This is a genomic window from Streptomyces sp. A18 (genome assembly GCF_059026065.1).
The window spans coordinates 110,832-166,110 of the sequence record NZ_JBWLKL010000010.1 but is presented as its reverse complement, the minus strand read 5'-3'; the positions used below and the strand labels follow the sequence as shown (position 1 = coordinate 166,110).

Sequence of the window (55,279 nt, the reverse complement as noted above, 5' to 3'; positions counted from 1 at the left end):
GCGACGAGGAGTTCGCGCGGCAATTGCGGCAGGTCCGGTTCGCCACCGGAGGCGTGCTGCATCCGCTCGCGGGATATCTGCTCCTTCGCGGCCTGGCCACGCTGCCCGTGCGGGTGCGTGCCGCGTCCGCCAACGCGGCGGAGCTTGCCCGCCGTCTGACCGCCGACCCGCGCGTGCGCCGCGTGCACTATCCGCGGCTCGGCGGCGCCATGGTCGCCTTCGAGGTCGACGGCGACCCGCACGCGGTGACCGCCGGGGTGCGGCTGATCACCCCGGCGGTCAGTCTCGGCAGCGTCGACACGCTCATCCAGCATCCGGCGTCCATCAGCCACCGGGTGGTGGACGTGGCGGACCGGCGTGACTCCGGTGTGAGCGACAGCCTGTTGCGTCTGTCCGTCGGGCTCGAGGACGTCGAGGACCTGTGGCAGGACCTCGACCGCGCCCTCGGCCCTCAGCCGTCAGGCACCCGCGCGTCAGCCGCAGCGTCCCGGGTCAGTGCTGCTCCGCCCGCCCCTGGTCCTGCGGCCGCTCCTGCTGGTCGTACGGCAGCCGCGAACTCACCGGCGTAGCTTCCAGGCGGGCGGTGATGACCAGCGTGCCCTCCTCGATCTGGTAGTCGAGGGGAAGCCCCAGGCCGCGCATCGCGGCGACCATGCCCGTGTTGGACGCCTGCGTCACCGCGTACACGCTCTCGCAGCCCGCCTCGACCGCCATCGCCACCAGGCGGCCGAGCAGTTCGCTGCCGATGCCGCGGCGCTGCCAGTCGTCCTCGACGAGCAGCGCGATCTCGGTCTCGTCGCCGTCCCAGAGCAGATGGCCGAGGCCGACGATGCGGCCGGACGCGGTCCGCACCGCCAGGGTGCGGCCGAACCGCGGGCTGAGCAGGTGGTTGAGGTAGCGGTCGGCGTCCGGCACGGGGCCGTGGTAGCGCATGCCGAGGGTGCGGGGCGAGCAGCGCTCGTGCATGGCCTTGGCCGCGTCGACATCGGCGGTGTCGGCCCGGTGCACGGTGATGGAACTGCCCTCGGCGAGCGTCAGTACGTCCTGGCTGCGCGGGATGCGCGGGCCGAGCCGGGTGTCGAGCTCGACCAGGGCACGCGCGCGGGCGAACTCGGTGGGCGTGAACGGCAGGTACGGCCGCTCCACGGTGATCACTTCGCCGTCCGGTGCCCGCAGCCGCAGCACCGTCCCCTCGCCTTCCAGCGCCCCCTCGACGGGCGCGCCGTCCGCGGCCTTGTCCGCCCGTGGCCCGGACGGCGTGCCCTGCGCCTTCGCGGGCAGCGACCGGATCGTGCAGCGGCCCAGCAACTGGCGCAGGGCGAGCGGTAGTTCGGCGGCGTCCAGGGCGGTGCGGGTGGCGAGGCCGAGGATGCGGGTGGGGGCGTCCACCAGGTCGTGGGCGTCCGCACGCTCGATCCAGGTGCCCGAGCCGCCCGCGTGCGAGACGCCGCGGGTGATCTCGGCCGCGGGCAGGTCGGCCGGCGCGCGCAGCAGGAACTCGTCGACGGTGCCTTCGGCCAGCGGGTGCGCCTGGAGACTCAGGATGTCGACCTTGCCGTGGGCGAGGGCCGTGCACAGGGCGGCGAGCGAGCCCGGCTCGTCCCGCACCGTCGTGCGCATCCGCCACAGTGCCGTCGCCCCTGCGGACGACTCCGTGGCGATGGCACCGGCCTGTTCCATGGAGGTCACGGGCCCGGTCCGGTGTCCGGCCGCCCGCTGCCCGGCGGTGTGCGGCCGGGCGCCGGTATCGTCCGCCGTCGGGGGTGCGTGGTTGTGGCGGCGTGCCCACCATGTGTGGAACCCGACCGTGGCGAGCAGCACCACGGCCGAGATCACGAGCAGGGCGGGGCCGTCGGGGCCGTGCCCGATCATGTTCGCCACCGCGTCCGCCACGGCCACGGCCGTGAACAGGGCGGCGAGCTCCACCAGATCCCGCCGCCAGTGGTGAACGGGACGGCCATGTTTGGTTCGCTTCACATCAGACATGTCAGCACTCATACAGCCACTGTGGAGGAAGGGTGTTGCGTGATCACGAACCCTTTGTGACTGATGGGTTAAGAGGCCTTCTGTCCGTTTGGTTCAACTTTGCTCATTCTTGGTGTCGGGACGTGACCCCTCGTTGTCCGTTCGGGGGCGGAATCACTGCTGTCCCACCCGGCCCGGCCGCAGCACCTTGCTGAACAGCACGCCGCCGCCCTCCTGCCGCAGCCGCACGGTCAGCTCCCCGCTGTCACCGTCGATGTCGACCTCGCCGAAGTACTGCGGGGTCTCGGCCGGCGAGGTGTTGGCGCGGTTCGGCGCCTTCACGAAGCGCTGCTCGGCGCCGAACGTCCCGTCGAGCTTGAGGGCCTGGAAGCCGCCCGCGGCCAGCGGCCCCGAGACGAACTCCCAGAACGGCGCGAAGTCCTTGAACGCCGCGCGCGAGGGGTCGTAGTGCTGCGCCGACGTGTAGTGCACGTCGGCGGTCAGCCACACCGTTCCGGTGACCTTGCGGTGCTTGATGTGCCGCAGCAACTCGGCGATCTGCAGCTCGCGGCCGAGGGGAGCGCCGGGATCGCCCTGCGCCACGGCCTCGAAGTTCGCCGAGCCGTCGGGCACGACGAGGCCCAGCGGCATGTCGGACGCGATGACTTTCCAGGTGGCCCGCGAGCGCGACAACTCCCGCTTGAGCCACTGCAGTTGCCGGGCGCCCAGGATGCCGGTGGAATCGTCGGGCTGCCTGCCTGGCGAGTTGGCGTTGCGGTAGGAGCGCATGTCCAGGACGAACACGTCGAGGAGCGGTCCGTGCCGCAGCACGCGGTACACCCGGCCGCCCTCGTCGCCCGGCGGGAGCGTGGAGATGGGGTAGTACTCGCTGAACGCCCGCAGCGAGCGTCCGGCGAGGACGTCGACGTCCTTCTCCGTGTAGCGGGGGTCGGTCAGGATCTGCCCCGGGTACCAGTTGTTGCGCACCTCGTGGTCGTCCCACTGGACGATGGAGGGGACCTGCGCGTTGAAGCGCCGCAGGTTCTCGTCGAGGAGGTTGTAGCGGAAGGCGCCGCGGAACTCCGCGAGCGACTCGGCGACCTTCGACTTCTCCTCCGTGGTCACGTTCCGCCACACCCTGCCGTCGGGCAGGGTGACGCTGGGCAGGATGGGCCCGTCGGCGTAGATGTTGTCGCCGCTGCACAGGAAGAAGTCCGGGTCCCTGTGGCGCATCTCGTCGAAGATCCGCCAGCCGCCGCGGTCCGGGTTGATGCCCCACCCCTGGCCCGCGATGTCCCCCGACCACAGGAAGCGCACACCGTCCTTGCGTCCCTTGGGCGTCGTACGGAAGGTGCCGGTGACCGGCTCGCCGGTGCGTCTGGGGTCGTCGGGGTCGGCCAGGATCACGCGGTAGTGGATCTGCTCGCCCGCGGGAAGACCGCGCAGCCGCGTCGTCCCGGTGAAGTCGGTGTCCGGGCCGAGCACCGGACCCTTCCAACGGGTGGGATTGCGGAACGACTCCGTGGCGGACGTCTCCACGATCATGCGGGCCGGACGGTCGGAACGCACCCACACCAGGCCCGCGTGCGCCGTCACGTCACCGGCCTGCACACCCCACTCGGCCCGCGGGCGCCCGGAGCGGGCGAACGCCGGAGCGGCCCCGGCGAGCGTCGGCACGGCAAGCGCGGCCGGCACGGCGAGTGAACCGCGCAGCACACTGCGGCGGCGAGGGGATGGGCTCGGCTGAGGGTGTGACATGAAAGCGCCTCCAGTGACAGGTCCGACCAGTGTGCAGGGCCACAACTAGTGGTGCGCGGCGGCGCACACACAAATCCCAAGTGAACAACTGCCCATGGGTGGAAGGGAACCGGTGTGCGAGGCGGAGGTCTCAAGTCGCACGGCGTCGGCCGTACGACCGAGGGCGGACGGCCCATGCCGAAGGATCGGCTGCTGTCTACGCTCGGCGGCAGCGGTGCGCACCGGAGCGCACGGTGTCCGAAGGGGGAGTCCCATGCCGGTCAACGGTCAGAGCCACATCCGCGTCGCTCGCCCGTCCCGCGACCTCGTGGCGGCGGAGCGGTTCTGGGTGACGGGCCTCGGTCTGGACGTCGTATGGCGTTCGGCGGGCGGCGACGCGCCCGGTGAGCACGACCTGCTGATGGTCGGCCGGCCGGACGCCTCCTGGCATCTCGAGCTCGTGCACGAGGCGGGCGAGCCGGTCCTGCCCCGCCCCACGGAGGAGGATCTGCTCGTCATCTATCTCGACGAGCCGGTCCCCGACGAGTTGGTGGCCCGCCTCGAAACGCATGGGGGAACACGCGTCAAGTCGCCCAACCCGTACTGGAACGAGTGGGGCGTCACCGTCGAGGACCCGGACGGCTACCGCTTGGTGCTCTGCACGCGCGCCTGGTCCAACCAGCGGGTCCAGCGGGCCCAGCGATCTAGCGGGCCCGGCGGATCTAGTGGATCTGGCCGAGCGAGGCGTCGTCTGAGGCCGGCGAAGATACGGCGCACGGGCGCAGGACCATGAGCGAGTCTTCCGGGGTCGCCACCATGGCGAAGGGGAAACGGTCGAGCTCGACACAGAGCGCGACGTCATCGGGATGGACTCCTTGACGTACGCCCTGTGTCAGTTCGACGGCCGCGCGGGACTCGGCGGCGCGACGGAGGTACCCGGCGGCATCCGTCCCGGCAGCCTGGGCGGCCCCGGTCTCGGTGGCTCGTCGAGCGATGTACTGAGCGCACGCGAGGTCTTCATCGGCCTGCCCGTCCTCGCCGGTGACCACGAACGTCACGCTGTCGCTCGCGCGCGCCCGCAGGAGCCGAGCCGTCGCCTCCGCCACCACGAAGCCGGCGCACAGCACCAGCGGCGCCTCCTTGACCGCGAGGGCGCCGACCGTGCCTGCCGTGGTCTTCTGCACCACGGTCCGTCCGTCGAGGTCGGCGGAGCGCAGTATGCCCGGTGAGTTGACCAGGTCGAACCCTGGCGCGTGCGGACCGTCCTTGAGCGCCACCCACTCCGGACGGGAAGCCTTGAGCGCCAGTGCCTCGTCGAGCGACTCGGCAAGAACGATCTTCTCCGCCCCCTGGCCGAAGGCCCAGGCCGCCACGGTGAAGGCACGCATGACGTCGACGACGACCGCCACGGACGGAGCCTCGGTCAGCTCGGCGATACCAACGAATCGAGTGTCCATGCGCGTCATGATCGCCCACGCCCGTCCCAGGGAACCCCGTGGGCCCCCTGGGACGTGGACGTGGACGTCGGACCGCTCAGCCCGCGGCCGGTGCGTGTCCTGCGTTCATCGGTACGCCGGCCGAGGACTGTGGCGTCTCCTGCGACTCCTCACCGGGGCGGGCCACCTCTCCCGCGTCGGCGCGGCGGACGAGTTCGGTGAGCCAGCCCGGGGCCTCGCCGCCGTCCACGACGGACCCTGCCGGAGGCGCCGATCGAGCCTCGGGAGCGGTGAAGTAGCCGGTCGTCACGGACTGCTCGGACCCCGCCGCGGGGGCGGGCCCCGCGTCGACGGCGCCCGTGGTGTCCCGCTCCACGGAGAGCTGCCGCTCCGTCCCGGCCGCCGGGGCCGCGCCCGCGTCCTCGGCGATCGTGATGTGCACCTTCATGGCCGTTCCCCCCGCCTAGTTGAGAACCGCGTACCGGCCTTCGAAGTTCATCTGGGTGCTGCCGACGTTCTTCACGGTCAGCCAGTACGTGACCGCCGTGGCCGAGGCCCGCTCGACCTCGGTCTCCCACTCGATCTGGGGGCTGCCCGTCTGCGGTGTCGTCGGCATGAAGTACCAGACGACATGCCAGCCCTGCGGCCAGCCGAAGGTGAACCAGCGCCCGGTCTGCCCGGGGTTGAGTGTTCCGGTGAACTGTGTGCCTACTCGCATCGTCGTTTTCCTCTCACCATCCGAGAACCGCGAACCGGGCCTCGAAGTCGACCGAGTCGGCCACGAGGTTCGTCACGTCGATCCAGTACGTCGCGTAGGTGTCGTTGGCCCGCTCGACCCGGACCCTCCAGCGGACCTGCGGGGCGCCGGGGCGCGGACTGGTCGGCACGACCGTCCACACCACGTGCCAGTGGGCGGGCCAGTTGAAGGTGAACCAGCGGCCGGTGCGGTGCCCGGCGAGGGCGCCCCGGAACTGGACGCCGACCCAGCTGCTGGTCTGCAGCGCGGCCGGGACGAGTTGGCGCAGGTCGGGTCGCCTGCCGATGCGCTGGGTCGCCGGACGCCCCGGCGCGTCCTGCTGCGGTGAGCCGGTGGCGCGCAGCAGTTGACGGGCCCGCGACGGCGACAGCGGGATACGGGCGTTCGCGCGCAGGACGCCCTGGGTGCTCGCCAGCGCGCCCACGACGATCGGCGACGCGCTGGACGTACCGCTGAAGCGGTCCGTGTACCAGAAGTCCTGGTCGTCGCCCGCCTGGAGGTCGCCGTAGCCCGTGGTGGTCACTTCGCGTCCCCAGCCCTGGGCGTCCACGCAGGCGCCGTAGTTGGAGAAGTCGAGGCGGGACCGGTCCGGGCCGTGCTGTCGCCCGTGGGTGCCGGGCGGCGGTGCCCCGGCTCCGACGATCACGGCGCCCGCGTCCAGCGTGGAGCGCCGGAAGGGGTTGCGCCACCAGGAGGGGAAGCCCGCGCGTGGGGTGTCGTAGTCGGCGTGGTCCAGATCCTCCGCGCCGTTGCCCGCGGCCTCGACGACGGTGATGCCCTTGTTGACGGCGTAGCGGATGGCCAGGTAGTCGTCGGGCCACCACTCGACGGCGATGTACCCCACCTGGCCGACGCCGGTCGCGTGCGGCCCCGCGCGGTGGATCTCCAGCAGGATGATGTCGCCGGGGCCCAGACGGTCGGCGGCGTTCCGGATCGCCGTGGCCGTGGGGATGGAGAAGGCGGACGCACTGGTGACCGCGTCGGGCGCGATCCCGGTGATCCCGAATGCGTTGACGTCGCCGCCGATCTCGCCGAGCACTGCGGTGCCGTGATCGGTGCTCGTGCTCCCGGTGCCTGAGATGATGCCGCCCTGGTTGAGCCGCAGGTCCTCGTGGGTGAAGCGCCAGCCCCACTCGCAGTCGATCACCCGGACACCCGCGCCGCGCCCACCGGACAGGGTCCACGCGTAGCGGGCGTCGACGCCGCCGGGAGCCACGTCGAGGTAGCCCTGGCGTGCGGTGAAGTCCGGGGTCACGGGCGGCGCGTCGGCGCCCGTCGGCTGCATGTCGTTGAGCGGCGGGAGCTCGGTCTCGTCGCCCTTCTTCTTCGCGGTGGCCCGGGTGACGGCGAGCGCGGCGCCGGGCTTGACGTAGGCGCCCTCCACGGCGTCCGACGCGCGGAGGCGCTCGGCCAGCGCGTCCAACTGGTCTTCGGGGGCGTCGACATGGAAGAAGAGTCCCATGCGGTCGAGGATCTCCCGCGAGACGTCGTCGGCCCCGCTGTCCTCCGACGGAGCCCCCGCCAGGGCGCGCAGCCTCTCCTGGTCCGCGCCGAACAGTGGCCTGATGATGACGTCCTCCAGGGCCGCCACGGCGTCGAGACCGCTCACGGAGACGTCCGCGACGGCGGTCGCGCCGCTCGATGTGATGCGTACCCCGGCGTCGGCGCGCGTGACGCACACCAACTCAGGGCGTCCGGAGGGTGGTTCGAATCCTGGAGCCGGGCGGTTGTTCCCCCGGCTGTTCCCCGCACCTGATCGCTGTGGCACAGCTGACTCCTCACCACGTTACGGAAGGTCCGCCGGTGGTTTCACATAGGCGGCCTCGACTGCCGGATGGCCGCGCAGGGCCGTGGCGACGGCCTCGGCGTCCATGTCGGCGGGGACGGCGACCCGTTGCCATCCGACGAGGGCCGGGTCGCCGGCGCCGGGGTGCAAGGGCTCCGCCGTGACGCCGAACCGCCGCTCCAGAAGGCTCCGGACGTCCCCGGCATCGCGGATGTCCCCGGCATCGCGGACGTCCGCGGCGCCCGCCGTCGCGGGACCCGTCGGCGTACGGAGCTGGACGATGACTTCGGCCTCGGCCACGGATCTGCCCTCCGGACGCCTCAAGTGCCGTCCCCGAGCGGGTCGCTCGCGGTCACGGGGCCCGGCCGACCCTAATGACGGGCCGTCACCGGACCGTCGCGGCGCCGTCACCGCGTCGGTGGTCCGAGGCGTCAGTGGTCGACGCCTCAGTGGTCCGACGCCTCAGCGGTCCACCTCGGCGGGGAGCCGTACCCCCTCGGCGATCTGGGCAGGCGTGAGGTGGGCGTAGCCGAGCACCAGATGCACCCCGGAGCCGTCCGCCGAGCCGTAGTCGCTCAGCGGCCGGACCGCGACCCCGGCCGCCGATGCCCGTCGCAGGAAGGAGTCCTGAGGTCCCCAGCACTCGGGCAGCCGGGCGATGACGTGCAGTCCGGCGGCGATGCCGGTCACCTCCGCCCCGGGAAAGTGCGCGTCGAGCGCCACGACTAGCGCGTCCCTGCGCTCCCGGTAGGCGCGCTGACAGCGGCGCAACTGGCGGTCGTAGTCGCCGCGTTCGACGAAGCGCGCAAGGAGCGCCTGGTCGAGCACGGGATTGCCGAGGTCCATCATGCGCTTGCGGGCGACGATCTCATCGGTCATCGACTCCGGCACGAGCAGCCATCCCAGCCGCAGCCCAGGAGCGAGCGACTTGCTGACCGAGCCGGTGTACGCGACGTGTTCGGGGTCGAGGCCTTGCAGCGCGCCCACCGGGGCGCGGTCGTAGCGGAAGTCCCCGTCGTAGTCGTCCTCGATGATCAGACCGTCCACGGACCGTGCCCAGTCGAGGAGTTCGGCCCGCCGCCGTGCCGAGTAGCCGATGCCCAGCGGGAATTGATGGGCGGGCGTGGTGACGACCGCGCGCAGACCCTGTTCCCGCAGTACGTCGGTGACGACGCCCTCGTCGTCGAGCGGGACCGGCACCGTGGCGACGTCCGCCGAGGCGAAGAGATCGCTGTGCTGAGGGCTTCCGGGGTCCTCGACGCCGAAGGTCCGCACCCCGCGCGCATGCAGCACGAAGCCGACGAGCGCCATCGCCTGCGCCACTCCGGAGCACACGACGATCCCCTCGGGGTCCGCGACCACGCCCCGGCGGCGGACGAGCAGTTCGGCGAGAGCCGTACGCAGCCGGGGCAGACCCCGCGGGTCCGGGTAGCCGAGCGCGTGGTGGGGCAGTTCGGCCAGGACGCCGCGGTGAGCGGCCGCCCACGCGGCGCGCGGGAACAGGGACAGGTCGGGGGTCCCCGGGATGAAGTCCACGCGCGCGTGGACGGGGCGCGGTGCCAGATCGCGCGCGCCGCGTGCGGCCTTCCGCGCCGCGCCGCCCACCCAGGTGCCCGCGCCGCGGTCGCTGCGCAGGTAGCCCTCCGCCGTCAACTGCTCGTACGCCTCGGTGACGAGCCCACGTGAGACGCCCAGGTCGGCGGCGAGTTCACGACTGGACGGCAGTCGCGTCCCCGGCGCGAGCCGCCCGGACCTGACCGCCTCGCGCAGCGCCGACTGGAGGCTGCGGCCACGGCTGCGGGCGGGTGCGGACGCGGCGGGGAGCAGCAGCTCCCAGGCGGCGGACCCGGGGGCCCGGCCCGAACCTGATGTCACGGGTTGCGCCTCCTGACTGTGACCGCGGATGGCCGAGGGCCTGCGAAGTGGTCCCCCGAACCAAAGTGGTCCCCGAACAGGCCCTGGAAGTGGACCTTAAACCGGGCCGCGTCCGTTCCTAACGTCAGGGGCATGAACGCGAACCTCACCCGCGGCTCCTTGCTCGCGGCCCTCGCCTGCCTCCTCGTCGGCGGCTCCTTCACCGCCAACAGCCTCCTCGGCGACTACCCGTACGCGGGCGGCCAGTTCCTGCGCTACGCCCTGGCCTGCCTGCTGCTCCTGCCGCTGCTCGGGCGGGGCGGCACGGCGCCGCTGCGCCGCCTCACGCGGCGCCAGTGGGGACGGCTCGCGGTCCTCGCCGCCGTGGGCATGGTCGGCTTCAACCTGGCCATCCTCGCCGCCGAACGCACGGCGGAACCTGCCGTACCGGGTGTCTTCGTAGGGTGCGCTCCGGTCGTCGTGGCGGTCGTCGTGCCCCTCCTTGCGGGCCGGCAGCCGCAACGGGCGGTCATCTACGGGGCGTTGATCGTCGCCGCCGGAGCCTTCACCGTGCAGGGGTGGGGCCGCACGGACGAACTCGGAATCATCTTCTCCGTGGGCGCGCTGGCGGGCGAGGTCGGCTTCGCGGTCCTCGCCGTTCCCGTGCTGCGGCCGCTCGGCCCGAAGCTGCTCTCCGCCACGGTGTGCGGGATCGCCGCCGCCGAGTCCGCCGTCATCGGTGTCCTGACCGACGGCGGGGACTGGCTGCGGGTGCCGGACAGCACCGAGGCGGCGGCACTGCTGTGGCAGGCGGCGATCGTCACCGTCATCGGGTTCGTCTGCTGGTACTCGGGCATCCAGCGCATCGGCGCCGAGCGTGCGACCCTCTTCTCCGGCCTCATTCCCGTCGCGGCGGCCTTCACCGCCCCCTTGGTCGGCACCGGCACCTACGGCGTCCCGCAGGCCGTGGGGAGCGCGCTCGTCGGCGCCGGGGTGGCCCTGGGCTCCGGGGTGCTAGGCGGTCGGCACGCGGCGGCACGTGTCGAGGACGACGCGCGCGACGAGCGCAGGATCGTCGTTCATCGGGACGTGCCCGCAGCCGGGAAGCCGCACCAGACGGGCCTCGGGGACGGCGCGCTTGGCGCGGACGCCCTGGCGGCGCAGCAGGATACGGTCGCGCGTGCCCCACGCGACGGTGACCGCGACCCCGGGCACGTCGTTGCCGAAGAGCACGTCGCGTCCGGCGGCGAGGGTCTGCTCGAACCCCTTGGCCGCGCGCAGCGCCAGCGTCTCGGCGACGACGGCCTCGGGTGAACGGCGCCCCGGGCGGGCGTAGATGGTGCTGGTCAGCGCCGCTCGCCCGGCGGCGGTCCGCGAGAGCCGCTCGATCAGCGGCAACGGAAGGAGCCGCGCCCCGTGCCGCATCGCGAGCAGGGTGTTGAACGCGTACCGCCGCTCGCCGGGCGTCCAGAAGCCGGCGGGGGACAGCGCGGTGACCGAGCGCACGAGCTTCTCCCGGCCGAGCTCCAGGGCGAGCAGACCGCCCAGCGAGTTGCCCGCCACGTGCGGCCGCTCGATCTCCAGCGCCTCGCACAGCCCGCCGAGCACGGACACCACCGTCGATATGTCGTACGGAAGCCCGTCGGGGAGCGCGGGGGACTCCCCGAAGCCCGGCAGGTCGACGGCGATCACGTCGTACTCGGCGGCCAGGATCTCGAACACCGGGTCCCACGCCTGGCGGTGGTGGCCGATGCCGTGCAGCAGGAGCAGCGGCTCGCCCTCGCCCGCGCGTTCGTACACGACGGACAGCGTCCGCGGGCCGTCGGACGATTCGACGCTGAAGGACACCTCTGCGGCCATTGCTGCTCCTGTCCCCGCCGCCGTGCGGCGGTCCTCAGACACCTTAGACACCGTGTCAGCAACAATTACCGCTCAGTAGCCTCCAGTTCAAGGGGGTGGGCCGGGCAGTCGCGCCAGTGTGGGGCGCGCCGCACCCCTATCGCCTGGACAGCGGGTGCTCCGTCGGCTGGGATGGACGTGTGGCAACCGATACCGCGACCGACGTCTTCGAAGAGCACCGGCCCGTCCTGATGGGTGTGGCCTACCGCATGCTCGGCCGGGTGGCCGACGCGGAGGACATCGTGCAGGACGCCTGGCTGCGCTGGTCCACGGCCGACCAGGCGCATGTGCGCGAACCGCGCGCCTACTTGGTGCGCGTCACCACCCGGCTCGCCATCGACAGGCTGCGCCACGTGCAGTCGCGGCGCGAGTCCTATGTGGGCCCGTGGCTCCCCGAACCGCTGGTCACCGACTACGGACCGGTCGTCCCCGACACCGCCGAACAGGCCGTGCTCGCCGACTCCGTGTCCATCGCGGTCCTGGTCGTCCTGGAGTCCCTCTCGCCCCTGGAGCGCGCCGTGTTCGTGCTGCGGGAGGCCTTCGGGTTCCCGTTCTCGGAGATCGCCGTCACGCTGGACCGCGGGGAGTCGGCCGTGCGGCAGCTCGGGGCGCGGGCCCGCAAGCACGTCGACGAGGGCAGGCCACGCTATGAGGTGGACCCGGGCGAGCGCCGTGACCTGACCGAGCGGTTCCTCGCCGCGGCGACCAGCGGCGACTTGACCGGCCTGATGTCCCTGCTCGCTCCGGACGTACGTCTCGTCGGCGACAGCGGCGGGAAGGCCAAGGCGCCGCTGCGCGTCATCGAGACGGCCGACAAGGTGGGCCGTTTCCTCGGCGGCGCGGCCCGCAAGGGCGTGCAGGGGGCAGGGGAGCCGGAGTTCAGGCTCATCGAGATCAACGGCGCCGCGTCCCTGCTCATCCTGGTCGACGGCAAACCGGACAGCGTCATCCAACTCGACGTCACCGACGGGCAGATCGCGCACGTCTACATCATGCGCAACCCGGACAAGCTGCTCGGCCTCCCCTTCTAGCCGAGGCCTGGCCGGATCGGCTCCGTAGCGCCAGACGGCAAACCCCCGTCCACTTGGGGCGGGGGTTTTGTCGTGTTCGCTACGCGCGCGTGGCCGGACGCCAACATCGCGTGAATGCTCTGTGGCGTCGCCCCTGTGCGGGCTGTAACGGATCGAGGATTGGTCTTGACCAAGGGTGGGTGCCGCTCTATCGTCGCAGAGATAGTGCAGGAACCTTTAATAAACAAGGGCGCTAAAAAGCCGCCGGCACACGGCGATTGCGGAGGACAGGGTGGGGACCACGCAGCTGGAAACGGCGCCGGAGCCGAAGTACTGGCACCTCAAGACCGTGCTCAGCGAGGCACTCGACTCAGAATTCGCCGTCGGCGAGATCCTGCCCAACGAGCGTGATCTCGCGGCCAGGTTCGGCGTGGCACGCGCCACGCTCCGCCAGGCACTCGAACAGCTGGAGCTGGAGGGCAGGCTGCAGCGCCGCCGCGGGGTCGGCACGACCGTCGCCCCGCCGCGGATGGGTGTGGCCGTCGGATCCGCACAGGGCACCTGGCCGGGCGAGGTCGGCGACGCCTGGCAGCCCGCTGACTGCGCACCGGCGGTCCCGCCCGCCGAGGTGGCCCGCATGCTGGCGGCTCACCCCGATGAGCAGGTGCACGTGGTGCGTCGTACGCGCGTCTCGCACGGCCAGCCGGTGGCCGCCGAGCTGCTGTACGTATCGATGTCGTCCGTCCCGGAGCTCTTCGCCATCGACGCCCCGTCCGGACCGTCACGCGCGCGTGGCGTGCTGCGCGAGCTGCACCGGCTCGGCCTCGAAGGGCAGGACCGCGCCGTCGAGCTCGGTTCGGCCCGCGCGGACGACGCCAAGGCGCTCGACCGGCTCCCCGGAGCCCCGGTCCTCGTCGTGACGACCCGCTTCTTCGCCGAGGGACGCACCGCCGCGGTGTCCGTGGCAACGTACCGCGCCGACACCTGCCGCCTCACGTTCGGTGACGCGGGCGGCGTCGAGATCCACCACGGCCCGGAGCGCCAGGCTTCCTGACGTCGCTTCCCCGTCCACGGCCCGGCGCCTCAGCGCCGCGCCGTGACCGTCCCCTCCACCGCGAACAGCTGCTCCTCGACATGGTCGAGGGCCAGCCGCAGCGCGCCCGTAGCGACGGCTGCCTCGCCGAGCACCGACAGGGCCACTCGGGGCGGTCGCAGGCAGTAGCGGGCCAACTCGCGGCGCAGCGGCTCCAGTACACCGTCAAGACCGGCCGCCCAGCCGCCCACGACGACCAGTTCCGGATCCAGGGCCAGTACCAGCGCCGCCACGTCGTGCACCAGACGCTGGATGAACCGCTCGACGGCCTGCCCCGCCCGCTCGTCGCCCTCCCGCGCGTGGGCGAACACCTCCGCCACCGCCTGCTCGTCGAGCGGGTGCAGCGGCTCGTCCGTGGTCGAGAGGAGCGTCTCCGGGGTCACGTCACGGCCCAGCAGATGCAGGGCGCCGATCTCTCCGGCGGCGCCGCCGTACCCGCGGTGCAGCCGCCCGCCGATCAGCGCCCCGGCTCCGGGGCTGAGCCCCGCGAGGACGAACACCATGTCGTCGACCTCGGTCGCCGCGCCCTTCCAGTGCTCGGCCACGGCCGCCGTGTTCGCGTCGTTCTCCACCAGGACCGGGCACTTGAAGGACCGGCGAAGGCGCTCGCCCAGCGGGAGGCCCGTCCACTCGGGCAGGGCCGTGCCCAGGCGGACCGTTCCGTCCGCCTCCACGATGCCGGGGCTGCCGACACCCACCGCGCGCAGCGAGCTGCGGGCGATCCCGCCACGGCGCAGGAGATCGGCGACCACCGTGCGCAGACGCTCGATGCGTTCGTCCGCCGGGGCCGTCTCGGCCACGTCCTTGGCCGCCGTGCCCATCACCCGGCCGTCCAGGTCCGAGAGGACGGCGGCGACGCGGTGCGGGCCGATCTCCAGGCCGAGCAGATGCCCCGCCTCGGCGCGGAAGCGGAACCTCCGGGCGGGCCGTCCCTGGCGTCTGGCCGCGCCTTCCTCGGCGGCGGTCTCCACCACGAGCCCGGCCTCGATGAGCCCCTCGACCACGCCCTCCACGGTCGGCCGGGAGAGCCCGGTCACCCGGGTGACCTCGGTGAGCGTCGCGAAGTCCGCCGCACGCAGCGCGTGCAGCACCACCGCGGAGTTGATCCGCCGCAGCAGAGAGGGGTCCCCGCCGGTCAGCCGCCCCAACGTCCGTCCTCCCAGCTCGTGCGCATGATGGGCGGATCGTACTCGCAGGGGCCGACCGCTGCGAGTGCCGGGCCCATCTGTGACGGACAGTGCCGGTCGGCCGTGCTCACCCCGGCGCGACGAAACCGGATTCGTACGCGGCGATGACCGCCTGCGTCCGGTCGCGCGCCCCCAGTTTCGCGAGCACGGAACTCACATGGGACTTGACCGTCTCGGCGCCGACGATCAGCTCGGCCGCGATCTCCGCGTTCGACAGGCCGCGCGTCATGAGGCGCAGTACGTCGGCCTCGCGCTCGGTGAGCGCCGCCCGGTCCAGGGCGGCCCTGGCCTCCGCGTTGCCGGGCCGCCGCCCGTACTCGCCCGCCAGTTGCCGCACCGCCGCGGGGAACAGCAACGACTCGCCCTCGGCGACGAGACGGACCGCGTTCACGATCTCCGCGGGCCGGGCGCGCTTGAGCAGGAAACCGTCGGCACCCGCGCGCAGCGCCTCGTACACGTACTCGTCGTTCTCGAAGGTCGTCACCACGAGGATCTTCGGCGGGTCCTGCACGGTGCGCAGCACCGCGCGCGTGGCCTCGATGCCGTCGAGCAGCGGCATGCGGACATCCATGGCGACCACGTCGGGACGCAGCCGGCGCACAAGTGGAATCACCGCGGCGCCGTCCGCCGCCTCGCCGACCACCTCGATGTCGGGCTGCGCCTCCAGGACGGCGCGCAGTCCGGCCCGTACGAGGGGTTCGTCGTCGACGAGGAGGACAGTGACCGGCATCCGGTCAGCCTAGATCACCCGAGGGGCAACTCGACGTGCACCTGCCACTGGCCCTCACTCGGGCCCGTGGTGGCCCTGCCGCCGAGCAGCGTGGCCCGTTCCCGGATGCCGCGCAGACCGCTGCCGCCACGTCCGGTCGGCGGCGTCCCCTGGGGGAGCAGGTTGCGCACCTCCATGGCGAGCACTCCGTCGCCCACCGCTATCCGCACCCGCACCGGGACCGGCCCGGAGTGCCGCAGCACGTTGGTGAGCGACTCCTGGAGCATGCGGTAGCCCTCGCGGGACACGGTTCCAGGGACGCTCTCCAGAGGGCCCGTCACCTCGGTGTCAACCTTCGCTCCCGACGCGCGGGCCGACTCCAGGAGACGGTCGGCGTCGGCGAGCGTGGGCCGCCGGCTCGCGGGCCGCTCGTCCTCGCGCAGTACTCGTAGGACACGCTCCAGGTCTTCGAGGGCGGCCCTGCCCGTCTCCTCGATCGCGTCCAGCGCGCGGTCGGTGAACTCCGGGTCGGCGGCTGCCCGCGCGGCGCCCGCCTGGACGACCGCCACGGTCAGCGCGTGCCCGATGGAGTCGTGCAGTTCGCGCGCGATGCGGGTGCGTTCCAGGAGCTGCTCGGTGCGCTCCTCCAGAGCGGCGAGGCGCTCCACCGGGGAGGGCCCGAGCAGCCGGCGCGCGGTCCACGTCGTCAGCCGGCCCGCTGCCACCATCACCGCCAGGAGCACCGCGAGCGGGATGGGCACGAACAGCGCGTTGAGCGGGTTCTGGCCCGGCAGCGGCACGAACAGACCGGACGCGTCGCCTGGCTCGGACGTCGACCCCACCAGGGCCAGCGCGATCCCCAGGAGCTGCACCGTCACGAAGACCGCCACGCAACCGGCCTCCAGGCGCAGCACGGCCCACAGCGCGGTCCTGCACCGGTCGCGCCACGACGCCGAGGGAGCCACGGAGATGCCGGGATCCTCGTCGTCACCCGGCACGCGCGCGTGCCGCCCCGGGAACAGCATCAGCCGCGCCTGGAGCCCCTCCGCCCGACGCAGCGATGGCACCAGCAGAGCGGCCGCCACCACGAGCGGGATCGGCTGGAGCGCGATCATGATCCAGCCCCCGACCGAGGGACCGCTGAGCCCCGGCGTGATGAACGCGCCGATGAAGGCGATGGCCGAGCCGATGAGCAGATGCAGCCAGCGGGTGTAGGTCACCGCCTGCGTGAGCGGCCTGAGGAAGCGGGGCATCCCGTCATCGTGCCAGCAGACCCCGGTCGCACGGCTCCCCCGTGAGGGGGAGGGCAACTCCCCGGGCGGGGGAAGACCCACCGCACCGCCGGCCGCGACGCTGGGGCCATGACCAGCATCGACGTCCAAGAGCTCACCAAGGAGTACGGCACCACCCGTGCGGTCGACGGACTGACCTTCACCGTCCGACCGGGGAAGGTCACCGGGTTCCTCGGCCCCAACGGCGCAGGCAAGTCCACCACCATGCGCCTCGTCCTCGGCCTGGACAGGCCCACTACGGGGACCGCCACCGTGGGCGGCCGACCCTATGCGGCCATCGACGAACCCCTGCGCCACGTAGGAGCCCTGCTCGACGCCCAGGCCGCGCACGGATCACGTACCGCACGCAACCACCTCCTCGCCCTCGCCGTCAGCAACCGCATCCCCGTACGCCGCGTGGACGAGGTCCTCGAAGAGGCCGGGCTCGCCGCCGTCACGGGACGCCGGATCAAGACGTTCTCCCTGGGCATGCGCCAGCGCCTTGGCATCGCCGCGGCGCTGCTCGGCGACCCGCGCGTCGTCATGCTGGACGAGCCGTCCAACGGCCTCGACCCCGAAGGCATCATCTGGATCCGCGAGTTGCTGCGGCGCCTCGCCCGTGAGGGCCGGACTGTCCTCGTCTCCAGCCACCTCATGAACGAGACGGCCACGTTCGCCGACCACCTGGTGGTCCTCGGCAGGGGCAAGCTGCTCGCGGACACCTCGATGCCGGAGTTCATCGCGGCGCACAGCAGCCCGCGGGTGCGGCTGCGCACCCCTTCCATCGAACGGCTGCGGGGGCTCCTGACGGACAAGGGGTACGTGATGGCCGCGGGGGACGACGGCCGCTGGACGGTGGACGGCGCGCAGGCCGAGGAGATCGGATCCATCGCCGCCGGTCACGGCATCCCCCTCCTCGAACTCTCCGACGAGCAGGCCTCCCTGGAGCAGGCCTACCTCGCCCTGACCGCCGACGACGCCGAGTTCGCCGCCACCGCCCCGACGCCCCGCCAGGAGGCCTGACCATGTCGACGTCCGCCGTGCTCCATTCGGAGTGGATCAAGATCAAGTCGGTGCGCGCCAGCCTCGGTTCGCTGATCGCCGTCTTCGTGGCCACCGTCGCCATCACCGTGCTCGTGTTCGCCGCGGTCGGCACGGCGGAGGCGGACAACGCCGGCTACGAACCCCTCTTCAGCGCCTTCTACGCACTCAACTTCGGCCAGATCGCCGCCATCAGCTTCGGTACGACGGCCATGTCCTGCGAATACCTGAACGGCGCCCTGCGGATCTCGCTCTCCGCGGTGCCCCGCAGAGGCCTCTTCTACGCGGCCAAGGTCGCGGTGGTGGGCGCCCTGGCCCTCGGCGTGGGGCTCCTCACCAGCTTCGTCGGCTTCCTGGCCGGTCAGGCCTTCATGGGGGAGTACGCCATCGGTCTCGGCCATCAGGGCGCCGTCCGGGCGTGCGTCGGCGGAGGCATCTACCTCGCGCTCATGGCGCTGTTCGCCGCCGGACTGACGATGCTGCTGCGCAGCGGGATCGCCGTCCTGAGCATCCTCATCCCGTTCACGCTCATCGTGCCCTTCGTGATCGGGGACGTCGCGAGCGGTGTCGCGGGATTCCTGCCGGACAAAGCGGGGCAACAGGTGCTCCACGAGAACCCGACGGGAACGCTCGGCCCCTGGGCGGGACTTGCCGTCACGGCCGCGTGGGCGGCGGCAGCGCTGCTCGCGGGCTGGTGGGCGGTGCGGCGGCGCGACGCGTGAGGGGTGCGGCGGCGCGACGCGTGAGGGGTGCTGAGGCGCGTGTCTTGATGGTGACGCCGGGGGAGTGACGGCGGGCCAGTTGTCAGTGGCGGCCGGTTTACTGGGTGTCATGAGTACCGCAGAGCATCTCGCCGCGATCGACCTGCTGCGCTCACGGGAGTTCCCCGCGGAGCGCGGCAGGTCACCGTCCGGCGTCGGCGGTCCGGGTTATCACATCGCCGAGTTACTGACGAGCGGCGACTTCTGGGAGGACGACGGCACGGAGTGGGAGGCGACCGCGGATCAGTACGAGGCCGAGCGCGACGGCCTCACGGTCCTCCTCGCCGAGCGCTGGGGGGCGCCCCAGGTATTCAGCCTGGCGAGCGTCTTCGAGCGCGCGCAGGGTGAGAGCTACGACGAAGAGGGCGAGGACATACCGCAGCCGTGGGGCACGCTCGCCTGCTCGGTGCCGGACCTGCATCTGTGGCGGGCGGACGGGCGGTGGATAGCTCTCGGCGTCTCCCAGTGGGACAGGGAGCTGCCGTTCCAGCTGCTCGCCGTCGTCACGGAGATCGATCCTCCCTAGCGGGCGCGTCGCGCGCGTCGAGGACATGGACGCGGATCGCGCGGCCGTAGTGAGGATGGACGGTGCTTCGCTCGACGCGCATGCCGAGCTTGTCCATGATCCGTTCCGATGCGTCGTTGCCCACCTGGGCGATGCTGATCACCCGCTCCAGACCGCGGTCGGCGAAAGCGAAGTCGAGGGCGGCGCGTGCCGCCTCGGTGGCAAGGCCCTGCCCCCAGAAGGAGCGCCCCAGACGCCAGCCGATCTCCACCGCCGGCAGCACCTCGGGCAGGAAGTGCGGCACGGAGAGCCCGGTGAACCCGGCGAGTTCACCGGTGGCGCGGACCTCCACGGCGAAGAGACCGAAGCCCTCCGTCTCCCACTCGCGTTCCCACCGCGCGATCGTGGACCGGGTCTGCTCCTGCCCGTCGTGGACGGAGCCGTCGCGGATCCACCGCATCACCTCGGGGTCGGAGTTGATGGCGGTCATGGGGGCGACGTCAGCCTCGCGCCAGCGCCGCAGGACGAGGCGGGGCGTCTCGATCGGGTTCATCGCGGGGCCGCTTCGGGGGCGAGGCCGAGCTCGTCGTCGCCGCGCGGCGCGAAGTGACGCGCCACGTCCGCGTCGGTCACACCCGTGAGCTCGGCGGGGGACCAGTGCGGATTCCGGTCCTTGTCGACGACCTGCGCGCGGATCCCCTCGACCAGGTCGGGTGCGGTGATCGCGGTGGCCGATACGCGGTACTCCTGGTCGAGCACCTGCTCAAGGGATGCGAGGGAGCGGGCCCGGTGCAGGGCGGCGAGGGTGACCTTCAGGGAGGTCGGCGACTTGCCGAGGATGGTCTCGGCCGTCTCCTTGGCCGCCCGGTCACCGGAGTTGTACAGCCGGTCGGCGATTTCCTCCACGGAGTCGGCGGAGTAGCAGGCGTCGATCCACTCGCGCTGGGCGGCGAGTTCGCCTTCGGGCGCGGCGGCGGCGTACTCGGCGACCACCTCACCCGCGTCCGCGTCGGCCAGCGCGGCCGTGAACTCCGGCAGCCGCTCCGACGGTACGTAGTGGTCGGCGAGGCCGCACAGCAGCGCGTCGCCCGCACCCACCGCCGCGCCGGTCAGGGCGAGATGGGTGCCCAGTTCGCCGGGCGCCCGCGTCAGCAGATACGTGCCGCCGACGTCCGGCACGAAGCCGATCCCGGTCTCCGGCATGGCGATCCGGGAACGCTCGGTGACGATCCGCACGCTGCCGTGCGCCGAGATGCCGACTCCGCCGCCCATCACGATGCCGTCCATGAGCGCGACGTACGGCTTCGGGAAGCGCGCGATGCGGGCGTTGAGGCGGTACTCGTCACGCCAGAAGGCCACGGAGGCGGCGCCGCCTCCGGCGCGGACGTCGTCGTGGATGGAGCGGATGTCGCCGCCCGCGCAGAGGCCGCGGGCGCCCTTTCCGGTGAGGAGGACCGTGGTGATGTCGCCCGCCTTCTCCCAGGCGGAGAGGGCCTCGTCCATCAAGCGGACCATGGTCTGGTTCAGGGCGTTGATGGCCTGGGGACGGTTGAGTGTGATGTGTCCTGTGCGGCCCTCGACGTGGAGGAGGACGGGGGGTTCATCGGTGTCTGCTGTGCTCATTGGATCAATCTAGACCGCCGCTTCGGGGCGGTCGTTTCCGCCCACCCACCCGCTTACCCCCAGAGACCTACTCCCCTTGGAACGCCTCCAAGATCCGCTCCGCCGCCAGCGTCGCCGTCAGCGTCCCCTCCCGAACCCGCTGCTCGAGGCCAGGGGCCAGCTCCCGCACAGCCCCGTTCCCCCGCAGCCGGTCCAGGAGCTCGTCCCGCACCATCGTCCACGTCCAGTCCACCTGCTGATCGCGTCGCTTCGCGGCGAGGCGCCCCGTGGAGTCCAGAAGCGTGCGGTGCTGTTCCAGACGGTCCCAGACCTCGTCGAGGCCACTCGATTCCCGCGCGCTGCAGCTGAGCACCGGGGGGGTCCACGCCGCGTCCGCCGGGTGCATCAGACGCAGGGCGCCCGCGAGTTCACGCGCCGCCGAGCGCGCGTCCCGTTCGTGCGGACCGTCCGCCTTGTTGATGGCCAGGACGTCCGCCAGTTCGAGCACGCCCTTCTTGATGCCCTGCAGTTGGTCACCGGTGCGAGCCAGGCTGAGCAGCAGGAAGGAGTCGACCATGTTCGCGACCGCCGTCTCCGACTGGCCCACGCCCACCGTCTCCACGAGCACCACGTCGTAGCCCGCGGCCTCCATCACCACGATCGACTCGCGCGTCGCCTTCGCGACCCCGCCGAGGGTTCCGGCAGTGGGCGAAGGGCGCACGAACGCCGCCGGGTCCACCGCGAGGCGCTCCATCCGCGTCTTGTCGCCGAGGATCGAGCCGCCCGTCCGGGTCGACGACGGATCGACGGCGAGGACCGCGACCCGATGCCCGAGGCCGGTGAGCATCGTGCCGAGCGCGTCGATGAACGTGGACTTGCCCACGCCGGGCACCCCGCTGATGCCGATCCGCCGCGCCCGGCCACTGTGCGGGAGCAGTTGGGTCAGCAACTCCTGGGCGAGCACCCGGTGTTGAGGGCGGGTGGACTCGACGAGCGTGATGGCGCGTGCGATCTGCGCCCGCTTCCCGTCGAGTACGCCCTTGACGTACGCGTCGATGTCGATCCGCGGCGCCGCCATGCTCACAGCTCGTGGCCGAGGTCGGCCGCCAGCCGCTTCACCAGGTCGTACGCGGCGTCCGGGATCACCGTGCCGGGCGGGAAGACGGCCGCCGCGCCCATCTCCAGGAGCGTCGGCACGTCCTGCGGCGGGATCACGCCGCCCACGACGATCATGATGTCCTCGCGGCCCTCCGCGGCGAGTTCCGCGCGCAGCGCCGGTACGAGCGTGAGGTGCCCGGCCGCGAGCGACGAGACGCCCACGATGTGCACGTCCGCCTCGACCGCCTGGCGCGCGACCTCCGCGGGGGTCTGGAAGAGCGGGCCGACGTCCACGTCGAAGCCGAGGTCGGCGAAGGCCGTTGCGATGACCTTCTGACCGCGGTCGTGGCCGTCCTGGCCCATCTTGGCGACCAGGATGCGCGGACGGCGCCCCTCGGCCTCCTCGAAGGTCCCGACGAGCGTGCGGGTGCGTTCCACGGACGGGGACGAGCCTGCTTCGGTGCGGTACACACCGGAGATCGTACGGATCTGCCCCGCGTGCCGCCCGTACGAGGTCTCCAGTGCGTCCGAGATCTCACCGACCGTCGCCTTCGCGCGGGCCGCGTCGACCGCCAGAGCGAGGAGGTTGCCCTCAAGGCCCGGACCGGGGTCACGCTCGGCCGCCGCCGTGAGCGCCCGCAGCGCGGCCTGGCAGGCCGCCTCGTCGCGCTCCTCGCGCAGCCGCTTCAGCTTGGCGATCTGCTGGTTGCGTACGGAGGAGTTGTCGACCGCGCGGACGTCGATCCGCTCGTCGGTCTCCACGCGGTACTTGTTGACGCCGATCACGGGCTGGCGCCCCGAGTCGATCCGCGCCTGCGTACGTGCCGCGGCCTCCTCGACGCGCAGCTTCGGGATGCCCGCGTCGATGGCCTGCGCCATGCCGCCGGCCGCCTCGACCTCCTCGATGTGCTGCCAGGCGCGGCGCGCCAGGTCGTGCGTCAGCTTCTCGACGTACGCGCTGCCGCCCCACGGGTCGATCGTCCGCGTGGTGCCCGACTCCTGCTGGATCAGGAGCTGTGTGTTGCGGGCGATGCGCGCGGAGAAGTCGGTGGGCAGGGCGAGCGCCTCGTCCAGGGCGTTCGTGTGCAGGGACTGGGTGTGGCCCTGGGTCGCCGCCATCGCCTCGACGCACGTACGCGTGACGTTGTTGAACACGTCCTGCGCGGTCAGCGACCAGCCCGAGGTCTGCGAATGGGTGCGCAGCGAGAGCGACTTGGCGTTCTTCGGGTCGAACTGCTTGACCAGCTTCGCCCACAGGAGGCGCGCCGCGCGGAGCTTGGCGACCTCCATGAAGAAGTTCATGCCGATCGCCCAGAAGAAGGAGAGGCGAGGAGCGAACGCGTCCACGTCCAGGCCCGCCTCCTGACCGGCCCGCAGGTACTCCACGCCGTCCGCGAGGGTGTACGCGAGCTCCAAGTCGGCCGTCGCGCCCGCCTCTTGGATGTGGTAGCCGGAGATCGAGATGGAGTTGTAGCGCGGCATCTTCTGCGAGGTGTACGCGAAGATGTCGGAGATGATCCGCATCGAGGGCTTGGGCGGATAGATGTAGGTGTTGCGGACCATGAACTCTTTGAGGATGTCGTTCTGGATGGTCCCGGCCAGCTTCTCGGGCGCCACGCCCTGTTCCTCGGCGGCCACGATGTAGAGCGCGAGTACGGGGAGCACGGCGCCGTTCATCGTCATCGAGACGGTCATCTTGTCCAGCGGGATGCCGTCGAAGAGCTGACGCATGTCGTAGATCGAGTCGATCGCCACGCCCGCCATGCCGACGTCACCCGTCACCCGCGGGTGATCGCTGTCATAGCCGCGGTGGGTCGGCAGGTCGAAGGCGACCGACAGGCCCTTCTGTCCGGCCGCGAGGTTGCGGCGGTAGAAGGCGTTGGACTCCTCGGCGGTGGAGAAGCCCGCGTACTGCCGGATCGTCCAGGGCTGGTTGACGTACATCGTGGGGTAGGGGCCGCGCAGGTACGGCGCGACACCCGGGTACGTCTCCAGGAAGTCCAGGCCCTCCAGGTCGGCGCCCGTGTAGAGCGGCTTGACCGCGATGCCCTCCGGGGTCTCCCACAGGAGGTCGTCGTCCGCCTTGCCCGTGGACTCCTTGACGGCGCTGCGCCACTGGTCCTCGGAGGCCTCGGTGGAGGCGTCCGACGTCAGGCCGACGCCGGAGAAGTCGGGGATCGCCATTACGCCACTCCCATGTGGTCGAGGGTGGAGGAGAGCACGGACACGGCGTCGCATCCCGCGTAGACGTACGCGTCGACGGCGGCGAACTCGGCGGGGCGGCCCGCGAGGAACACCCGCTGTGCTCCCGCGGACTTGAGCGCGTCGGCGACCGCCTCTGCCTGCTCTTCGTAGAGTGCGTCACTGGAGCAGACGCACGCCACCGTGGCGCCGCTTGCCTTGAACGCGTCGGCGGCCGTCGTCGCGTCCACCGACACCGGGTCGTGGACGGCTTCGATGCCGCCCGCCTGGAAGAGGTTCGACGCGAAGGAGGCCCGCGCGGTGTGCGCGGCGGCGGGACCGAGCGCGGCGAGGAACACCCGCGGCCGGTTCCCCGCCGAAGCGAGGTGCGCGTCCGAGCGGGAGCGCAGGATCTCGTACGCCTCGTCGCGGCGGACGCGCGGAAGACCACCCGATGCCTCGGCGGGCGGGGCCTCGCGCTCTACCGGACGCTCCGTCAGGTTCGGGAACTCGCTGACCCCGGTGATGGGTTCACGCCGCTTGGCCAGCTTCTCGCTGCGCTTCGCCCACGTGGCGGCGAGGCGCTCACCGACCAGGCCGGAGCGCAGGGCCGCCGCCTGGCCGCCCGCACGCTCGATCTCCTGGAAGAACTCCCAGCCCGCGTGGGCCAGTTCATCCGTGAGCCGCTCCACGTACCAGGAGCCGCCCGCCGGGTCGATCACGCGGGCGAGGTGTGACTCCTCCAGGAGGATCGTCGACGTGTTGCGGGCGATGCGGCGCGCGAACGCGTCCGGCAGGCCGAGCGAGTGGTCGAAGGGCAGGACGGTCACGGAATCGGCGCCGCCGACGCCCGCGCCGAGGCAGGCCACCGTCGTGCGCAGCATGTTCACCCACGGGTCGCGGCGCGACATCATCACCGGCGAGGTCACGGCGTGCTGGCGCTGCGCACCCGCCCCCGGGGCGCCGCAGATCTCGGCCACGCGGGCCCAGAGCCGCCGGGCGGCCCGCAGCTTGGCGATCGTCAGGAACTGATCGGCGGTGGCCGCGTACCGGAACTCCACCTGGGCGCAGGCCGCTTCGACGCTGAGCCCGGCCTCGGTCAGCTCGCGCAGGTAGGCGACCGCCGTGGCGAGGGAGGCGCCGAGCTCCTGCCCGGCCGAGCCGCCCGCCTCGTGGTACGGCAGGGCGTCGACGGTCAGGGCGCGGAGGTTCGGGAACTCCTGCTCGCACCGCCGGGCCAGTGCGATCGCGGCGGCCGGGTCGAGCCGCTCGCCGGTGCGGGCCTCGTGGCCGAGGGGGTCCGCGCCGAGGGTGCCGCGCGCCGCGTCCTTCGGGATGCCCCGCTCCTCGTACAGGCGGAACAACTCGCGCGCCGCGGGCTCGACTTCGCTGCCCGCGTCCAGGGCGACCGGCGCCAGGTCGAGGAAGACCCCGTCAAGGGCGCGCTCGATGCCGGAGACGGGCAGGGCGCCGGGGCCGACGCCGAGCCACAGCGAGGTGACGCCGTTCTCCAGGTCCGCGAGCACGGTCTCGTTCGTTCGCACGGGGTCCGTCGTCGCATGCCGCTGCCGTACGTCCCAGCCGGCCGCGGCACTGGCCGCGGCGGTGCCGCCCCTGACAAAGGGGGCGAAACCCGGGTAACCGGCGTCGGGCGCGGCATCTCGGGCGGTGTACAGGGGGCGGGTGCTGAGCCCGTCCTCGAGTGCGGTGGACAGCGCTTCCTCGGCGGCCGGCCCCGATACGTCCTTACCCGATTTGCGCAGCACGCCTTCCACCAGGCGCTGCCACTGCTCATGGGTCGCATCAGGGAACTCGGCGGCCAGGGAAAGCCCGTCGTCAGGCAGGACCGTCATGGGCATGATGCTAGGGCGCAACCCCTGGCGCCGGGTGCCGTGTGGGGCTGTGACCTTGGCCTCTCCCGTGCGCTCTTGATCTCAAACGAGCGTGCGGCTACGGCGCGGCCGGGCCCTGGCCCCGCCGTGCCCGCTCCGGAGTCACTCCAGGCCAGAGGCCCTGCAGACCCCATCGGCCGGCTCGCGGTCGATACGTTCCGAGAGTCGGCGCAGCGCGGTCGCCCCGCACAGGAGCGAGCCTCCCTCGACCGATGATCGAGCCCCCTTGGACACGACCTCCCACAGCGCTGGATTGACGACGAGCACCTCGGGGTCGAGCACGACCTCGCCGCCACCCGTGTCCCGCAGGATCAGCCGTGGCGAGATGCCGTCGGAGCGGCGCACCGCCACGAGCTGATCAAGGCGCACCGAACGGACGCGGATCGGGCCGCGTGAGGCGAGGACCGTGCCGTGCGCCGTCACGCGCGGCGGGGTCAGCACCGCGAACAGCAGCACACCGAGGCCCAGCCAGAGCGACGCGCGCCAGACCGTGAGCGCGCCGGTCGCCGTGTCGAGCGCGAGCAGCAGTCCGAAGAGCAGCACGGCGCAGGCGGCCGCGGAGCGGGCGTCCCCGGCCCAGGTACGGTCGTGCGTCCACGGGTCGTGTGTCTGCGGGCCGTGCGTCCGTGGGACGTGCGGCCGTGGGGCGCGCTCCGTCGGCAGGGTGCTTCGTGCGGGGCGCGTCATGCGTCGAGCCATGAGCAGGACGCTAGACACCCTGAAGGGGCGGGATCGGCGCCGGGCCGAACCCTGATGCGTCACTGACGCGGCGCGCGGGGACCTTGACGGACACCTGACGGTCGCTCGCCTGACGGGCGTCGGGGCGCGCGGACGGGCTGCCGGTGGCGTAGTGGACGTACTCACGCCGCAGCCGGAATCCCGCCGTCCAGGCGAGCAGGCGGCTGGGCCGGTTGTCGCGTGCGCAGGACCAGCTCGCGGTACGGCCGCGGGCGGTGATGTCCCCGCGCAGGGCCGTGACACAGGCCAGGGCGAGGCGCTCGCGGCGGCGCTCGGGCGCGGTGACGACGGCGACGTCCTCGTAGGCGTCCCCGGCGAAGTAGCCGCAGGCGACGGCGGCGATACGCCCGTGCGACTCGAAGGCGGCCCAACCGTTCCCGGAGGCCGCGAGGCCCTCGGCGCCGCCCCAACTCGCGTGAATCCAGGCAGAGTCCGGCGCCCGAGTGGTGAGTTCCGCGAGCGCGCCCGCGTCGGTGTCGACCAGCCGGCGCACGGTCACGCCCCGCGGCGGGCGGGGCGCGGACACGGGTTCCTGGTGCACGTAGAGCATGCGCTCGACGGGCACCACACGGTCGAACGCGGCGCCGAGCAGGGGAAGGAAGCGCGCCGTGGCTCCGACATGGCTGGAGGCCAGAGGGGCGAGCTCCGCGGGTTCCACGGCGCCCGAGTCGCCGCGCAGCAGCGCGTGTCCCGCGCAACTGACGGCGACGACCCGGGGATTCAGTACTCGGTCCGCCCACCACGTGCCCACGCCGGTGGCCGACGCGTGCTCGGGCATGGTGGCGATGCCGGGCGACCCGGCGGGGAACCAGCGGGCGAGCGAGGGCAGTTGGTGGGGCGGGAGCTGGATCACGGAGCGGTCCTCCTGGGCGGTGGTGATCGGGCGGGCGCCCTTCAAGCGGTGGTGTGGTGTGCGCCGACGCCGACGCCGACGCCGACGCCGACCGCCGACGCCGACGTCGGCACGTCTGTCGAGGCGCTTGAGAGTACGGCCATCCGTCGCCGCCGTGGCCGGTTCGGCGTGCTCGTCGCGGTGGTATGGAGCGCCGTCGCCGGGTCGCCGGGTCGCCGGGTCGCCGGGTCGCCGGGTCGCAGAGGCGAGACACGTGCGCGGCGCCGAGAACGCGCCGCTTCAGCGCACCGTCGGCCAGGTACTCAAGTGCGCGGCCTGCTCTCTTACGAGGCTCTGACGAAGCTCTGGCGAGGGGCCCCGGTCTCCAGCCGCACCCATGCCGGCGCGCACGTCAAGCCCTCGTCAACGCGGGCCATGTGACCGTCAACGTCACGTCATGGAGGGTCGGGTGGCACCTGGTGCCGGGCATAGCGTCAGCACAGGACCCCGGGATTCCGCCCGGGCCCCGGGGGCCACCGTTCACCGAACAGGATCCTCAAGGAGGAACCCCATGACCGAGCTTCCGTGCGGCGAGGACCCCGAACCCTGCGAACCCGGCCCGGCCGGACCGCTCTTCGTCCCGGTCCGGCCGGGACCCGCGGGCTGCGTCGCCCGCCTGTTCCGCACGCCCGTCGGTGGCCGCACCGCCGTCGCCTTCACCACCCCGCGGCGCCTGAGCGCGGCCCTCGGTGACCGCCAGGCCTGGGTCAGGCTCTCCGAGCCCGCGCTGCGTGCGCTCACCGAGCCGCTCGGGGTCAGCGCGGTCACCGTCGACCCGCGCCTAGCCGCGCATCCCGTCGGCGCGCCCAGGCGCCGCACGTCCGCGTGGCGCGAAGGGGACCCGCAGGCCGTCGGCGCCCTGCGCGTCACCGGGGCCGCCGCCCTGGTCGGCGCCCTGACCGCCTGGATCGGCTGAACACGCGCAAGCGGAAGTGGAAGCGGAAAGCAAAAGGACGAGGCGAAGAGAGAACCTGCCCATGACCACCCTGCACGCACCCGTGACCCCGGACGCCACCGACGACGACGAGCTGTCCGTCTGGCCCGCGTCCACCGAGCGGCTCGCCCACGGCGACCTCGCCGTCGGCGGCGTACCGCTCACCGAGATCGCCGAGCGCTTCGGCACCCCGGCCTACCTCATCGACGAAGGCGACGTACGCACGCGCTGCCGCACCTACCTGCACGCCTTCCCCGACGCCGAAGTGCACTACGCCGCCAAGGCGTTCCTCTGCCGCGCGATGGCCCACTGGGTCGCTGAGGAGGGGCTCGGGCTCGACGTCTGCTCCGCCGGGGAGCTGGAGCTCGCCGTCACCACGGGCTTCCCCGCCGAGCGCATCGTGCTGCACGGCAACGCCAAGAGCCCGCACGATCTGGAGGCCGCGCTGCGGCTCGGCGTCGGGCGCATCGTCATCGACAGCGCCTCGGAGATAGCTCGGCTCGCCGCGGCCGTGCCACCGGGCAGCCGCCAGAAGGTGATGGTCCGGGTGGTGCCCGGCATCGCGGCGGGCGGCCACGCCAAGATCCGTACCGGTACCGACGACCAGAAGTTCGGCCTGTCCATGACCGACGGCTCAGCGCAGCACGCCATCGCCCGCATCATCGGTCAGCCAGGGCTCGAACTGGCCGGTCTGCACTGCCACTTGGGCTCGCAGATCACCACCGACAAGCCGTTCCTCGCGGCCGTACGCCGACTGGTCGGCCTGATGGCCCGCATCAAGGAGCAGCACGGCGTCAGCCTCCCCGAGCTGGACCTCGGCGGCGGCCACGGCATCGCCTACCGCCCCGGCGAGGCGGCCCTCGACATCACCACGCTCGCCCGCAAGGTGCGCGCCGAACTGATCGAGAGCTGCGCGGCGGCCGGGCTCACCGTGCCCAAGCTGCTCATCGAGCCGGGGCGCGCCATCGCGGGCCCCGCCGGGGTGGCCCTCTACCGCGTCCTCGCCGTCAAGCGGACCGCCGGACGCACCTTCGTCGCCGTGGACGGCGGGATGAGCGACAACCCGCGGCCCGCGCTCTACGGCGTGCGGTACGTGCCACGCCTGATCGGCCGGCACTCCGCCGTCGTGGCCGCGCCGGTGACCGTCGTCGGACGGCACTGCGAGGCGGGCGACGTGCTCGCGTCGGACATCGAACTCCCGGGCGACGTAAGGCCGGGAGACATCCTGGGCGTGCCGGTGGCCGGTGCCTATCACCTCTCCATGGCGTCCGGCTACAACCTCGTGGGGCGCCCGCCCGTGGTGGCCGTCGCCGACGGGAGCGCGCGGCTCCTGGTGCGGCGCGAGTCCCTGGAGGACATCCGCAGCAGGGACGTCGGCCTGTAGCCCGCCGATGGGTCAGGCGGGCCCGTCAGGACCCGAGATAGCGCAGGACGGCGAGAACACGGCGGCTGTAACCGGTCGTCCCGGTCAGGTCCAGCTTGTCGAAGATCGCGTTGATGTACTTCTCGACGGCACTCTGCGAGACGTACAACTGTGCCGCGATCGCCGCGTTGGTGTGCCCCTGTGCCATCTTGCCGAGCACCTCGCGCTCGCGGCCCGTCAGGCGCTGGAGCGGATCGGTGTGGCTGCTGAGGGTCAGCAACTGCCGTACGACCTCGGGGTCGAAGGCGGTCTGGCCGGCTGCGACCCGCTCCAGCGCGTCCAGGAACTCGTCGACCTGGACGACCCGGTCCTTGAGCAGATAGCCCACGCCTTCGGTCGCGGTGGTCAACAGCTCGGTGGCGTAACGGCGTTCGACGTACTGCGACAGCACGAGGACGCAGGTCTGCGGCCACTCCTCGCGGATCTCAAGGGCGGCGCGCAGCCCCTCGTCGGTGTGCGTCGGCGGCATGCGTACGTCGATGACGGCGGCGTCGGGCGGATCCTGTGCCACGGCGGCGAGCAGCGCCCGCGCGTCACCGACCGAGGCCGTGACGGTGTGGCCCTCGTCCGCGAGCAGCCGGGCCAGGCCCTCCCGCAGCAGCGTCGAGTCGTCGGCGAGCATTACGCGCATGGCAGCTCCGCGGTGATGAGAGTGGGCCCTCCGGCGGGGCTGGCCACGGTGAGGGTGCCGTCCAGGGCGGCCACGCGCCGGGCGAGCCCGAGCAGACCGCCGCCGGACGGGTCGGCGCCGCCCCGTCCGTTGTCCTCGACGCGCAGGTGCAGCACGGCACTTCGCTGCTCGGCGTGGACGGTGACGAGGGTGGCGCCGGAGTGCTTGACCGCGTTCGTGACGGCCTCGGCGGCGACGAAGTACGCGACGGCCTGCGCGGTCGGGGGAGGGGTCTCGTACAGGTCGCAGTCGAGACGTACGGGGATCGCCGCACGCTCGGCCACCGATTCCAGGGCGGCGGTGAGCCCGCGTTCGTCGAGGGCGGCGGGGTAGACCCGCCAAGCGACGTCGCGCAGTTCGACGAGGGCCTGCTGCGTCTCTTCGTGCGCCTGGGCGAGGAGGCGGGCGGACTTCTCCGGCTCGGCGGCGCGACGGGCCCGGCCCAGGAGCATGCCGAGGGCGACGATGCGCTGCTGGACGCCGTCGTGCAGATCGCGTTCGATGCGGCGCCGCTCGTCGTGCACGGCCTCGACGACTCCGGCGCGGCTGGCGACGAGTTCGCCGATCCTGCGCTCCATGAGCTGCCCGTCGTTCGGGCCGAGGAAGCGCCGCGCGTGCCGCTCGTCCGCGAGCGCGACGCCGTACGTCCCCTGGACGCAGAGGTAGAGCAGGAAGAGACCGCCGATCGAGGAGAGCAGCAGGGTGCCGGGGGCGCGGATGTCGGCGATGAACCACCCCCACACCGCGAGCGAGGCGTAACCGGCCCCGACCAGGGCGAAGGCGAGGACGACACCGCCGAGCAGCCCGATCGCCCAGCGCGACGCGATGTAGTTCACGGCGGGCAGACCGGTCGGCGGCACGGCGAGCTCGGTGCCGAAGAAGGCGGCCATGCGACGCCGCTCCACCTCGGCGAGCCTGCGGGCACCGGCCACGATGCGGGCCTCGGCGCCGCGCCCGGTGCGCCGCCCGAGCGTGGCGAGCAGCCACAACCCGGCCACCACGGCGAAGGCCAGCTCGGCGACCGCGGTGACGGCACCGGCGAGGACGCCGGCCGTGACCCGCAGCCAGCGTTGGATGTGCGTACGCATGATCGGCCACGCTAGCCCAGCGGCAGGTCCGCGGGGACTGCGGAAAACCACAATGCGGCCCTGCGGTGCACCGCACCCGACCTCTGCGGCCCCCCGCATACCGCCGCCCGCCGCCGTTTCCTAGCGTCTGGTACATGATCCTCAACGCCGCGCACGACGTGTCCGCCGCCGCGAACGAAGCGCCCACCGGCGGCATCGCGGGCTGGGCCACCGACCTCATGGACTCGCTCGGCGCCGTCGGCGCCGGGGTGGCCATCGCCCTGGAGAACCTGTTCCCGCCGCTGCCCAGCGAGGTGATCCTGCCGCTCGCCGGATTCGCCGCGAGCCAGGGCAGGTTCGGCCTGTTCGCGGTCCTGTTCTGGACGACGGCGGGCTCCGTGATCGGCGCGCTCGCGCTCTACGCGGTGGGCGCGCTGCTCGGCCGGGACCGCACCGTGGCCATCGCGGCTCGCCTGCCGCTGGTGAAGGCGTCCGACATCCACCGCACGGAGGAGTGGTTCGCCCGGCACGGCACCAAGGCGGTCTTCTTCGGCCGGATGATCCCGATCTTCCGCAGCATGATCTCGGTCCCGGCGGGCGTCGAACGGATGAGGCTGCCCGTCTTCCTCGCCCTGACGACCGCGGGCAGCCTCATCTGGAACGCCGTCTTCATCCTGATCGGCCACGCGCTCGGCACCCGCTGGCACCAGGTCACCGACCTCGTCGGCCTGTACTCCAAGGGCGTCCTCGCCGTGGTCGCCCTTGCGGTCGTCGCCTTCGTGGTGGTGCGGGTGCGCAGGGCGGGCAAGGAAACCACCGATCGGCCGCGCTAGGCCCGCGCCCCGAAGGGGCGCGGGGAACCGCGCGACAAGCCACGACGCACCCGCAGAGAGAAGATCCCCGGGCAGAGCCCGGCTGAGGCCTAGAGAATCGCCCCCGGCGCGTAGGCCGCAGCCTCAGGATGCTCCTTGACCACCGCTTCGATCTGCGACACGAGGACAGAGACCTGATCACTGGCCGCACCAGTGAAAGACAGCTTGTCGGCCATGAGGGCGTCCAGCTCGGCGCGGTCCAGCGGGATCCGGGAGTCGGCGGCGAGCTTGTCGAGAAGTTCGTTCCGCTCGGCACCCTGCTCCCGCATCGCCAGCGCGGAGGCGACCGCGTTCTCCTTGATCGCCTCGTGGGCCTCCTCGCGGCCGACGCCCGCCCGCACCGAGGCCATCAGGACCTTGGTCGTGGCGAGGAAGGGGAGGTAGCGGTCCAGCTCACGCGAGACGACGGCGGGGAAGGCACCGAACTCGTCGAGCACGGTGAGGAAGGTTTCGAGCAGCCCGTCGAGCGCGAAGAACGCGTCGGGCAGAGCGACACGGCGTACGACGGAGCAGGAGACGTCGCCCTCGTTCCACTGGTCGCCGGCCAGCTCGCCGGTCATCGACGCGTAGCCGCGCAGGATGACGGTGAGGCCGTTGACGCGCTCGCAGGAGCGGGTGTTCATCTTGTGCGGCATCGCGGACGAGCCGACCTGGCCCGGCTTGAAGCCCTCGGTGACGAGCTCGTGCCCGGCCATGAGCCGGATGGTCTTGGCCAGCGAGGAGGGCCCGGATGCGAGCTGCACGAGCGCGGTGACGACCTCGTAGTCGAGGGAGCGCGGGTAGACCTGGCCGACCGAGGTGAAGGCGCGGTCGAAGCCGAGGTGCCCGGCGATCCGCTGCTCCAGGTCGGTGAGCTTCTCGGCGTCGCCGCCAAGGAGGTCGAGCATGTCCTGGGCGGTGCCGACGGGGCCCTTGATGCCGCGCAGCGGGTAGCGGCGCAGCAGGTCGTCGACGCGGCGGTAGGCGACGAGGAGCTCGTCGGCGGTCGTCGCGAAACGCTTGCCCAGCGTGGTCGCCTGCGCGGCGACGTTGTGCGAGCGGCCGGCCATGACGAGCTCGGCGTACTCGCCCGACAGCTTGCCGAGCCGCGCGAGGACGGCGACGGTGCGGTCGCGGACCAGTTCCAGGGAGAGCCGGACCTGCAGCTGCTCCACGTTCTCGGTCAGGTCGCGGGAGGTCATGCCCTTGTGGACCTGCTCGTGCCCGGCGAGCGCGTTGAACTCCTCGATGCGGGCCTTCACGTCATGGCGGGTGACCTTCTCGCGCTCGGCGATCGAGGCGAGGTCGACGTCGTCGATGACCCGCTCGTAGTCGGCGAGGGCGGCATCCGGCACCTCGATCCCCAGGTCCTTCTGCGCCCGCAGAACGGCGAGCCAGAGCTGACGCTCCAGCTTGACCTTCTGCTCGGGCGACCAGAGGGTGGCGAGCTCGGCGGAGGCATAACGCCCGGCGAGGACGTTCGGGATACGGGGCTTTGCAGGCGCGGCAGTCACGTGGATGGAGTTTACCTGCCGTCCGACCTGGCCTTTGACCGTCCGTACAGTCCCGAGGGTGCCGCTCGTTGGAGCATCGTCCAGGAGCTGGTGGCGCGGACGGACACAACAGGACGACGGCTGTGGCGCAACTCCCGGCGATCCACGTACGTCTCCCGGTGATCCACGTACGTCTAGGCTTCGGCGCATGGAGCAGCGCGAGATCATCCAAAGAGTCGTCGGCATCCTGACCGAGGCGATCGAGATGCGCCGACAGGTACGTGAGAATCCGGACGGCGAGGTCGAACCCAGCGGCGCGGTCGGCACGATGCTGGAGGAGATGCTGCCGCGCATCGAGATCCCGGCCGACGCCACGCCCATCGAGGTGGCCGAGGTGGTGGGCCGTGAGCTGAGCCCGGTCATCGAACAGATCACCTCGGCCTTCGCCTTCTCCTTCGCCCAGCTCGCGGAGGCCCACGACGAGGGCCGCACCGATGTGACCTCGGCGGACGTGCTGCAGTCGATCGCCCTGCACTTCGAGGACGAGGTGGAGGAGTAGGGCAGGGCAGCCTGCCGGGGGAGGCGAGGGGATGGATCAAGGGCTGGCGGCGATACTCGGCGCGACGGTGGGGGCAACGGCCACCGGCGCGGCGGCGCTCGTCACGGCGATGTCCGCGTCGCGCCTGAACAGGACCGAGCACGGCAGGAAGCGTGCCTCGCCTACCTCACCTTGGTGGCACAGATCCGCATGGCACTCGCCGACATCAGCCGCCACTTCCGACCGGATCTGACCGACCTCTACGAGCCACTCGACCCCGCGACGGCGCGCGCCCGGGTCACCGAGATCGACGATCAGTACCACGAACTGATCACGAAGCACGCGACCTTGATGCTGGCCGGGCTCCGCCGGGTCCACCGACAGGCGGTGCGGACGACGGACCTGGTGTCCGGGCCTTTGATGCTGGTCACACGCTGGAGCATGGGCTCAGCCACGTCGGCCGTCACCGACGAGCAGATGCAGGTCTGCGACCGCGGGATGGAGGCGCTCGCGCAGGGCCTGGCCTTGTTCGCGGACACGGCCAGGGAGAGTACGTAGCGACGGCCAGGGAGAGTACGCAGCGACCTCCCGGTCCGATACGTGCCTACGCGAACGGGTCCTCGTAAGGCAGCAGATCCGGCCGCTTCGCCGGGAGGCCGTCGCCGGAGGAGCGGCCCGTCAGGCGGCGGACGATCCACGGGGCGAGGTGCTGGCGGGCGAAGCGGATGTCGGTGATGCGGCGGGCCGCCCAGTTGGGTGGGGCTGTGGGTGGGAGAAGGGAGTTCCAGTCGTCCTCGGGGGTGTAGCCGAGCGACTGCCATACCGCTTCCGCGACCCTGCGGTGGCCCTCGGTCGTCAGATGCAGCCGGTCCACGTCCCACATGCGCTGGTCGCCCAGCACCTCCGAGCCGTACAGGTCCACGACCGTGGCGCTGTGCCGTACCGCCAACTCGTCGATGTACGCGAAGAGTTCCTCCATGCGCGGGCGGAAACGCTCGAACACGGGACCGTTCCGGCCGGGGCTGTGCATCAGGACGAGCTTCTTGCACGCCGGGGCGAGGCGCTCCACCGCCTCCTCCAGGAGGCCGCGTACGCGGACCATGTCGCACTTGGGGCGCAGCGTGTCGTTGAGGCCGCCCACCAGGGTGATCACGTCGGGCTGCATCGCCGCGGCGACGTCCACCTGCTCGGCCACGATCTGCCCGATGAGTTTCCCGCGCACCGCGAGGTTCGCGTACCGGAAACCGGGGGAGGCGGCAGTCATCCGGGCGGCGAGCAGATCGGCCCAGCCGCGGTAGCTGCCGTCGGGCAGGCGGTCAGACATGCCCTCGGTGAAGGAGTCGCCGACCGCGACGAGACTGGTGTAGTTGGCATTCATCTGCATGGCGGGAGCGATCGTACATGGAGCTGCGCCCCTTCGCCCCGGCGGACGCCGACACCGTCGCGGGCTGGCCGGCCTCCGCCGGTGAGGTGGCCCTGTGGTGCGGGTACACGGAGATCTTCCTGCGCGTGCACCCGGGGAACGTCACCGCCCTGCGCTGCTATCGCGGGGCCGGATTCCTGCCGGTCGACCCCGCCCTGGCCGCGGAGTGGAACATCCCGCAGCCTGTCCACTACGTGTGGCTCCGTCATGTGGGGGCGGGCTCGGGGGTGTGAAGGCTCAGGGGCCCGGAGGTGTTGCTTCCGTTGCCTTCGTGTCGATCGCCGTACGGCCGACCAGTCGTTCGTAGCGCTGCCTCGCCGCCTGCGGAGTGCCCAGGCCGAGGCCGAAGGCGATGTCCGGCCAGGTCATGCCGCGGCCGCGCGCCATCTGCAGGAGACCGGCCTCCACCTCGTCCATCTCGCGTCGCGCCATCGGTACGAGCGTCAGCGCCGCGGTGATGTCCGCTTGGTCCACCTCCGGCTCGCCCTCCGCGCGGTCCGCGACGCCGGTCATCAGGAACGTCACGAGCCGTACCGCTTCGTGCGGGCCGATGACCGTGGCGTGGATCTGTCGGCGCCGCTGTTCGTCGGTGGCCGCGTGCCGCTCGGCGATGCGGAACAGGGATGCGGGGGCGCGGCCCGCTCGCACCTGGTCAGGGTGCGTGGGGCTGAAGGGGTCGGTCTCGTCGGGCCGCGGTTCCGGTGTCGAGGTCATGCGTTCAGCTTCGTCGGCACACGGCGTGATGTCAACACATTCTTATGAACAGTTCGTTTGCAACAGCCTGTTTGTATGTAGTGAGGGGTGATGTCGAGTCCAGTCGCCGGTCGGGTTGCGGTATGAAACGGTGGGAAACGTCCTAAATGCCACTCATGGTGAACCGGGTGAACCGGGTGAACCGGGTGAACTTGGCGAACCTGGCGAGAGGGGAATCGCATGTCATCGAAGCGACGCCGCAAGAAGAAGGCACGCCGCAAGCACGCGGCCAACCACGGCAGTCGGCCCCAGTCCTGACCGCGGTCCTGCCCCAGCCTGACCGCGGTCCTGCCCAGCCCTGATCGCCGGGCCACGCACCGGTTTCCGGGTGATCTCGTCAACAGCCTTGCCACCTGGGTCAACGGGTGAACAATGGTGCAATGTTGGAGTTGTTGCGAGAAGTCGGCGTGGAACTGCCGGGCGGCGGGGGACTGCTGAAGTTCGGGATGACACCCGGAGAAGTCCTTGAACTGCTGCCGCCCGACAGAGTCACGCACCACCGGCAGTGCATGGGGCTGACCCTGGACCAGTACGCCGAGCTGCGGCACGCGCACGACGCCTGGCTCGGCGGCCTCCTCTTCGAGCCGGAGTGGAACTTCGACGCCGAGGTCGGCGGTGTGGTCCTGGGCTTCGGCGGAGGCGGGCCCGGAGCCACGGACCGGCTGGGCCGCGTGGAGATCCAGGCGCGGACGCAGGCGGGCGGCCCGGAGGTGACGCCAGTGGCCTGGGACGACATCGACCTCTTCGGTTATCCCGCCGCGGAGATCGTGGCCGTGCTGCCCGGTGCTGCCGCGCAGCCCGATGGCTCGCCCTCGGCGGAGATGTCGGTGGACGAACTCGGCCTGCGCCTCTCACGGGCCACGCCGGCTGCGGAGCACTGGGAGCGGGTGACGCTCGTCGGTCCCCAGGCGGGCGGTTGGGGTGCCTGCTGCGCGGGCGGTCTCGTCTGCGCCGAACAGGGCGACGGGCTCGTGGGGATCATGTACTGACCGGCTGCCGCCCCTCCGGGGGCCGGGCGATCGGGGGCCGGGCGATCGAGGGCTGACCGCCTACACCCGTTCCCCGCCCGCCCCCTCCAGCGCCGCCAGGATCCAACTCCGCGACTCCGCGGGGTCGATGACCGCGTCGATCTCCAGGGCCGCCGCGGCGTTCACCGCCTTGCCGTGCTCGTACAACTCGGCGACATGGGCATCGAACACCCGCTGCCGCTCCCCGGGGTCGGCGATCGCGGCCAGCTCCTTGCGGTAGCCCAGGCGGACGGCGCCCTCCAGGCCCATCCCCCCGAACTCGCCGCTCGGCCACGCCGCCGTGGCCACGGGTGCGCGTGTGGAGCCGCCCATCATGGCCATCGCGCCGAGGCCGTACGCCTTGCGCAGCACCAGGCTCACCAGGGGGACGCGCAGCTGTGCGCCGGTCACGAAGAGCCGGGAGAAGTGCCGTACGGTCGCCGTTCGTTCGGCGTCCGGGCCGACCATGAAACCCGGTGTGTCGCAGAGCGAGACGACCGGGAGCCCGAACGCGTCGCACAGCCGCAGGAAGCGCTCCGCCTTGTCCGCCGCGTCCCGGTCGATCGCACCGCCCAGGTGGTTGGGGTTGTTGGCCAGTAGTCCCATCGGTCGGCCCTCGACGCGTACGAGCGCCGTGATGATGCCCGCGCCGAAGCCGCGCCGCAGTTCCAGGACCGAGCCCGTGTCCGCGATGCCCTCGATCGCGGTCCGCACGTCATAGGCGCGGCGCCGGTTCTCCGGTACCGCGTGCCGCAGCAGCCGCGGGTCCGACGCCTCCCAACTGCCGCGCGCGTCTTGAGAGAAGCTCGCGTTTCGGGAGAAGTACGCGAGGTACTTCCGCGCCACCCGCACCGCGTCGGCCTCGTCCGCGACCGCGATGTCCACGACGCCGTTCGGCACTTGGACGGACAGCGGGCCGACCTCCTCCGGGCGGTACACGCCGAGTCCGCCGCCCTCGATCATCGCGGGGCCGCCCATCCCGATGCTGGCCTCCGGCGTCGCGATCACCACGTCGCAGCAGCCGAGCAGTGCCGCGTTGCCCGCGAAGCACCGCCCCGAGGCAACGCCTACGAGGGGCACTTGACCGCTCAGCCGTCCCATCTGATGGAACGTGGTCACGTCCAGACCGGCCACGGACGTCGTGTCCGTGTCCCCGGGGCGCCCGCCGCCCCCTTCCGCGAACAGCACGACCGGCAGCCGCCGTTCCTCGGCCAGTTGGAGCATCCGGTCCGTCTTGCGGTGGTTCTGCAGGCCCTGGGTGCCGGCGAGCACTGTGTAGTCGTACGACATGGCCACACATCGCACGCCGTCGATCCGCCCCGTGCCGGTGACCATGCCATCGGCGGGCGTCGAGGCGATCAGGTCGTCCAGGGAGCGGCGACGGCGCTGGGCGGCGATCGCCAGCGCGCCGTACTCCGTGAACGTCCCGTCGTCACACAGGTCCTGGATGTTCTCGCGTGCCGTGCGGCGCCCGATGCGGTGGCGCTTGGCGACGGCTTCGGGGCGTTGCTCGTCCAGGCCGATGGCGTGCCGCGCCAGGGTCTCTGCCAGGTCGGGGCGGATGGCATCGGGGTCTGCGGCCTCCTCGGTGTGTGCTGATACCGCCTCGTCGGCCGCTGCCGCGTCCACCGTCACCAAGGGGCTGCCCTCCGCCGCCGTGTCGCCCACGCGCGTGTGCAGTGCAGTGACGCTTCCGGAGGTGGCCGCTCGCAGCACGTGCTCCATCTTCATCGCTTCGAGCACGAGCAACTGCTGTCCTGTCACCACCTGTTCGCCCACCATCACGTCCACGGAGACGACCGTCCCGGTCATGGGGGCGGTGATCGTCGTGTCGTCGTCCACGATGATCTGGGGCGGATCCTCGGGCAGCAGTTCCCCGATGTGCTCGGCCACGAAGCCCGTGTGCGCGCCGCCCGCGGTGAACCCCGGGTGGGCGAGCAGTGCCCGGAGCAGGGGAATTCCCGTGCGTACGCCCTCAACGGCGAAGTCCGCGAGCGCGCGGGACGCACGTTCGCAGACCGCTGCGAAGTCTCCGTGCGGCGCGTGCGTGATGACCTTCGCGAGCAGCGAGTCGTAACGGGCCCCGATCTCCGAACCGTTGCGCGCCGCGGTGTCCACACGCACCCCCGGGCCCGTCGGCACGTCGAAGCGGGTGAGTGTGCCCGTGGAGGGGAGCGCCGTACCGTCGGTCGTCGGGGACTCGGCGTTGACCCGGGCCTGGAGCGCGTATCCGCGCGGTCGCGGCGGCGGGCCCGCGAGGCCGAGGGCCGCGAGTGAATCGCCTGCGGCCAGGCGAAGTTGAGCGACGACAAGGTCGACACCCGTCACCTCCTCGGTGACCGTGTGCTCGACCTGGAGGCGTGGATTCGCCTCGATGAAGTGGAACTCCTCGCCCAGGACCAGGAATTCGAAGGTGCCGAGGCCGGTGTAGCCGCACGCGCGGGCCATCAGGAGGGCCGCGGACACCAGCTTCTCCCGGACGGCCTCGGGGAGTCCGGGAGCCGGAGCGATCTCGACGAGCTTCTGGTGGCGTCGCTGGGCGCTGCAGTCGCGCTCCCAGAGGTGGGTGACCTCGCCCGTGGTGTCGCCCAGGATCTGGACCTCGATGTGGCGGGCGCCGGAGAGCAGCTCCTCGACGTACAACTCCGCACGTCCGAAGCCCTGCAGCGCCTCCGAACGGCAGCGCTCCCAGGCTTCCGCCAGTTCGTCGGGGTGGTGCACGGCCCGCATGCCGCGCCCGCCGCCGCCCCCGCTGGCCTTCACCATCACCGCGCCAAGAGGGCCGAGCCCGGCCAGGAAGTCGGCGGCCTCGGTCAGGCTCGTGGGGCCATCCGTGCCCGCCAGGACGGGCACGCCAAGGCTCTGCGCGAGCGCACGCGCGCGTGCCTTGTCGCCGAACAGGCCCAGCACATCGGGCGAGGGGCCGACGAACCGCAGCCCGGCCTTCGCGCACCGCGCCGCGAAGTCGGCGTCCTCGCTCAGGAAGCCGTAACCGGGATGCAGCAGTTCGCACCCGGAGCGCCGGGCCGCCGCGAGCACCGCGTCTGCGTCCAAGTACGCGGAGGGACCCGAGCCCCCCAACGGCTGTGCCTCATCGGCAAGTTGGACGTGCCGTGCGGTGGCGTCGTCCTCGGCGTACACGGCGACGGTGCGCAGTCCGGCATCGGCGGCGGCCTGCAGGATGCGGACGGCGATCTCCCCGCGGTTGGCGACGAGCACGGCGGCAGAACCCATGAAGCCCTCCTGAAGTCTCTGGCGCCGCCATGCTCATTGACATTGGCGTCAACGTCAATAAGCTCGCCGCGTGACACGAAACCAGCAGCCCTGGGCGACCCGCACCGCCCGCGACCGCAGTGACGCACCGGCCCGCGGGCGGCTCCTGGACGCCGCCGAGGCCGCGTTCGCGCGGCACGGCTACGGCGCGACGACCGTCGCCGTCATCACGGCGGAGGCGGACGTCTCACGGGCGGCCTTCTACGTGTACTTCGCGTCCAAGGACGAGATCTTCCGCGTGCTCGCGGCGCGCGTACGGGACGCGTTCCTCGCCGCGCAGGACGTGCCGGGCGTCGACCGCGACGACGCCCGCGAGGTCGCGGGGGCGTCCACCGCCGCCTTCATCGCCGCGTACGCCCAACACCTGCCGCTGCTGCGGCTGTTGGAGCAGCGGGCGCAGGTCGACGACGAGGTGCGCGCCCTGTGGGAGGAGACCCAGGAGCGCCCGATCCACCGCTCCGCCCGCTACATCCGGCGGCTCGCGGCCGAGGGCAGGGCCCGGCCCGTCGCCGACCCCCTCGCCGTGGCCCGCGCGGTCGGCGGCATGAGCATCCAGTTCGCCCGGCTCACGGCGGCCGACCCGAAGACGTACGACGCGGCCGTGCGCGATGTGACCGCCATGTTCCTGCACCTGCTCGGAGTCGATCCCCCACGCTGAGGAGCCGCTCGCATGCCTGTAGAAGACCAGCTGCGCGATCTGCGTGCCCGCCAGGACAAGGCGCGGCGCGGACGCCAGCAGGACACCGCGGAGCACCGCGCGGGAACACGCACTGTGCCGGGATATGTGGCGCACTGGGCGAGGACGGCGCCGGACAGGCCCGCGCTGGTCTTCGGCGACGAGACCATCTCGTACGGCCGACTGGACGTGCTCACCGACCGGTTGGCGGGCTGGCTCGACGGGCGGGGCGTGCGGCCCGGCGATCGGGTGGGCGTGCAGTTGCCCAATTGCCCGCAGTTCGTCGTCGCGATGCTGGCCGTGCTGCGGGCCGGGGCGGTGCACGTTCCGGTCAACCCGATGTTCCGGGCGGCTGAGCTTAGCCATGAACTGCGGGACGCGGGGCCCGAGATCGTCATCACACACAGCTCACTGGTCGCCGTACTCGACGAGGTGCGCGAAGGGACCGCCGTGCGTGAGGTCCTCGTGGCCGACGACGGCGAGGCCTGGGCCGCGGCCGTGGGGCACGCGCCGCTCGGGCGGATCGCCGACGACCTGGACGCGCTCGCCGCGCTCAACTACACCGGCGGAACCACCGGCATGCCCAAAGGCTGCGAGCACACCCAGCGGCACATGGTCTACACGGCGACCGCCATCGACAACGGCCGCGGGCCACGGCCGGTGGACGACGGCATCGTCTCGCTCTGTTTCCTGCCGGTCTTCTGGATAGCGGGGGAGAACCTCGGGATCCTCGCCCCGCTCGTCTCCGGCGGGACCAGTGTGCTGCTGCCGCGCTGGGACCCGGCCGCCGTGCTCGCGGCGATCGCCCGGCACCACGTCACCACCATGGCCGGGACGGTGGAGAACTACCTCGAACTCCTCGCCCACCCCGACTTCGCGCGCCACGACGTCACTTCACTGACCGCACCCCTCGCCGTGTCCTTCATCCGCAGGCTGACGCCGGAACTGCGGGCGCGCTGGCGTGCGGCCGTCGGCCCGGACAGTGTGCTGCGCGAGGCGTCGTACGGCATGACCGAGACCCACACCAGCGACACCAACACGCTCGGCTTCCAGGACGGCGACCACGACCTCTCGGGCGACGCCACGTTCTGCGGCCTGCCCGTTCCCGGCACGGACTTCCTGATCGTCGACTTCACGACGGGCGAACCGCTGCCCATCGGTGAGCCCGGCGAGATCACCGTCAGCGGCCCCTCGGTGCTCACCCGCTACTGGCGGGCCCCCGAGGCGACGGCGGCCGCCCTGCGCGACGGCCGGCTGCACACCGGCGACATCGGGCGCTTCGACGAGGACGGCTGCCTGTACTACCTGGGCCGAGACAAGGACATGATCAAGGTCAAGGGCATGAGCGTCTTCCCGGCAGAGGTCGAGACGCTGCTCGCCCGGCACCCCGGCGTCCTCGCTGCCGCCGTCGTCGCCGTCGCGGACACGGAGGCGGGCCAGCGCCCCTACGCCTACGTGCGCACCGTCCCCGGCAGCGCGCTCACCGCGCAGGAGCTGCGCACGTGGGCGGCCGGTGCCATGGCGACGTACAAGGTGCCGACCGTCGAGATCCTCGACGAGCTGCCGCTCACCGCCACGGGCAAGATCAAGAAGGCGGAGCTGGCGGAGCGGGCCGCGACGACGGCCGGGGCCGCGGCTACGGCCGCGACAGAGCAGCCAGGTGGTCCCAGGCCGCCTGCGCCGTGAACTCGGCCTGCCCGCCGTGAAAGAGCAGCCCCGCCGACGCGAACGCCGGTTCATCCGCGTGGGCGGTGACGTAGGGGATCGCGATGCAGCGCATGCCCGCAGCGTGCGCCGCCGTCGCGCCCGGAGCGGCGTCCTCCAGGACCACGCAGTCCGCCGGGTCCGCGCCGAGGAGCGCGGCTGCGGCCAGGAAGACGTCGGGAGCGGGCTTGCCGTGTGCGACCTCGTCGGCCGAGACGACGGTGGTCAGGAGCGCGTCGAGGCCGGTGCCGGAGAGGATCGCGTCGATGGCGGCGCGGGACGACCCGGAGGCCACGGCCATCGGCACCCCGGCACCGTGCAGCCGCTCCACGAACTTCCGCATCTCCGGAAAGACATGCGTGTCGGCGCGGGCGAGCTCCAGGTAACGGCGGTCGAGCTCCGGGAGCAGTTCGCCCACCGGTACGTCGATCCCGTACCGGTCCTTCCAGATGGCGAGGCTCTCCTGGGTGCTGATGCCCACGAACTGCTCGTTCTCGGCCCAGGTGTAGTCGACTCCGTGCTCGGCGAGCAGCGCGCGCTGTGCCGCGTAGTAGTTGGGCTCGCTGTCCACGAGAGTGCCGTCGAGATCGAAGACGACCGAGATGCCGCCGAAGGTGTTCATGCCCTCCAGCATGCCAAAGCCCCAGATCACCGCCGCACGGGCGGTGGGATCACTTCTGCGCGGCCGAGGCCCTGCCGATCGACTCCACGAGCGGCAGCAGGCGGTGCGGGACGCGCTCGCGCAGGGCCATCTCCGTACGGGTGCGGACCACGCCCGGCATCTGGATCAGCTGCTGGACCACGTCCTCCAGATGACCGTTGTCCCGGGCGACCACGCGGGTCAGGAGATCACCACCACCGGTGATCGAGAACGCCTCGACGATCTCCGGCACGGCGGCAAGAGCGTCACCCACCTCGTCGAGATGCCCCTGAGTGACCTCGATGTGGACAAAGGCAAGCACCGGATGCCCGAGCGCGGCAGGAGACAGGGACGGCCCGCTCCCGGTGATCACCCCATCCCGCTCCAGCCGATCGAGCCGGGCCTGCAGGGTGCCACGCGCGACACCGAGCACACGCGCGTACTCGCGGACGCTGGTGCGGGGCTGCTCCAGGAGGAGCCGCAGAATGCGTGTGTCGAGTTCGTCGACGGCCATGGGGCGGGGTCTCCCGGGTGCGAGGGATGAACCTCGTGACTGTACCAATGGAACAGCGGGCCGACCTCGATGAGACCGGTCTGACCTGCGGATACCGGCGACCGGCGCGCCCGGACACCTCAGACGGCGCCGGACCTCCGCCGGACCGCCCGCACCGCCTCCACCAGCGCCGTGACGCCCCGTTCCGCCTTGGCCCGCGGGCAGCCCACGTTCAGGCGCAGGTGGCCGGGGGAGCCGTAGGACGCGCCGGGCATGATGGCGACCTTCTGGGATTCGATCAGTTCGCGTTGCAGGGCGTCGTCGTCCACGCCCAAGGGGCGTAGGTCGATCCAGGCCAGGTAGCCCGCCTGGGGTGGAGTCCAGTTCAGGGTCGGGAAGGCCGTGTTCAGGCGGTCGGCGATGAGGTGGAGGTTGCCGCGCAGGTAGGTGGTGAGGGCCTCCAGCCATGGTGCTCCCTCTCGGTACGCGGCGATGTGGCCGACCAGTGACAGCACCGCCGGGGACGACAGGCCGTCGGCCTCCTTGAGATGGCGCAGGTACCTTTCGCGTGTGGCGGGGTCGCCGATGATTCCGTAACTGCCGGTCAGCGCCGGGATGTTGAAGGACTTCGACGCCGACGTCACCACCGCCCACCGCTCGTCGAGGCCGCCGTGCAGGGACCAAGGGCGGTGGACGTGCGGTGGGTGTACCAGGTCCGAGTGGATCTCGTCGCTGATCACCGCTACGCCGTACCGCGCGCACAGCCCCGCGATGCGGCCGAGCTCGGTCTCCGTCCACACGTGGCCCGTGGGGTTGTGCGGCGAGCACAGCAGCAGCACGGACGTGTCAGGAAGAGCCAGCAGCCGCTCCAGCTCGGACCAGTCGCCGAGCGGGCAGCCCAGCAGGCGGCGTTCGTTCGCGGCGACGGTCTTGGGGAAGGCGTCGTACGCCGGTGTGTGGACGACCACCCCGTCGCCGGGAGCAGACCACAGGTGCAGGAGCCGGGCGACCTGGTAGATCACGGACGGGCCGTAGACGATCGACTCCGGGTCCACCTCGGTCGCGTGGCGCGTGGCGTACCAGTCGACGATCGCCGAGAGGAAGTCGGCCTGACGCCAGCGGGAGTAGCCGAGCACGCCGTGGTCGAGCCGGCCGCGGAGCGCCGTGAGGACCGCGGGCGCCGTCTCGAAGTCCATGTCCGAGATGGTGAAGGGCAGCAGGTCCGGGACGCCGAAGCGGTCCTGGACGTAGTCCCACTGCGTGCACCAGGTGCCGTGCCGGTCGACAGGGGTGTCGAAGTCGAAGCGCGAGGGCATCGCTCAGCCCACCCGGACCATCGTCGCCATCGCGTCCTTCACCGACTGCACCTGCGGGCCGATGATGACCTGCACGTTGTGCGCGTCGAGTTTGATGACGCCGACCGCGCCGAGCTTCTTCAGCCGGGACTCGTCGACCCGTTCGGCGTCCGCGACCGTCATGCGCAGGCGCGTGATGCAGTTGTCGAGGGTCTGGATGTTCTCGGCGCCGCCGATCGCGTCCAGGATCGCCACCGCGTCGTACTTCCCGGCGATCAGCTCCCGCGGAGCCGCAGTCTTGTCCGCGGCCTCGTCCGCAGCGGCCTCGTCCCCGTCGGCCTCCTCCGCCGCGGGCTCGTCGCGCCCCGGCGTCTTGAGGTCGAAGCGCGTGATGGCCCAGCGGAAGAGGAAGTAGTACCCGGCGAACCACACCGCGGCGATGACCGGGATCAGGTACCACTTCGTGGTCGTGCCCTGGAGGACGCCGAAGACGAGCCAGTCGATGACGTTGCCGTCGGTGTTGCCGATGAACACCCCGAGGACGGCCGCGGTCAGGAATCCGAGGCCGACGAGGACGGCGTGGATCAGGTACAGCCACGGCGCGATGAACAGGAACAGGAACTCGAGCGGCTCGGTGATGCCGCCGACGACGCACGCGACGACACCGGAGATCAGGAGCGCCTTGATCTCGGGGCGCATCTTCTTGTTCGCGCAGTGATACATCGCCAGGGCCGCGCCCGGCAGGCCGCCGAGGTAGACCGCCATCTTGCCCTGGGACAGGAAGTGGGTGGCGTTGGTGACCGCGTCACCGGGCGGGTTCGCGCAATTGAGCTGCGCGTAGAAGAGGTTGAGGGCGCCGGAGAGCTGGTCGCCGCAGACCGCGCCGGAGCCGCCGACGTCCGTGAAGCGGAACATGGCGACGAGGATGTGGTGCAGGCCGATCGGCCGCAGGAGCACCTCGCCCATGCCGAAGAAGAACGGGCCGAAGACGCCCGCGTGGCCGATCGCGCGCCCGAGGTCCGTGATCCAGCCGTTGAACGTCGGCCACACCAGCGGGATCAGCAGACCGAGCAGGCTGAGGACGAGCGTCGAGATGATCGGCACGAACCGCAGACCGCCGAAGAAGGCGAGCGCGTCCGGCATCCGCTGGGCACGAAACCGCTGGTGAAGGATGCTGACAACGATGCCAACAGCGACGGCGCCGAGCAGTCCCGTATCGATGGACTGGATGCCGATCACGTCGGCGATGCCGTAGTGGGCGATGACCTTCTCGTCCTCGAGGTCCACGTCCTTGGCGGTGAGATAGAAGTTCACCGCCAGGTTCATCGCGGCGAAGCCGACGAAGCCGGAGAACGCCGCGACACCCTTGTCCTCGCGGGCGAGGCCCAGCGGGATGGCTATCGCGAACATCACGGGGAGGAACTTGAAGGCGACGAGGCCGGTGCTCGCCATCCACGTGAAGACGAGGTGGAAGCCCTCGCCCTGGAGGAAGGTCAGGTTCTCGGTGACCGCTTCGCTGGAGAGCGACGAGCCGATGCCCAGCATGATGCCGCAGAACGCGAGCAGGGCCACCGGGAGCATGAACGTCTTGCCGAGGCCCTGGAGGAACTCCCAGAGCGCGGACTTGGTCTTCTGCATGTGTGGGGGTCTTTCGGGCCTGAGCGGAGACGTGCGATGACCGGCCCACGGGCGCGCGGGCCAGGACGGTGGCCGGTCACATGCCGCACACAGGGATCGCCTGCAGATCGGCGCGGAAGGTCCGTCGATCCACGCCGAAGGTCGATCGATCCGCCCGGACGGATGAGATCACAGCGGCTCGGGGGCTGTCCATGGCCGTTGCACATGGTGTACGCGGCCTCAGGCGTCCCGCATCCGCAGCACGGCCCCACCCGTGACGAGCACCCGCGTACGTGGCAAGCACCCCGATGCCCGCCCACGGCCCGATCGGCAACTGGTCCAGATCGACGGTCGCCTGGACCGCGAGCCCTGCCGTCGCGGGCGCCGCCCGCCGGGCGTACTCCTGCCAGTCGGGGTCAGCGAGCAGCCCCGCGAGCAGCGGGAAGGCATAGAAGAGTCCCAGGACCGCGGTGACGGCGCTCGCCGTGTCCCGCAGCGCGGTGGCCACACCCAGGCCGATCAGGGCGGGCGAGCGTGAGGTAGAGGACCGTGCCGATGGCCGCGCGCAGGGTCGGCCCGTCCGTGAGACCAGGAGTCGCGAAGCCATCGGCGGACAACAGCAGCCGCCCGGCCAGGAGCGAACCGGCCACCCCTACGGCACCGGCCCCGGCGGTCAGCGCGCACAGTACGAGCGCCTTCGCGGCGAGCAGCCGCACCCGCCCCGGCTCCGTCGTCAGCGTCGTACGGATGGTGCCCGTGCCGTACTCGGCGCTCATCGTGAGCACCGCGAGCACGACGACCGCGCCCTGGCCGAGCCGGACCCCGGTGAGGCTGAGCTTCACGGTGTCCTCGCGGCAGTCGGCTGGGACCGGGCAGTCACCGGCGGTCAACGACGCCGTGGTGGCCGCGCCCGCGAGGACGGTCAGGGCGACCACGGCGAACAGGAGCCACCAAGTGCTGGGCACTCACGCCGCGCGAGACCGAGGTGCTCCGGCTGATCGCGGAGGGCCTGTCGAACCCGGAGATCGCCGGGCGGCTGCACGTCAGCGAGGAGACCGTGAAGACGCATGTGAGCCAGGTGCTCGCCAAGCTCGGGCTGCGGGACCGGACGCAGGCGGTGGTCGCGGCGTACGAATCGGGGCTCGTGATACCGAGGGGGGGGCCTGACGAAAGGCTCTAGGAGGCCGCCGCCCCTTCGAGGGCCGTGTCCGCGGGACCGCGGTCCGGGGGATTGCCGTCGCGCACCGCGTCCAGGTACTCCGCGATGGCGTCGAGGTTGCGGGTCAGACACGCGACACGCTCGCTCATGCGGTCCCGCTGGTGTTCGAGGGCGGCGATCATCTCCGGTGTCGCGTCCGGGAAGTAGATGGTCCTTGGCTTGTCGAGGCAGGGCAGGATCTGCTTGATGATGCGCGTGGGAAGGCCCGCGTCGAGGAGCCCTCTGATCTGTACGACCCGGTCCACGAAGCGCTCGTCGTACTCGCGATAGCCGTTCGCCGCGCGCTCGGCCATGATGAGGCCCTGCTCCTCGTAGTAGCGCAGCAGTCGCCGGGGTGTCCCGGTGCGCTCCGACAGCTCCCCGATCCGCATCTGATCTCCCTCGCGGTGTCCCGCTTGACCTTCACACCAATGTGAGGGTCCGAGCATACCCACCATGAGCAACCACACCGCACAACACGTGGGTTCCCGGGGCGGATCCGGGAACCAGAAGCTGCCGCTGGCCGCACTCCTCGCCCTCGCCACCGCCGTCTTCATCACCAGCCTCACCGAGACCCTGCCCGCGGGTCTGCTGCCCGCGATGAGCGCCGACATGGGCGTCGGGGAATCCGCGATGGGGCAGACCGTCACCATCTACGCGATCGGCACCGCACTCACCGCGATCCCCCTGACCGCGGCCACCGCAGGATGGCGGCGCAAGCGGCTGCTGCTTACCGCGATGGCGGGATTCGCCGTCGCCAACACCGTCACCGCGCTCTCGGGGAACTACCCCCTCACCATGGTGGCCCGCTTCGTCGCCGGAGTCGCGGCCGGTCTGGCCTGGGCACTGCTCGCCGGATACGCCCGCCGCCTCGCACCCGCCCACCTCCAGGGCAAGGCCATCGCCATGGCCATGGCGGGCATTCCGGTCGCCCTCTCGCTCGGCGTGCCCGCCGGGACCTTCCTGGGCGAGGCACTTGGCTGGCGCGTCGCGTTCCTGCTCATGACGGTGCTCACCGTCGTCCTGCTCGCCTGGATCACCGCGTCCGTCCCCGACCACCCCGGTCAGCGGCGCGAGGGCCGCACCCCCGTCCTGAACACCCTGCGCCTGCCCGGCGTCACCCCGGTCCTGACCGTCACGCTGGTCTTCGTCCTCGCCCACACCATCCTCTACACCTACATCGCCACGTTCCTCGACCACATCGGCATGGGCGGCTCGACCGACCTCGTCCTCCTGGTCTTCGGCGCCGCGTCCCTCGTGAGCATCTGGGTCGTGGGCGCGCACATCCACCGCAGGCTGCGAGCGCTCACCATCGCCGCCACCCTCCTGGTGGCCGTGGCCGCCGCGCTGCTCGCGGTCCTCGCCGAAAGCCCCGCGCTCGTCTACCTCGCCGTGACCCTGTGGGGGCTCGGCTGGGGCGGGGCGCCCACGCTCCTGCAGACCGCGGTCGGCGACGCGGGCGGCGATGCGGCGGATGCCGCGCAGGCCATGCTCGTCACCCTGTGGAACGCGGCCATGGCCGGGGGCGGAGTCGTCGGCGGCATCCTGCTCGGACATTTCGGCTCGCCGTCCTTCCCCTGGAGCGTGCTCGCGCTCCTGGTGCCGGTCCTCGTCGTGGTGATCGCCGCCCGCAGGCACGGCTTCCCCGCCCGACGCGCGGAGGTGGGTTCCGACACCGTCGAGGCGCCGGAACCCCCGGTGGAGGCAAGGGAGTTCACATCCGCTTCGCCCCGGCCTTGATGGCCTCGCGGATCCGGGTGTACGTACCGCAGCGGCAGATGTTGCGGATCTCGTCCAGGTCGCCGTCGCTGATCTCACGACCAGCGGCGGCGGCCTGCCGCACCGTGGCGACGGCGGCCATGATCTGGCCCGGCTGGCAGTACCCGCACTGCGACACGTCGAGCTCGAGCCACGCCTCCTGCATCGGGTGCAGTTCCTTGCCGACGGTGCCCGGCAGGCCCTCGATCGTGGTGATCTCGTCGCCGGTGCCGACCTTCGACACCGGTACCGAACAGGGGTTGAACGCCTTGCCGTTGATGTGCGACGTGCACGCCTGGCAGACGCCGATGCCGCAGCCGTACTTCGGCCCGGTCACGCCGAGCAGGTCACGGAGCACCCACAGGAGGCGTACGTCGTCCTCGGCGTCGACAGTGATCTCTTCGCCGTTGAGCTTGAAGGTGTGGCTCGGCACGAAAGGCTCCTCAGTAGGCGCGGTCGAGACCGTCGGTCGGGGACTGCGGCGTGGACGGTTCGAGCGGCAGCGGCTCGAAGGAGAGCGTGCCGTGGTTGATGGGGAAGCTGGTCGGCATCGTCCCGGTGGCACGCGCGTAGGCACAGGCGATCGCGGCGAACGCGGGCGCGACCCCCAACTCGCCCACACCGGCGGGCTTTTTGGTGGTGGTGCCCATCACGACGACGTCGAGTTCGGGCGGGGTGTTCCACTGCCGCGTGTAGAAGTAGTTGTCCCAGCTGCCCTCGAGCGGGATGCCGTCCTTGATGTGCAGGCTGGAGGTGAGCGCCATGGCGAGGGCGTCGTTCATCCCGCCCATCATCTGGGCCTCGATGCCGCGGGGGTTGATGGCGAAGCCCGCGTCCACGACCATCAGTGCCCTGGTGACGCGCGGCCCGGTGACTCCGTCCTTGACCTCGCGGTTCACCGTCTCGGGCCGGCAGTCGATCTCGACGAGGGTGGCGACCGCTCCCCGGTACTCGGCGTGCAGCGCGATCCCCTGGGCGACGCCGGAGGGCAGCTTCCTGCCCCACTCGCCGACCTCGGCCGCCTTGTCGAGGACGGCGCGCAGCCGCTTCTCCTTGAGGAACTCGCGGCGGAACTCCACGGGGTCCTTGCCCATCTTCGCCGCGAGCCGGTCGACGACGAGCTCGCGCGCGCACGCCACGTTCGGCGAGTAGATGTTGCGCATGCTGCCCGTGTTGAACTTCAGCGGCACCTCGTTCAGGAGCTGCGTGGTGGCACCGAAGTGGTAGGGCGAGGACTGGGTGAGCTGGAAGATGGTCTGGGCGAACGTCGGATTGCCCACCACGGGGATCTTCGCGGCCGTCGACGTGAGCACCTCGCCGAGGCCATGGCCGAAGTCCGTCTGTGAACTGGTGTGCCGCTGCTCGTAGCTGAGGACGTTGCCGAGGGCGTAGGTGGCACGCACCCGGGAGATGCACATGGGATGGGTGCGGCCCTGCCGGAAGTTGTCCGTGCGGGACCAGGAGAGCTTGACCGGCTTGCCCATCTTCTGCGAGATCTCGGCCGCTTCGGCGGCCACGTCGTGGAAGAGATGCCGTCCGAAGGACCCACCGCCCTCCATCACATGCACGGTCACGGCCTTCTGGGGCAGCCCGAGTCGGGTGGCTATCTCGCGCTGCGCCACGATCGGCACCTTGAGGCTCGACCAGATCTCGGCACGGTCGGAGCGCACGTCGGCGATCGCGTTGTCGGGCTCCAGCGGACTGTTGCTGGCGAACGCGAAGGTGAATTCGGCCTCGACCTTCTTCGTCAGGAGCGGGGGCACGACCAGGGGGAGCGCCGCCTTCCTCAGCTCGGCGAGGACGGTGTCGTCCGACTCCTTGTCCACGGTGCCGGGACCCCAGGTCACCTTCAGGGCCCGGAGGGCGTCGATGCACTGACCGAACGTCTCGCCGCGTACGGCCACACCGTGCTCGATGGTCGCGACATCGGTGATGCCCGGCATGTCGCGCACCGCGTCGGCGTTGGCGACGGACACGACGGTACCGTTGATCGTCGGCGGCCTGCGCACCATCGTCGGCTTGGCGCCCGGGACTTGGAGGTCCATGCCGAACGACTTGCGCCCGGTCACGGCGGCGAGCGCGTCGACGCGGTTCTGCGGGGTGCCGATGACGGTGAAGTCCGAGGGGTCCTTCAGCCGCGCCGATGCCGCCACGACACGGGCGCTTGCCGCCGCCTCGGCGAGCGATCCGTACGTGGCGCTCTTCTCGGAGCCGTACGAGATGACGCCGTCCTTGGTGGAAAGGTCGGAGGCGGCAACACCCCACTGCTCGGCGGCGGTCGAGACGAGTCGCTGACGTGCGACGGCCGCGGCCACGCGCACGGGACGGTAGATGCTGCGCATCGAGTTCGAGCCGCCGGTCAGCTGATTCATCATCAGCTCGGGGCGGGCGTCGGCCAGCGTGACCCTGACCTTGGTGAGCGGCAGGTCCATCTCCTCGGCGATCATCATCGCGACCGCCGTGGTCATGCCCTGACCGACCTCCGCACGGGGCACCGCGAACGACGCGGTGCCGTCGGTGTGCACCCGGACCGCGATCAGGCCCGACGTCGGAGCCGCCGCGAGGTTCTGCAGATCACCGAGGTCGAGCAGGTTCTCGGGCTGCGGAGGCGAGGGCACCACGGCCTCGGCCGTCTCCCCGCCGGCCGAGTCGACGCCGAACCGTACACCGACGGCCAGTGTCGGCGCCGCCAGCAGATACGCGAGGACCCTGCGTCGGCCGGGCTCTTCGGGCTCGGCCTCCTGTGCCGGACGCCGCTGTTCTGCCATGTGTGCTCCTCCCGGGGAACGCGAACGACCTGGACCGTGGCGTTGCGTTGATCGACCGCGCAGCTTATGGCGCGGCAGCCGAAAGGAGCACGGGGGTGGCGGAAACTGCACACAGCCGTCACAGGGGCGGCCGGAAATCAGTTCAGCGGCACGTCGAGCCGGGCCTTGCGGTGGCTGAACGTGGCGATGGAGTGCGGGCCGTGGTAGTTGCCCACGCCGCTCTCGCCGACGCCGCCGAACGGCAGGTCGGGGACGCGGAGATGAGCCATCGGAAGACCGAAGCCCAGCCCGCCCGATGACGTCTCCGCGGCGAGGCGCCGCCGGGTGGTCTCGCTCTCGGTGAAGCCGTAGAGGGCCAGCGGCTTGTCGCGGTCGTTGATGAAGGCGATGGCCTCGTCGAGGCCGGCCACGTTCACGATCGGCAGTACGGGGCCGAAGATCTCCTCCCGCATCACCGGCTCGTCGGGCTTCACGTCGGTGAGCACGGTCGGCGCGATGTAGACGTCGTCGCGGTCGCTCTGCCCGCCGAACGCCTTCGTACCGGAGTCGAGCAGGGCGGAGACCCGGTCGAAGTGCCGCTCGTTGACGATGCGTCCGTAGGCCTCCGAGGACTTCGGGTCCTTGCCGAACACCCGCTCCACGGCCGTGCGCAGTTCCCGGGCGAGCGCGGGCGCGGTGTCCGGGTCGGTGAGGACGTAGTCGGGTGCGACGCACGTCTGGCCCGCGTTGCGGAACTTGGCCTCGGCCAGACGTGTGGCCACGGCGGTCACGTCGACGTCACGGTCCACGAACACCGGTGACTTGCCGCCGAGTTCCAGGGTGACCGGGGTGAGGTGCTCGGCGGCGGCGCGCATCACGATGCGGCCGACGGTGCCGTTGCCGGTGTAGAAGATGTGGTCGTAGCGCTGGGCGAGCAGCGCGGTGGTCTCCGGCACGCCGCCCTCGACGACGGCGACCGCGTTCGGGTCCAGGTACGCGGGGATGAGCCGGGCGATCAACTCCGAGGTGGCCGGGGTGACTTCACTCGGCTTCAGGACGACCGTGTTGCCCGCCGCCAGCGCGCCCACCAGCGGGACGAGGAGGAGCTGCACCGGGTAGTTCCACGGCGCGATGATCAGGACGGTGCCGAGCGGTTCGACCTGCGTACCGGCGGTCGAGCCATCGGGCAGTCCCGCGAGCGCGCCGGACGCGAGCGGCTGCGGGCTCAGCCACTCCTCCAGATGGGCCAGCGTGTGGTCGATCTCCCGTACGGGGAAGTCGACTTCGGCGGTGTACGCCTCGGCGCGCGGCTTGTGCAGATCGGCGTACAAGGCGTCCGCGATGTCCTCGCGGTGCTCGGTGAACAGGGAGCGCAGCTGGGTGAGCTGCTCCTCGCGCCAGGCCAGGGGGCGGGTGCGGCCGGTGGCGAAGGTGGCGCGGAGCTTCGCGACGAGTGCTTCCGGGTCGAAGACTGCGGGCGCGGTCACTTCGGGCGCGGTCACTTCGGGTGCGAGCGCTTCTGGTGCGAGCGCTTCGGGGTGGTGCATGAGGGGTCTCCTCGGGAGGTCTCAGGTGAGCGGTGTGTGGGGGTGGGGGTGGGGGACCGGGGAGCCGAGCAGCCCGGTCAGGAGCGCGTCCGTGGCGGGGCCGAAAAGCCGGTGGCCGTCGGCCACGGATTCCAGGCCCATGACCAGCGCGACGCAGATGTCGGCGGCCTCGGCGGGCTCCACCGTGGCCGGGGTCCCGGCTTCGGTGAACAGGTCGATGAGCAGGCTCCGCAGCGAGCCGGTGAAGCCGTGGCAGATGTCGCCGAAGAGGCGGGCCTTGGCGTCGAGGAGTTCGGCGGAGTGCGGGGAGTCCCCGGCCAGACGCAGGACCAGGTCGAGCTTGGCGGCGAGGACGCCCCGGATGCGCTCGGCGGTGCCGGCGTCCTCGGCGGCCGCCTGCCGGGCCCGCGCGAGCGCCTCGTCGTGCAGGCGCTCGGCGAGCTTGCGGAAGGCGTCGTCCTTGTTGCGTACGTACTGATAGACCGCTGACCGGGACACGCCCATCGTGGAGGCGATGTCGTCCATCGTCGTGCGCCGTACGCCATACCGGGTGAGGGAGTCGTAGGTGGCGTCGAGGACCTCGTCGAGCCGGTCGGTGGCCATGAGTGTCAGGCCAGCTTCTTGACGAGTTCGGCCGCCAACGGCGCTGCGGACGCCGGGTTCTGACCGGTGATCAGGTTGCGGTCGACGACCACCTTGGGGGCCCACGGCTCGCCCTCCTGGAAGTCGACGCCCGCCGCGACGAGGCGGTCCTGGAG

53 protein-coding genes and 3 pseudogenes (2 of these 56 only partly in view) are annotated in these 55,279 nt (G+C 71.6%); 20 read left to right on the top strand and 36 right to left on the bottom strand.

Annotation, left to right across the window (positions count from 1 at the left end):
• Positions 1-569, top strand: the final stretch of a protein-coding gene (locus AC5P1C_RS18730) for a trans-sulfuration enzyme family protein (protein ID WP_493866992.1). Its footprint begins 733 nt before the window's first position; the window shows 569 of its 1,302 coding nt (coding positions 734-1,302); its start codon lies beyond the left edge, outside the window; it ends in the stop codon at positions 567-569.
• Here AC5P1C_RS18730 and AC5P1C_RS18725 read toward each other — a convergent pair.
• Both AC5P1C_RS18725 and AC5P1C_RS18720 read right to left on the bottom strand, forming a co-directional pair.
• Entirely contained in the window at positions 493-1,986 is a 1,494-nt protein-coding gene (locus AC5P1C_RS18725; RefSeq protein WP_493866991.1) for a GNAT family N-acetyltransferase, read from the bottom strand. The two genes, AC5P1C_RS18730 and AC5P1C_RS18725, sit on opposite strands and share 77 nt — an antisense overlap.
• A 153-nt stretch (positions 1,987-2,139) precedes the next feature.
• A complete protein-coding gene (locus AC5P1C_RS18720; RefSeq protein ID WP_493866990.1) occupies positions 2,140-3,723 on the bottom strand; it encodes an alkaline phosphatase D family protein in 1,584 nt (527 codons plus the stop codon).
• 253 nt (positions 3,724-3,976) lie between these two features.
• Between AC5P1C_RS18720 and AC5P1C_RS18715 the strand changes: the two are divergent.
• A pseudogene (locus tag AC5P1C_RS18715) lies at positions 3,977-4,381 on the top strand (VOC family protein); the annotation flags it as partial.
• A gap of 43 nt (positions 4,382-4,424) precedes the next feature.
• Here the strand turns inward: AC5P1C_RS18715 and AC5P1C_RS18710 are convergent.
• The 6 genes from AC5P1C_RS18710 to pdxR form a co-directional block, all read right to left on the bottom strand.
• A complete protein-coding gene (locus tag AC5P1C_RS18710) occupies positions 4,425-5,159 on the bottom strand; it encodes a 2-phosphosulfolactate phosphatase (protein ID WP_493866989.1) in 735 nt (244 codons plus the stop codon).
• Between the two features lie 76 nt (positions 5,160-5,235).
• Positions 5,236-5,586: a hypothetical protein gene (locus tag AC5P1C_RS18705; RefSeq protein WP_493866988.1), complete on the bottom strand. Its 351-nt coding sequence runs from the start codon at positions 5,584-5,586 to the stop codon at positions 5,236-5,238.
• A gap of 15 nt (positions 5,587-5,601) precedes the next feature.
• On the bottom strand, positions 5,602-5,856 hold the full coding sequence (locus tag AC5P1C_RS18700) for a hypothetical protein (protein WP_493866987.1): 255 nt from the start codon (positions 5,854-5,856) through the stop codon (positions 5,602-5,604).
• 13 nt (positions 5,857-5,869) lie between these two features.
• Entirely contained in the window at positions 5,870-7,576 is a 1,707-nt protein-coding gene (locus tag AC5P1C_RS18695; RefSeq protein ID WP_493866986.1) for a S8 family peptidase, read from the bottom strand.
• Positions 7,577-7,681: 105 nt separating this feature from the next.
• Complete coding sequence (locus AC5P1C_RS18690; RefSeq protein WP_493866985.1) at positions 7,682-7,981, bottom strand: hypothetical protein; 300 nt, start codon at positions 7,979-7,981, stop codon at positions 7,682-7,684.
• 162 nt (positions 7,982-8,143) lie between these two features.
• Complete coding sequence (pdxR, locus tag AC5P1C_RS18685; protein WP_493866984.1) at positions 8,144-9,556, bottom strand: MocR-like pyridoxine biosynthesis transcription factor PdxR; 1,413 nt, start codon at positions 9,554-9,556, stop codon at positions 8,144-8,146.
• Positions 9,557-9,688: 132 nt separating this feature from the next.
• Between pdxR and AC5P1C_RS18680 the strand changes: the two are divergent.
• A pseudogene (locus AC5P1C_RS18680) lies at positions 9,689-10,477 on the top strand (DMT family transporter); the annotation flags it as partial.
• Positions 10,478-10,549: 72 nt separating this feature from the next.
• Here the strand turns inward: AC5P1C_RS18680 and AC5P1C_RS18675 are convergent.
• Positions 10,550-11,395 (bottom strand): alpha/beta fold hydrolase, encoded by an 846-nt coding sequence (locus AC5P1C_RS18675; protein ID WP_493866983.1) that lies wholly within the window; start codon positions 11,393-11,395, stop codon positions 10,550-10,552.
• Positions 11,396-11,574: 179 nt separating this feature from the next.
• Between AC5P1C_RS18675 and sigJ the strand changes: the two genes are divergently transcribed.
• Positions 11,575-12,465 carry an RNA polymerase sigma factor SigJ gene (gene sigJ, locus AC5P1C_RS18670; protein ID WP_493866982.1) on the top strand — a complete coding sequence of 297 codons (891 nt, stop codon included), beginning with the start codon at positions 11,575-11,577 and terminating at the stop codon, positions 12,463-12,465.
• Between the two features lie 271 nt (positions 12,466-12,736).
• Positions 12,737-13,498 carry a GntR family transcriptional regulator gene (locus AC5P1C_RS18665; RefSeq protein WP_493866981.1) on the top strand — a complete coding sequence of 254 codons (762 nt, stop codon included), beginning with the start codon at positions 12,737-12,739 and terminating at the stop codon, positions 13,496-13,498.
• Positions 13,499-13,527: 29 nt separating this feature from the next.
• Here AC5P1C_RS18665 and AC5P1C_RS18660 read toward each other — a convergent pair whose 3' ends face one another.
• The 3 genes from AC5P1C_RS18660 to AC5P1C_RS18650 all read right to left on the bottom strand — a co-directional run bounded on the left by AC5P1C_RS18660 (position 13,528) and on the right by AC5P1C_RS18650 (position 16,686).
• Entirely contained in the window at positions 13,528-14,685 is a 1,158-nt protein-coding gene (locus AC5P1C_RS18660; protein ID WP_493866980.1) for an ROK family transcriptional regulator, read from the bottom strand.
• 106 nt (positions 14,686-14,791) lie between these two features.
• On the bottom strand, positions 14,792-15,454 hold the full coding sequence (locus AC5P1C_RS18655) for a response regulator transcription factor (RefSeq protein ID WP_493866979.1): 663 nt from the start codon (positions 15,452-15,454) through the stop codon (positions 14,792-14,794).
• A gap of 14 nt (positions 15,455-15,468) precedes the next feature.
• Complete coding sequence (locus tag AC5P1C_RS18650) at positions 15,469-16,686, bottom strand: sensor histidine kinase (RefSeq protein ID WP_493866978.1); 1,218 nt, start codon at positions 16,684-16,686, stop codon at positions 15,469-15,471.
• Positions 16,687-16,794: 108 nt separating this feature from the next.
• Between AC5P1C_RS18650 and AC5P1C_RS18645 the strand changes: the two genes are divergently transcribed.
• The 3 genes from AC5P1C_RS18645 (at position 16,795) to AC5P1C_RS18635 (ending at position 19,032) form a co-directional block, all read left to right on the top strand.
• Positions 16,795-17,727 (top strand): ATP-binding cassette domain-containing protein, encoded by a 933-nt coding sequence (locus tag AC5P1C_RS18645; RefSeq protein ID WP_493866977.1) that lies wholly within the window; start codon positions 16,795-16,797, stop codon positions 17,725-17,727.
• A gap of 2 nt (positions 17,728-17,729) precedes the next feature.
• Entirely contained in the window at positions 17,730-18,467 is a 738-nt protein-coding gene (locus AC5P1C_RS18640) for an ABC transporter permease (RefSeq protein WP_493866976.1), read from the top strand.
• A 109-nt stretch (positions 18,468-18,576) separates the two neighbouring features.
• Positions 18,577-19,032, top strand: a complete 456-nt coding sequence (locus AC5P1C_RS18635; protein WP_493866975.1) for a hypothetical protein — start codon at positions 18,577-18,579, stop codon at positions 19,030-19,032.
• Here the strand turns inward: AC5P1C_RS18635 and AC5P1C_RS18630 are convergent.
• The 7 genes from AC5P1C_RS18630 to AC5P1C_RS18600 all read right to left on the bottom strand — a co-directional run bounded on the left by AC5P1C_RS18630 (position 19,010) and on the right by AC5P1C_RS18600 (position 27,420).
• Positions 19,010-19,564, bottom strand: a complete 555-nt coding sequence (locus AC5P1C_RS18630; RefSeq protein WP_493866974.1) for a GNAT family N-acetyltransferase — start codon at positions 19,562-19,564, stop codon at positions 19,010-19,012. The genes AC5P1C_RS18635 and AC5P1C_RS18630 overlap by 23 nt on opposite strands.
• Positions 19,561-20,634 (bottom strand): enoyl-CoA hydratase/isomerase family protein, encoded by a 1,074-nt coding sequence (locus tag AC5P1C_RS18625; protein WP_493866973.1) that lies wholly within the window; start codon positions 20,632-20,634, stop codon positions 19,561-19,563. Before AC5P1C_RS18625 ends, AC5P1C_RS18630 begins: the two co-directional genes overlap by 4 nt.
• Positions 20,635-20,701: 67 nt before the next feature.
• Positions 20,702-21,691, bottom strand: a complete 990-nt coding sequence (meaB, locus tag AC5P1C_RS18620; protein WP_493866972.1) for a methylmalonyl Co-A mutase-associated GTPase MeaB — start codon at positions 21,689-21,691, stop codon at positions 20,702-20,704.
• Positions 21,692-21,693: 2 nt separating this feature from the next.
• Positions 21,694-23,895: a methylmalonyl-CoA mutase gene (scpA, locus tag AC5P1C_RS18615; protein ID WP_493866971.1), complete on the bottom strand. Its 2,202-nt coding sequence runs from the start codon at positions 23,893-23,895 to the stop codon at positions 21,694-21,696.
• On the bottom strand, positions 23,895-25,745 hold the full coding sequence (gene mutA / locus AC5P1C_RS18610; protein ID WP_493866970.1) for a methylmalonyl-CoA mutase small subunit: 1,851 nt from the start codon (positions 25,743-25,745) through the stop codon (positions 23,895-23,897). Before mutA ends, scpA begins: the two co-directional genes overlap by 1 nt.
• A gap of 141 nt (positions 25,746-25,886) precedes the next feature.
• Complete coding sequence (locus AC5P1C_RS18605) at positions 25,887-26,483, bottom strand: hypothetical protein (RefSeq protein WP_493866969.1); 597 nt, start codon at positions 26,481-26,483, stop codon at positions 25,887-25,889.
• 10 nt (positions 26,484-26,493) lie between these two features.
• Positions 26,494-27,420: a GNAT family N-acetyltransferase gene (locus tag AC5P1C_RS18600; RefSeq protein ID WP_493866968.1), complete on the bottom strand. Its 927-nt coding sequence runs from the start codon at positions 27,418-27,420 to the stop codon at positions 26,494-26,496.
• A gap of 505 nt (positions 27,421-27,925) precedes the next feature.
• Between AC5P1C_RS18600 and AC5P1C_RS18595 the strand changes: the two genes are divergently transcribed.
• Together AC5P1C_RS18595 and lysA are read left to right on the top strand one after the other, a co-directional pair.
• Positions 27,926-28,330: an SAV_915 family protein gene (locus AC5P1C_RS18595; RefSeq protein ID WP_493866967.1), complete on the top strand. Its 405-nt coding sequence runs from the start codon at positions 27,926-27,928 to the stop codon at positions 28,328-28,330.
• 61 nt (positions 28,331-28,391) lie between these two features.
• Positions 28,392-29,732 carry a diaminopimelate decarboxylase gene (gene lysA / locus AC5P1C_RS18590; RefSeq protein WP_493866966.1) on the top strand — a complete coding sequence of 447 codons (1,341 nt, stop codon included), beginning with the start codon at positions 28,392-28,394 and terminating at the stop codon, positions 29,730-29,732.
• Positions 29,733-29,757: 25 nt separating this feature from the next.
• On the opposite strand, the gene AC5P1C_RS18585 is transcribed toward lysA, so the two are convergent.
• Positions 29,758-30,393: a response regulator transcription factor gene (locus AC5P1C_RS18585; protein WP_493867097.1), complete on the bottom strand. Its 636-nt coding sequence runs from the start codon at positions 30,391-30,393 to the stop codon at positions 29,758-29,760.
• A complete protein-coding gene (locus AC5P1C_RS18580) occupies positions 30,393-31,529 on the bottom strand; it encodes a sensor histidine kinase (RefSeq protein WP_493866965.1) in 1,137 nt (378 codons plus the stop codon). Before AC5P1C_RS18580 ends, AC5P1C_RS18585 begins: the two co-directional genes overlap by 1 nt.
• Before the next feature lie 134 nt (positions 31,530-31,663).
• Between AC5P1C_RS18580 and AC5P1C_RS18575 the strand changes: the two genes are divergently transcribed.
• Positions 31,664-32,341 (top strand): DedA family protein, encoded by a 678-nt coding sequence (locus AC5P1C_RS18575; protein WP_493866964.1) that lies wholly within the window; start codon positions 31,664-31,666, stop codon positions 32,339-32,341.
• A gap of 89 nt (positions 32,342-32,430) precedes the next feature.
• Here the strand turns inward: AC5P1C_RS18575 and purB are convergent, their stop codons facing one another.
• Entirely contained in the window at positions 32,431-33,873 is a 1,443-nt protein-coding gene (gene purB / locus AC5P1C_RS18570) for an adenylosuccinate lyase (protein ID WP_493866963.1), read from the bottom strand.
• 187 nt (positions 33,874-34,060) lie between these two features.
• On the opposite strand from purB, the gene AC5P1C_RS18565 reads away from it, so the two are divergent.
• Complete coding sequence (locus AC5P1C_RS18565; protein ID WP_351172320.1) at positions 34,061-34,411, top strand: hypothetical protein; 351 nt, start codon at positions 34,061-34,063, stop codon at positions 34,409-34,411.
• A 174-nt stretch (positions 34,412-34,585) separates the two neighbouring features.
• Entirely contained in the window at positions 34,586-34,948 is a 363-nt protein-coding gene (locus AC5P1C_RS18560) for a hypothetical protein (protein ID WP_493866962.1), read from the top strand.
• 46 nt (positions 34,949-34,994) lie between these two features.
• On the opposite strand, the gene AC5P1C_RS18555 is transcribed toward AC5P1C_RS18560, so the two are convergent.
• On the bottom strand, positions 34,995-35,774 hold the full coding sequence (locus AC5P1C_RS18555) for an SGNH/GDSL hydrolase family protein (RefSeq protein WP_493866961.1): 780 nt from the start codon (positions 35,772-35,774) through the stop codon (positions 34,995-34,997).
• Positions 35,775-35,791: 17 nt separating this feature from the next.
• On the opposite strand from AC5P1C_RS18555, the gene AC5P1C_RS18550 reads away from it, so the two are divergent.
• Complete coding sequence (locus AC5P1C_RS18550) at positions 35,792-36,046, top strand: hypothetical protein (RefSeq protein WP_493866960.1); 255 nt, start codon at positions 35,792-35,794, stop codon at positions 36,044-36,046.
• 4 nt (positions 36,047-36,050) lie between these two features.
• On the opposite strand, the gene AC5P1C_RS18545 is transcribed toward AC5P1C_RS18550, so the two are convergent.
• The gene (locus tag AC5P1C_RS18545) at positions 36,051-36,527 is read right to left on the bottom strand and encodes a DNA-binding protein (protein ID WP_493866959.1); all 477 of its coding nucleotides are present in this window, start codon (positions 36,525-36,527) and stop codon (positions 36,051-36,053) included.
• Between the two features lie 219 nt (positions 36,528-36,746).
• On the opposite strand from AC5P1C_RS18545, the gene AC5P1C_RS18540 reads away from it, so the two are divergent.
• Both AC5P1C_RS18540 and AC5P1C_RS18535 read left to right on the top strand, forming a co-directional pair.
• Positions 36,747-36,824 carry a 50S ribosomal protein bL37 gene (locus tag AC5P1C_RS18540; RefSeq protein ID WP_466231358.1) on the top strand — a complete coding sequence of 26 codons (78 nt, stop codon included), beginning with the start codon at positions 36,747-36,749 and terminating at the stop codon, positions 36,822-36,824.
• A 122-nt stretch (positions 36,825-36,946) separates the two neighbouring features.
• Complete coding sequence (locus AC5P1C_RS18535) at positions 36,947-37,555, top strand: hypothetical protein (RefSeq protein WP_493866958.1); 609 nt, start codon at positions 36,947-36,949, stop codon at positions 37,553-37,555.
• Between the two features lie 60 nt (positions 37,556-37,615).
• Here AC5P1C_RS18535 and AC5P1C_RS18530 read toward each other — a convergent pair whose 3' ends face one another.
• Complete coding sequence (locus tag AC5P1C_RS18530) at positions 37,616-40,807, bottom strand: carboxyl transferase domain-containing protein (RefSeq protein ID WP_493866957.1); 3,192 nt, start codon at positions 40,805-40,807, stop codon at positions 37,616-37,618.
• A 70-nt stretch (positions 40,808-40,877) separates the two neighbouring features.
• Here AC5P1C_RS18530 and AC5P1C_RS18525 point away from each other — a divergent pair, with 70 nt between their 5' ends.
• Both AC5P1C_RS18525 and AC5P1C_RS18520 read left to right on the top strand, forming a co-directional pair.
• Positions 40,878-41,504, top strand: coding sequence for a TetR/AcrR family transcriptional regulator (locus tag AC5P1C_RS18525; RefSeq protein ID WP_493866956.1), 627 nt, complete (start codon positions 40,878-40,880; stop codon positions 41,502-41,504).
• 12 nt (positions 41,505-41,516) lie between these two features.
• Positions 41,517-43,208 (top strand): AMP-binding protein, encoded by a 1,692-nt coding sequence (locus AC5P1C_RS18520; RefSeq protein ID WP_493866955.1) that lies wholly within the window; start codon positions 41,517-41,519, stop codon positions 43,206-43,208.
• Here the strand turns inward: AC5P1C_RS18520 and AC5P1C_RS18515 are convergent.
• The 5 genes from AC5P1C_RS18515 to AC5P1C_RS18495 form a co-directional block, all read right to left on the bottom strand.
• Positions 43,159-43,848, bottom strand: a complete 690-nt coding sequence (locus tag AC5P1C_RS18515) for an HAD family hydrolase (protein ID WP_493866954.1) — start codon at positions 43,846-43,848, stop codon at positions 43,159-43,161. The two genes, AC5P1C_RS18520 and AC5P1C_RS18515, sit on opposite strands and share 50 nt — an antisense overlap.
• A 49-nt stretch (positions 43,849-43,897) precedes the next feature.
• Entirely contained in the window at positions 43,898-44,380 is a 483-nt protein-coding gene (locus tag AC5P1C_RS18510; RefSeq protein WP_493866953.1) for an Lrp/AsnC family transcriptional regulator, read from the bottom strand.
• Positions 44,381-44,499: 119 nt separating this feature from the next.
• Positions 44,500-45,675: a MalY/PatB family protein gene (locus tag AC5P1C_RS18505; protein WP_493866952.1), complete on the bottom strand. Its 1,176-nt coding sequence runs from the start codon at positions 45,673-45,675 to the stop codon at positions 44,500-44,502.
• Positions 45,676-45,678: 3 nt separating this feature from the next.
• Positions 45,679-47,292, bottom strand: a complete 1,614-nt coding sequence (gene malX / locus AC5P1C_RS18500; RefSeq protein WP_493866951.1) for a maltose/glucose-specific PTS transporter subunit IIBC — start codon at positions 47,290-47,292, stop codon at positions 45,679-45,681.
• Between the two features lie 395 nt (positions 47,293-47,687).
• On the bottom strand, positions 47,688-48,236 hold the full coding sequence (locus tag AC5P1C_RS18495) for a hypothetical protein (protein ID WP_493866950.1): 549 nt from the start codon (positions 48,234-48,236) through the stop codon (positions 47,688-47,690).
• Here AC5P1C_RS18495 and AC5P1C_RS18490 point away from each other — a divergent pair.
• Positions 48,236-48,451 (top strand): annotated as a pseudogene (locus AC5P1C_RS18490) (response regulator transcription factor); the annotation flags it as partial. The gene AC5P1C_RS18495 and the pseudogene AC5P1C_RS18490 sit on opposite strands and share 1 nt — an antisense overlap.
• Here the strand turns inward: AC5P1C_RS18490 and AC5P1C_RS18485 are convergent.
• Positions 48,448-48,861, bottom strand: coding sequence for a MerR family transcriptional regulator (locus AC5P1C_RS18485; RefSeq protein ID WP_493866949.1), 414 nt, complete (start codon positions 48,859-48,861; stop codon positions 48,448-48,450). The pseudogene AC5P1C_RS18490 and the gene AC5P1C_RS18485 overlap by 4 nt on opposite strands.
• A gap of 64 nt (positions 48,862-48,925) precedes the next feature.
• Here AC5P1C_RS18485 and AC5P1C_RS18480 point away from each other — a divergent pair, with 64 nt between their 5' ends.
• Entirely contained in the window at positions 48,926-50,209 is a 1,284-nt protein-coding gene (locus AC5P1C_RS18480) for an MFS transporter (protein ID WP_493866948.1), read from the top strand.
• Here the strand turns inward: AC5P1C_RS18480 and AC5P1C_RS18475 are convergent.
• The 5 genes from AC5P1C_RS18475 to AC5P1C_RS18455 form a co-directional block, all read right to left on the bottom strand.
• Positions 50,184-50,660 carry a (2Fe-2S)-binding protein gene (locus tag AC5P1C_RS18475; RefSeq protein WP_493866947.1) on the bottom strand — a complete coding sequence of 159 codons (477 nt, stop codon included), beginning with the start codon at positions 50,658-50,660 and terminating at the stop codon, positions 50,184-50,186. The genes AC5P1C_RS18480 and AC5P1C_RS18475 overlap by 26 nt on opposite strands.
• 10 nt (positions 50,661-50,670) lie before the next feature.
• Complete coding sequence (locus tag AC5P1C_RS18470; protein WP_493866946.1) at positions 50,671-52,995, bottom strand: xanthine dehydrogenase family protein molybdopterin-binding subunit; 2,325 nt, start codon at positions 52,993-52,995, stop codon at positions 50,671-50,673.
• 137 nt (positions 52,996-53,132) lie between these two features.
• Positions 53,133-54,461, bottom strand: coding sequence for an aldehyde dehydrogenase family protein (locus AC5P1C_RS18465; RefSeq protein ID WP_493867096.1), 1,329 nt, complete (start codon positions 54,459-54,461; stop codon positions 53,133-53,135).
• An 81-nt stretch (positions 54,462-54,542) separates the two neighbouring features.
• Positions 54,543-55,124: a TetR/AcrR family transcriptional regulator gene (locus AC5P1C_RS18460; RefSeq protein WP_493866945.1), complete on the bottom strand. Its 582-nt coding sequence runs from the start codon at positions 55,122-55,124 to the stop codon at positions 54,543-54,545.
• 5 nt (positions 55,125-55,129) lie between these two features.
• Positions 55,130-55,279: the final stretch of a type 1 glutamine amidotransferase domain-containing protein gene (locus AC5P1C_RS18455; RefSeq protein WP_493866944.1), read on the bottom strand. It continues 546 nt past the right edge of the window; 150 of the gene's 696 nt are visible here — the last part of the coding sequence; its start codon lies beyond the right edge, outside the window; its stop codon occupies positions 55,130-55,132.

Coding starts and splice junctions, on each gene's coding strand:
- AC5P1C_RS18725 (WP_493866991.1), bottom strand. CDS start 1,986: ATGTCTGATGTGAAGCGAACCAAACATGGCCGTCCCGTTCACCACTGG.
- AC5P1C_RS18720 (WP_493866990.1), bottom strand. CDS start 3,723: ATGTCACACCCTCAGCCGAGCCCATCCCCTCGCCGCCGCAGTGTGCTG.
- AC5P1C_RS18710 (WP_493866989.1), bottom strand. CDS start 5,159: ATGGACACTCGATTCGTTGGTATCGCCGAGCTGACCGAGGCTCCGTCC.
- AC5P1C_RS18705 (WP_493866988.1), bottom strand. CDS start 5,586: ATGAAGGTGCACATCACGATCGCCGAGGACGCGGGCGCGGCCCCGGCG.
- AC5P1C_RS18700 (WP_493866987.1), bottom strand. CDS start 5,856: ATGCGAGTAGGCACACAGTTCACCGGAACACTCAACCCCGGGCAGACC.
- AC5P1C_RS18675 (WP_493866983.1), bottom strand. CDS start 11,395: ATGGCCGCAGAGGTGTCCTTCAGCGTCGAATCGTCCGACGGCCCGCGG.
- AC5P1C_RS18655 (WP_493866979.1), bottom strand. CDS start 15,454: ATGCCGGTCACTGTCCTCCTCGTCGACGACGAACCCCTCGTACGGGCC.
- AC5P1C_RS18650 (WP_493866978.1), bottom strand. CDS start 16,686: ATGCCCCGCTTCCTCAGGCCGCTCACGCAGGCGGTGACCTACACCCGC.
- AC5P1C_RS18645 (WP_493866977.1), top strand. CDS start 16,795: ATGACCAGCATCGACGTCCAAGAGCTCACCAAGGAGTACGGCACCACC.
- AC5P1C_RS18640 (WP_493866976.1), top strand. CDS start 17,730: ATGTCGACGTCCGCCGTGCTCCATTCGGAGTGGATCAAGATCAAGTCG.
- AC5P1C_RS18635 (WP_493866975.1), top strand. CDS start 18,577: ATGAGTACCGCAGAGCATCTCGCCGCGATCGACCTGCTGCGCTCACGG.
- AC5P1C_RS18630 (WP_493866974.1), bottom strand. CDS start 19,564: ATGAACCCGATCGAGACGCCCCGCCTCGTCCTGCGGCGCTGGCGCGAG.
- AC5P1C_RS18625 (WP_493866973.1), bottom strand. CDS start 20,634: ATGAGCACAGCAGACACCGATGAACCCCCCGTCCTCCTCCACGTCGAG.
- meaB (WP_493866972.1), bottom strand. CDS start 21,691: ATGGCGGCGCCGCGGATCGACATCGACGCGTACGTCAAGGGCGTACTC.
- scpA (WP_493866971.1), bottom strand. CDS start 23,895: ATGGCGATCCCCGACTTCTCCGGCGTCGGCCTGACGTCGGACGCCTCC.
- mutA (WP_493866970.1), bottom strand. CDS start 25,745: ATGACGGTCCTGCCTGACGACGGGCTTTCCCTGGCCGCCGAGTTCCCT.
- AC5P1C_RS18605 (WP_493866969.1), bottom strand. CDS start 26,483: ATGGCTCGACGCATGACGCGCCCCGCACGAAGCACCCTGCCGACGGAG.
- AC5P1C_RS18595 (WP_493866967.1), top strand. CDS start 27,926: ATGACCGAGCTTCCGTGCGGCGAGGACCCCGAACCCTGCGAACCCGGC.
- lysA (WP_493866966.1), top strand. CDS start 28,392: ATGACCACCCTGCACGCACCCGTGACCCCGGACGCCACCGACGACGAC.
- AC5P1C_RS18585 (WP_493867097.1), bottom strand. CDS start 30,393: ATGCTCGCCGACGACTCGACGCTGCTGCGGGAGGGCCTGGCCCGGCTG.
- AC5P1C_RS18580 (WP_493866965.1), bottom strand. CDS start 31,529: ATGCGTACGCACATCCAACGCTGGCTGCGGGTCACGGCCGGCGTCCTC.
- AC5P1C_RS18575 (WP_493866964.1), top strand. CDS start 31,664: ATGATCCTCAACGCCGCGCACGACGTGTCCGCCGCCGCGAACGAAGCG.
- AC5P1C_RS18565 (WP_351172320.1), top strand. CDS start 34,061: ATGGAGCAGCGCGAGATCATCCAAAGAGTCGTCGGCATCCTGACCGAG.
- AC5P1C_RS18555 (WP_493866961.1), bottom strand. CDS start 35,774: ATGCAGATGAATGCCAACTACACCAGTCTCGTCGCGGTCGGCGACTCC.
- AC5P1C_RS18550 (WP_493866960.1), top strand. CDS start 35,792: ATGGAGCTGCGCCCCTTCGCCCCGGCGGACGCCGACACCGTCGCGGGC.
- AC5P1C_RS18545 (WP_493866959.1), bottom strand. CDS start 36,527: ATGACCTCGACACCGGAACCGCGGCCCGACGAGACCGACCCCTTCAGC.
- AC5P1C_RS18540 (WP_466231358.1), top strand. CDS start 36,747: ATGTCATCGAAGCGACGCCGCAAGAAGAAGGCACGCCGCAAGCACGCG.
- AC5P1C_RS18535 (WP_493866958.1), top strand. CDS start 36,947: ATGTTGGAGTTGTTGCGAGAAGTCGGCGTGGAACTGCCGGGCGGCGGG.
- AC5P1C_RS18530 (WP_493866957.1), bottom strand. CDS start 40,807: ATGGGTTCTGCCGCCGTGCTCGTCGCCAACCGCGGGGAGATCGCCGTC.
- AC5P1C_RS18520 (WP_493866955.1), top strand. CDS start 41,517: ATGCCTGTAGAAGACCAGCTGCGCGATCTGCGTGCCCGCCAGGACAAG.
- AC5P1C_RS18515 (WP_493866954.1), bottom strand. CDS start 43,848: ATGAACACCTTCGGCGGCATCTCGGTCGTCTTCGATCTCGACGGCACT.
- AC5P1C_RS18510 (WP_493866953.1), bottom strand. CDS start 44,380: ATGGCCGTCGACGAACTCGACACACGCATTCTGCGGCTCCTCCTGGAG.
- AC5P1C_RS18505 (WP_493866952.1), bottom strand. CDS start 45,675: ATGCCCTCGCGCTTCGACTTCGACACCCCTGTCGACCGGCACGGCACC.
- malX (WP_493866951.1), bottom strand. CDS start 47,292: ATGCAGAAGACCAAGTCCGCGCTCTGGGAGTTCCTCCAGGGCCTCGGC.
- AC5P1C_RS18485 (WP_493866949.1), bottom strand. CDS start 48,861: ATGCGGATCGGGGAGCTGTCGGAGCGCACCGGGACACCCCGGCGACTG.
- AC5P1C_RS18480 (WP_493866948.1), top strand. CDS start 48,926: ATGAGCAACCACACCGCACAACACGTGGGTTCCCGGGGCGGATCCGGG.
- AC5P1C_RS18470 (WP_493866946.1), bottom strand. CDS start 52,995: ATGGCAGAACAGCGGCGTCCGGCACAGGAGGCCGAGCCCGAAGAGCCC.
- AC5P1C_RS18460 (WP_493866945.1), bottom strand. CDS start 55,124: ATGGCCACCGACCGGCTCGACGAGGTCCTCGACGCCACCTACGACTCC.